Genomic DNA, 56,924 nt, shown 5'->3' with positions numbered 1-56,924 from the left:
AAGCCGTACCAGCGGCGCACGGAGAACCGGCGCTTCCAGCCGTCGGCGGCGTCCAGCTCCAGCTGCCGGTCGACGGTGATCGGGTGGTGGATGGTGGTCACCAGCGGGAAGCCGAGCCTCTCCAGGCCCAGCAGCCCGTAGCCCAGGGTCTGGTTGTCGTGGACGACGTCGAACTGGCCGGGGCGCGCCGCCAGATGGCGGCGGGCGCGCAGGCTGAAGGTGAGCGGCTCGGGGAAGCCGCCGGTCCACATGGTGGAGACCTCCAGGGCGTCGATCCAGTCCCGGAACTCCTCCCGCCGGGGGGTGCGGAACGGATCGGGCTGGCGGTAGAGGTCCAGGCTGGGCAGCTCGGTGAGGGTGACGCCCTCCCCGGCGTCGAGCACCGGATACGGCTGGGCGCCGATGACCTCGACGGTGTGGCCGAGCCGGGCGAGTTCGCGGGAGAGATGGCGTACGTAGACGCCCTGGCCCCCGCAGAACGGATTCCCCTTGTAGCTGAGCAGCGCGATGCGCAGCGGCCGTTCCTCGGTGGCGGTGGGGGGTGCTGCTCGAAGCGGGTCGGCCCCGGTCTCCTGCGCGGCCTCTGCGGTCACTCGCGCCCCCTCCTTGGTGCAGTTCAGCGGGAGCGTATCCGCTTCCGTTTATCTAGAACAAGTTTCACTAACGCATCCCCTGAGGACTCACGAAGATACCTGCCCCGGACGACCGCTCCAGGGCCGGGGCAGGTGATCCCTACCACTCGGTAGCCGGGACCTGAGGAGAAGTTGACGACGGGGGTGTGCACCGGGTGCGCCCTCACCGGCGCGACCACGGAGGCCGCCCGGCAGCAACCTGCCCCAACTGCGCGGACACGGGTGCTTCACGAAGGACCCGCGCTAGCCTAGAACGAGTTCCAGTGACTCGCAGGCCCGGGACGGTCCTGCCATCATGCACGATGTCCGCTTGTCGCCGACCCGCAGACGCAACACATTCGAAGTGGGACAGATGACCGCAGAAGTCAAGCCGGCCGCTCTCCAGCTGACCGAGCGGCAGGAGGCGCGCCGCCGGCGCATCCTGCACGCCAGCGCCCGGCTGGCCAGCCGAGGCGGCTTCGACGCGGTCCAGATGCGCGAGGTCGCGGAGAACTCCGGGGTGGCGCTCGGCACCCTCTACCGCTACTTCCCCTCCAAGGTCCATCTGCTGGTCGCCACGATGCAGGATCAGCTCCAGCACATGCACGAGACGCTGCGCAAGCGGCCGCCGACCGAGGAGGAGCCGGCCGCCCGGGTCGCCCAGACGCTGATGCGCGCCTTCCGGGCGCTCCAGCGCGAACCCCACCTGGCCGACGCGATGGTGCGCGCGCTCACCTTCGCCGACCGGTCGGTCAGCCCGGAGGTGGACACGGTCTCCCGGCTCACCACCGCGATCATCCTCGACGCGATGGGCCTGGCCGAGGCCCCGACGGCCGAGCAGCTCTCGGCGGTCCGCGTCATCGAGCACACCTGGCATTCGGCGCTGATCACCTGGCTCTCGGGGCGTGCCTCGATCGCCCAGGTGAAGATCGACATCGAGACCGTCTGCCGTCTGATCGACCTCACCGCCCCGACCCCGGCCCGATAGCCGAGCGGACGGCACACAGGACGGACGGCACGCCGGACGGACGGCACGCCGGACGGCCGGCACAACAGGGGCGCGCACGCCAATTCCTGCGCCCCTTCGAGCTTCTGGAAGGGGTTTGTGCGCCCTTGCGCCCCCCATTGGCTCAAATTCCGCGTTCACGCCCTGCCCAATCCCGGTATTCATGAACGGCGCGCGACAGAGCGACAACGGCGCGCGACGAGAGAACCGCATCGTGGGGGGTGGAGAAGTTCGTGATCCGGTTACTTCTGGTACACGAGTCAGGATTGCTGAGATCGGCCCTGGCATCCGTGATAGGGGCCGAACCAGACATCGAGGCGGCCGCGTGCTCCTGGCGCGACGCGCGTAGCAGAGCCCGTTCCCTACAGCCGCAGGTGTGCGTGGTGGACACGGACAGCCCGGCGGCCGACAAGGCGGCACGGAAGGGCGAGTGGGGGAAGTTCGTGGCATCCGCCTCTGGGGAGGGCGGGGACTGCGGACTGCTGGTGCTCGTCAACTCGGAGCGGCCGGGCCCACTGCGCCGCGCGCACGAGGCCCGCGCGCTCGGCTACGTGGACAAGGACGCACCGCCGCAACGGCTGGTCGAGGCCATACGCCAGGTGGCGAGGAAGGAGCGGTACGTGGACGACGCGCTCGGCTATGGCTTCCTCCAGGCGGCCAAGATCCCGCTGACCGAGCGGGAGTTAGGGGTGCTGTCACTGGCCGCCGACGGCGCCTCCATACCGGAGATCGCCCGTACGCTGCACCTGTCCACCGGGACGATCCGCAACTACCTGGCCGCGATCACCCGGAAGACCGGGGCGCGCAACCGCGTGGACGCCATACGGATATCGCAGTGCGAGGGCTGGGTCTGAAACCGAGGCACGAGGGCCGCTGCCCCGGCGGGCGGCGGCCAGGAGAGCTACTCGTCGGGGGGAAAGACCTGCTCACCGGTTTCCGACAGCCGGATGGCGATCGCCTCGACCGGGCAGCCCTCGGCCGCCGCGAGCACCGCCTCGGAGGCGTCGGCCTCCGTCTCGACCGGATGCGACTGCCGCGCCCCGTCGAGCCGGAAGCCGCCGGGGGCGGTGCTCACGCACATCCCCGAGCCGATGCACACGCCGCGGTCCACCTCGATCCGCCAGCGGTCCCCCATCAGCTCGGCTCCCCGTCCCAGCCCTGGGGCAGGTGGATCATCTTGTGCTCCAGATACGCGGAGAACCCCTCCGGGCCGAACTCCCTGCCCAGACCGGAGTTCTTGTAGCCGCCGAACGGCCCGAGCATGTCGAGGCTGAAGGTGTTGACCGAGTAGGTGCCGGTGCGGACGCGCCGTGCGAAGTCGATGCCGTGCCCGACGTCCGCCGTCCAGACGGAGCCGGACAGTCCGTACTCGGAGTCATTGGCGATCCGGGCCGCCTCCTCCTCGTCCCCGTACGGCAGCAGACAGATCACCGGGCCGAAGATCTCCTCACGGGCGATCCGCATGTCGTTGCCGACGTCGCCGAAGAGCGTGGGCTCCACGTACCAGCCGGTCCGCTGGGCCTCCGGACGGCCGCCGCCGGTCAGCACCTTGGCGCCCTCCCGCTGCCCCAGCGCGATGTAGTCCAGCGACCGCCGCTGCTGACGCCGCGCCACCAGCGGCCCGACCTGAGTGGCCGGATCCAGCGGGTCGCCCACGACCAGGGCGGAGGCGGCGGCAGCGAACCGTTCGGCGATCTCGTCGTAGCGGGCGCGCGGCGCGAGGATCCGGGTCTGGGCCACACACGCCTGTCCGTTGTTCATCCAGGCGTTGGGCACGATCCCGGCGACGGCCGCCGCCAGGTCCGCGTCCGGCAGGATCACCGCGGCCGACTTGCCGCCCAGCTCCAGCGTGACCCGGGTCAGTTGACGCGAGGCCACCTCCATCACCCGCTTGCCGGCCGCGACCGAGCCGGTGAACGACACCTTGTCCACACCCGGGTGGCCGACCAGGTACTCGCTGACCTCGCGGTCGGCCGGAAGGATCGACAGCACCCCCTCGGGCAGCCCCGCCTCGGCCGCGATCTCCGCCAGGATGTAGGAGTCCAGCGGCGTCTCGGGCGACGGCTTGAGGATCACCGAACACCCCGCGAGCAGCGCGGGCGCCAGCTTCGCGGCCGCCACGAACTGCGGTACGTTCCACGGCACCACGGCCGCGACCACCCCGACCGGCTCCCGCCGCACCAGCAGCGGCCCGAGCACCCCGGCCCGCCGCTCCTCGTAGACGAAGTCGCGGGCCACGGTGATGGCCGCGTCCCACACCATCATCGCGCCGAGCGCCTGGGCGAGGACGCTCCAGGAGTACGGGGAGCCGTTCTGCGCGCTGATGACCCGGGCGATCTCCTCATGGCGTACGGCGATGGCGTCCTTGATCCGGGTGACCACCGCGATCCGCTCGTCCAGGCTCGTCCCCGCCCAGGGGCCCTCGTCGAACGCCGTCCGCGCCGCCGCGACCGCCCGGTCCACATCGGCGCGGGAGGCGTGCGGCACCCGGCCGATGACCCGCTCGGTGTGCGGCGATACGACCTCGATGGTGTCCTCGCCCGCCGGATCGGCCAGCGCGCCGCCGATGAAGAGCTGCCCGTGCTCGATGAGGTCGTCCATCGCTGATGCCTTCCGGCCGATGACTGAGGGGGTACGGGTACGTACCACGTCGAATATCTGACGCGGCATCAGAACTGATACCAGTTCTAGCTATAGTGGGCAATGCTTGTGTCGAGGAGAGGGGGAGCCGATGGCGCAGGTGACGCGGGTGACCGACCATGGCGGTGGAGTGTGGAGCATCCCGGTCCCGATCCCCGACAACCCGCTCGGGCACACCCTGGTCCACCTCCTCGACACCGATCGCGGCCCCGTCCTGATCGACACCGGCTGGGACGACCCCACGGCCTGGGACACCCTCACCGCCGGGCTCGCCGCGTGCGGCGCCTCCGTCACCGATGTGCACGGCGTCCTCGTCACCCATCACCACCCCGACCACCACGGGCTCTCCGGCCAGGTGCGGGAGGCGTCCGGGGCGTGGATCGCCATGCACACCGCCGACGCCCAGGTCGTCCGGCGCACCCGTGAGGCCGAGCCCTCCCGCTGGCTGGACTATCTGGAGGAGAAGCTGGCCGCGGCCGGGGCGCCCGAGGAGCATCTGGCCCCGCTGCGCGCCACCCGCGCCTCCGGCCGTACGAACCTCCCGGGGCAGCGGGCCGCGCTCCCCGACCGCGAGATCGTCCCCGGTGAACTCCTCGATCTGGCGGGCCGCCGGCTGCAAGCCATCTGGACCCCCGGCCACACCCCCGGCCATGTCTGCCTCCACCTCGAAGAGGCCCATCCGGCGGCCGGGGAGGGCCTGCCCGGCCACGGCCGGCTGTTCTCCGGGGACCATCTGCTCCCCGAGATCACCCCCCATATCGGGCTCTACGAGGACCCCGACGACATGACCGTCACCGACCCGCTCGGCGACTACCTCGACTCCCTCGAACGCGTCGCCGCGCTCGCCCCGGCCGAGGTGCTCCCAGCCCATCAGTACGCCTTCACCGACGCCCCGGCGCGGGTGCGCGCGCTGCTGGACCACCATGAGGAGCGGCTGGCCGGGCTGCTGGCGCTGCTCACCACCCCGCTCACCCCGTGGCGGCTGGCCGAGGCCATGGAGTGGAACCGCCCGTGGGCGCAGATCCCCTTCGGCTCCCGCAATATCGCGGTCTCGGAGGCGGAGGCCCATCTGCGCCGACTGGTGAAGCTGGGCAGGGCGGAAGCGGTGCCGGGTAGCAATCCGGTGATGTACCAAGCGATTTGAGTGACGTATGGGGTGCCGGTCCGACGAACCGGAAGCTAGCCTTACCCGGCCTGGCGCACACACGCGCACATCCCCCGTGACAGCCGTATCAGCAGGAGCATGCGTGACGAGCCCCATCCGCGATTCCGACCCGACTCCGACGGCCGCCCCGACGCCACCCCCGGGCTGCCCCGCACACTCCGGTCAGGCCCCGGCCGGGCAAGGGCTCGAGTCGCTGCACGGCCCCGAGTTCGCGGCCAACCCGTCCGCCACCTACGCCCGTCTGCGGGCACACGGGCGGATCGCGCCCGTGGAGCTGGCTCCCGGCGTCCCCGTCTCGCTCGTCACCAGCTATCAGACCGCGCTGGACATCCTGCGCGGCCCCGAGACCTTCTCCAAGGACGCACGCCACTGGCAGGCGCTCACCGACGGCACCATCCCCATGGACAACCCCGTGGTGCCGATGATGATGTACCGGCCGAACGCGCTGTGCAGCGACGGCGAGGAGCACCACCGGCTGCGTTCGGCGATCTCCGACACCCTCGACCGCCTGGACATCCACGCGCTGCGCCGCTACGTGGAGCGGAGCGCCGACTTCCTGATCGACCTCTTCGGCCCCAAGGGCGAGGCCGATCTGCTCAAGGAGTACTCCGCCCGGCTCCCCCTGCTCGTCTTCAACCAGCTCTTCGGCTGCCCGCCCGAGCTGAGCGACAAGCTGGTCCGGGCGCTCTCGGCGCTCTTCGACGTCACCGCGGACTCCGAGCAGGCCAACGCGCTGCTCGCGGAGACCCTCTTCCAGCTCGTCGCCCTCAAGCGGGAGAACCCGGGCCCGGACATGACGTCCTGGCTGATCGCCCACCCCGCCGAGCTCACCGACGAGGAGCTGATCCACCAGATCGTCGTCCTCGTCGGCGCGGGCACCCAGCCCCAGCAGAACCTGATCTGCAACGGGCTGTTGCTCCTGCTGTCCGACGAACGGTTCCGGGGCGATCTCGCGGGCGGCACCATGCTGATCGAGGACGCGCTCAACGAGGTCCTGTGGAAGGACCCGCCGCTGGCCAACTTCTGCGTCCACTACCCGCGCCATGCCACCACGGTCGACGGACACCGGCTGTCCAAGGGCGACCCCGTCGTCATCAGCCTGGCGGCCGCCAACAACGACCCGTACCTGCTGTCGAACCGGCGCGGCAACCGGGCCCACTTGGCGTGGAGCGCGGGCCCGCACACCTGCCCCGCGAAGGACCCGGCCCAGCTGATCGCCTCCGTCGCCATCGAGAAGCTGCTCGACCGCCTGCCCGATATCGAACTGGCCGTTCCCGCCGATGAGTTGGAGTGGCGGCCCGGCCCCTTCCACCGGGCCCTGGCCGCGCTGCCGGTGCGCTTCCCCCGGACCGCCGCCAAGTCCGATGAGGCACTTGCCGAGATGGCGGCGGCGGCGACCGCGGCCATCTCGGGGGCCGTGGGCAGGACGCCCGCCGTCGCCCGCGCGGACGCCCCGGACGACGGTTCCGACGGCTCCGGCGAGACCCCGGACACCGCGCCCGCCACCCCGGAGCCGCGGCCGGAGCCCGAATCCGGCGCCGAGCACGAGGCCAGGCGCCGCTGGTGGAAGTCCCTGGCCCAGTGGTGGCGCCGCGGATAGCGAAAGCTCCCGGGCCTGGGTTGTCGGATTGCCGGGTGGCGCCCGGCCGCGTAGCGTCGCGGCGCATGACCCCGACGCTGCGCACCGCGCGCCTGCTCCTCGAGCCGTACCGGCCCGAGGACGAGGACTCCTTCGTCGCGCTGTTCCAGGACCGGCGGGTGTGCCGCTGGCTGGGGGACGGAAGGCTCGCCACGGAGGCCGAGGACCGGGCGCTGTTCGGGCGGATCTTCACCAAGGTCTACGCCCGGCGGCTGTTCGACGTGTGGGCCGTCCGCGAGGGCGGCCGGTACGTCGGCCACGCCGAGATCAAGTCGACCGAGGTCGTCGGCGGCCACGAGATCGTCTACGCGCTGGCGCCGGAGGCGTGGGGGCGCGGTCTGGGGACCGAGTTGACCGAGGCGATCGTCGGCCACGGCTTCGGCGCGCTCGGGCTGGGCGAGGTGCACGCCACGGTGATGGCGGCCAACGAGGCGTCGCTGGCCCTGCTCACCCGGCTCGGCTTCGCGCACCGCCGTGATATCGAGGAGGAGGACGGCACGACGACGCGCTGTCTCGCGGTCGTCCGGGACGACAGTCGTTCCGGGGACCGTGAGCGGTGGGCGGCTGAGGGCGCCCGACAAGTCGGCGGATAAGCTGTCCGTAAACTTCATACGCGTCCGATCGGGGGAAGCCGGTGTGATTCCGGCGCTGACCCGCAACCGTGAGCGCGCCCCGCGGGGCGTACGAGCCGGAACACCCGGGCGGGCGCGACGACGCAGGCTCCCGCCGCCGGACGACCGGTGGCGGCACCGTCGAGGTATGCGGAGCTGAGCCGGGTGCCAGGCGTGCCGCGGAGCGTTCCGCGTGCGGCGCGGCTGGACGGCCGTGCGCGGCTGCGTGCGCCCGTCCACCGACCGAGAGGCACCACAGCCATGAACATTCGCCGCAGCGTGGCGGCTCTTTCCCTCTGCGCCGCACTGGGCGCGGCCGCCGCGCCCGCCGCCGTGGCCGACGACGGCCAGGACGGGCGTGCCAAGGGGCTCTACGGCGCCAAGGACCCGAAGTTCGACGGGGTGTGGCGGCAGTCGCTGGCGCTGCTCGCCCAGGACGCGGTGGGGGTCACCCCGGCGAAGTCGGCCATCGACTGGCTGACCGGGCAGGGCTGCGCGGACGGCGGCTTCGCGGCGTACCGCGCGGACACGTCCAAGGCGTGCGACCCGAAGAAGGGCGAGTTCACGGACGCGACGGCGGCGGCGGTCCAGGCGCTGGCCGCGGTGGGCGGCCGCTCGGGCACCGTGGAGAAGGGCATCGGCTGGCTGAAGCGCCACCAGAACGAGGACGGCGGCTGGGGCATGAACCCGGGCGGCCCGAGCGACGCCAACTCCACCGCGGCGGCGATCGGGGCCATCGCCGCCACCGGCCAGGACCCGGCGAAGGTGGCGTCGGCCTCGGGCAAGGGGGCTTCGGGCAAGGGGGCCTCGGGCAAGGGCGGCAAGACCCCGTACGACGCACTGCTCGGCCTGCAACTGGGCTGCTCGGCGAAGGCGGAGGAGCGCGGCGCGTTCGCGTACACCGCGGCCAAGGGCAAGCCCGTCGCCAACGAGCTGGCCACGGCGAGCGCGGCGCTGGCCGCGCGGGGCAAGGGCTTCGTCTTCGAGACCGTCGGCAAGGACAGCGGCGCCGAGCCGAAGCCGCTGCGCTGCGGAAAGGGGACGGACGGGGCCGACACCCCGAAGGACGCCGCCGAGGCCGCCCTGGCCCACCTCACCCGCGTCATGTCCGACACCGATATGCACCTCAAGTCCGCGATGCCCGGCGCCAAGGACCAGCCCGACTTCGGCGGCACGGCCGACGCGGTGGTGGCCCTCGCGGCCGGGGAGCACAGCGCGGCCGCGGGCAAGCCCCTCCAGTGGCTCCAGGGCAAGGACAGCGGCGCGGCGGCCTGGGCCAAGGGCGACCCGGGCGCCCTCGCCAAACTGATCCTCGCGGCCCACGCGGCCGGCGCCAACCCCCGCGACTTCGGCGGCGCCGACCTCGTCAAGCAGCTCAACGCCACCGGCCCGAAGCCCGAGGCGGCGGCCCAGGGCCCGGAGTCGGACGGGAACGGCAAGAGCGAGGAGAAGAAGGACGACGACGGCGGGGTCGGCGGCGTCTGGTGGACGGTCGGCGTCTGCGCGGTCGCCGGCATGGGCATCGGCTTCCTCCTGAGCGGCCGGAAGAGGCGGCAGCTTTGAGCCCGCGTACATATGTGACACCGGTCCGCACCGAGGCGGCTCCGGTCTCGCGCACTCGCGCGGCACGGGTCCTGTACGCCTCCTCGGCACCGGCACTCTCCGCCCGCGCGACACGGACCCGGTACCCCTCCTCGACACCAGCACCGCCCGCCCGCGCGGCACGGACCCGGTACGCCTCCTCGGCACCGGCACCGGCACCCTCCGCCCGCGCGGCCCAGGTCCGGTACGCCTCCTCGGCACAGGCACAGGCACAGGCACAGGCACAGGCACAGGCACCGGCACCGGCACCGGCACCGGCACCGGCACCCTCCGCCCGCGCGGCCCAGGCCCGGAACGCCTCCTCGACACCGGCACCGGCACCGCCCGCCCGCACGGCACGGGTCCGGTACGCCTCCTCGGCACCGGCACCCTCCGCCCGCGCGGCCCAGGCCCCGCGCGCGGACGCGGCTTCCGCCCCGCGCACCCGTGCGCCTCTCGCCTGGTGCGGGCGCGCGGTCCGGGCGTCGTCGGCCGCCGTCGCCTTGGTGCTGCCCGTCGTCGCCCTGTTCGCGATGTTCGGCGCGGCGCCCGCGCAGGCCGCCGACGGGTATCGCTACTGGTCGTTCTGGCAGCGGGGCGGGGACGGCGGCGGCTGGAGCTATGCCGCCCAGGGACCCTCCTCGGCGCGGCCCGGCGATGGCGACATGATCGGCTTCCGCTTCGCGGTCAGCGAGGACTCGGACGACGCCACCCGGCCACGCGGCATGGCCGATTTCGCCGCCGTCTGCGCCGACACCCCGGCCACGGACGGCACCAAGCGGGTCGCGGTGGTCATCGACTTCGGTACGGCCACCGACGCACCCGACCGCCGGACGCCACCCGCGCCCCGCGCCGAGTGCGCACGGGTCGGCGAGGACGCGTCCGCCGGGGAGGCGCTCGCCGCCGTCGCGAAGCCGCTGCGCTACAACTCCGCCGCGCTGCTGTGCGCCATCTCCGGCTATCCGGAGACGGGCTGCGGGGACAAGGTGAGCACCTCCGTGGACGCCCACGCCGCCCCGAAGGGTGACGGCGGCAAGGCGGACAACGGCGGCTCGGGCCCCTCGGCCGGGCTGATCGGCGGGCTCACCGCCGTCGTCCTGCTCGGCGCCGCGGCGGTCTGGCAGGCGCGCCGCCGCCGCGTATGAGCGCACGGAAGACCGCCATGCCACCGCGCACCACCGCCCCGGCCACGGCTCCGCGCCGCCCCGGCGCCGGGTTCCGCACCCGATTCGGCGCCGGGTTCCGCACCCGGTTCGGCGCCGGGTTCCGCACCCGACTCCGCACCGGATTCCGCTTCCGGCCGCCAGCCGGCACCCCGCGCGGCACAGGCGCCCTGCACGCCGGGGCCTGGTGGCTGTGGGCGCTCGGGCTGGCCACGGCCGCGTCCCGGACCACCAACCCGCTGCTACTCGGGCTGTTGATCGCGGTCGCGGGCTATGTGGTGGCCGTGCGCCGCACGGACGCGCCATGGGCCCGCGCGTACACCGCGTTCCTCAAGCTCGGTCTCGTCGTGCTGGCCATCCGGCTGTTCTTCGCGGTCTTCTTCGGCTCGCCGATCCCCGGGACGCGGGTGCTCTTCACGCTCCCCGAAGTCCCGCTGCCCCACTGGGCGCAGGGCGTGCGCATCGGGGGCCGGGTGTCGGCCGAGGGGCTGGTGTTCGCGCTGTACGACGGGCTGCGGCTGGCCACCCTGCTGATCTGCGTCGGCGCCGCGAACGCCCTCGCCAGCCCGGCGCGGCTGCTCAAGTCGCTGCCCGGCGCGCTCTACGAGGCCGGGGTCGCGGTCGTGGTGGCGATGACCTTCGCACCCCATCTGGTGGCCGACGTGACTCGGCTGCGCTCCGCCCGCAGGCTGCGCGGCCGCCCCGACCGCGGGGTGAAGGCCCTGCTCCAGGTCGGACTGCCGGTGCTGGAGGGCGCGTTGGAACGCTCCGTGGCCCTGGCGGCGGCGATGGACGCGCGCGGCTACGGCCGCACCGCCCAGGTCCCGCCCGCCGTCGCCCGTACCACCACCGCGCTGACGCTGGGCGGGCTGCTCGGCGTCTGCTGCGGTACGTACGGCCTGCTCGCGGCCGAGGGCGCGGACTACGGTCTGCCGCTGCTGCTCGCCGGACTCGCCGCCGCGCTCGGCGGTCTGTGGCTGGGCGGCCGCCGCTCGGTGCGCAGCCGCTACCGCCCGGACCGCTGGGGCGTGCGGGCGTGGCTGGTGGCGGGGTCGGGGGCGGCGGTCGCTGCCCTGATGATCCGCGCCGCCTCCCACGCCCCGGAGGCCCTCCAGCCATCGGTCGTCCCGCTCACCACCCCGACCCTGCCGCTGTGGCCCGCGGCGGCCGTGCTCCTGGGCCTGCTCCCGGCCTTCGCTTCCCCGGCACCGACACCGGCCCCGCCGGACGAGCCCCCCGCCGGACCGGCCCAAGCCCGGGACCGAGGGCGCGCAGACCCCGTGCGCACCGGCACCCGGCCCGCAATCGAGCGACACCCGCAGCCCGCCGACGCGACAACGGAACCACCCCCGGGCATGCCCCGTGCACCGGCCCCGCCGGACGAGCCCCCCGCCGGACCGGCCCAAGCCCGGGACCGCCCCGGCCCCCTGGACACCGGCACCCGACCCGCCACCGAGCCACGCCCCGAGCCCGGCGACACGGCCACGGAGCCGTCCCGAGCCCCCAACCCCGACCCCGACCCCGACCCCGACAGCCACCCCACCCCCACCACACACACCCCGCACGGCGAGCGAGCGGACGAGCGCGCCGAGGACGGGGCCGAGGAGGCCAGTCCGTGATCCGCTTCGAGCAGGTCTCGGTCCACTACGACGGTGCGGCGCGGCCCGCGCTGGCGGGGGTGGATCTGACCGTCCCCGAGGGCGAGCTGTGTCTGCTCGTGGGCCCGTCCGGAGTCGGTAAGTCGACACTCCTCGGGGCCGTCTCCGGTCTCGTACCGCATTTCACCGGTGGCACCCTGCGCGGCCGCGTCACCGTCGCGGGCCGGGACACCCGTACCCACAAGCCGCGCGAACTCGCCGACGTCGTCGGCACCGTGGGCCAGGATCCGCTCGCGCACTTCGTCACCGACACCGTCGAGGACGAGCTGGCGTACGGCATGGAGTCGCTCGGCATCGCCCCAGACACCATGCGCCGCCGGGTCGAGGAGACGCTGGACCTGCTGGGCCTCGCCGAGCTGCGGGACCGGCCCATCGCCACGCTCTCCGGCGGGCAGCGGCAGCGCGTGGCGATCGGCTCGGTGCTCACCACCCACCCGCGCGTCCTCGTGCTGGACGAGCCGACCTCCGCGCTGGACCCGGCCGCGGCCGAGGAGGTGCTGGCCGTGCTCCAGCGGCTGGTGTACGACCTGGGCACCACGGTCCTGATGGCCGAACACCGCCTCGAGCGGGTGGCGCAGTACGCGGACCAGATGATCCTGCTCCGCTCCCCCGGCGCCGCCCCGCTGACCGGCGCACCGGCCGAGCTGCTGCCGGTGTCGCCCGTCCAGCCGCCCGTGGTGGCGCTGGGCGCCCTCGCGGGGTGGCCCTCACCGGTGCCACTGTCGGTACGGGACGCCCGCCGCAAGGCGGGGCCACTGCGGGAACGGCTCGCACCGCTCACCCCGCGGCCGGTGGCCGATCCGCCGCCGGGCGGGCCGGTGGGCGAGGTGGCGCGGCTGTCCGTACGCCACGGCCGGGTGGCGGCGCTGCGCGGGGTGGACCTGACGGTGCGGCCGGGCGAGACGGTGGCGCTGATGGGGCGCAACGGCGCGGGCAAGTCCACGCTGCTGGCGAGCCTGGTCGGGCTGCACGAACCCGCCTCGGGCTCGGTGCGCGTCGGCCCGGACCGGGTCGTACCGCACCGCACCCGCCCCGCCCAACTGCTGCGCCAGGTGGGCCTCGTACCGCAGGAGCCGCGCGATCTGCTCTACGCGGACACCGTCGCCGCCGAGTGCGCGGCGGCCGACCAGGACGCGGGCGCGGCCCCCGGCACCTGCCGTGAGCTGGTCGGCCGGCTGCTGCCGGAGGTGGCGGACACCGCCCATCCGCGCGACCTGTCGGAGGGGCAGCGGCTGGCGCTGGCCCTGTCCGTCATCCTCACCGCCCGCCCGCCGCTGCTGCTGCTCGACGAGCCCACGCGCGGGCTGGACTACGCGGCGAAGGCGCGCCTGGTGCAGGTGGTACGCGGGCTGGCCGCGGACGGCCACGCGACCGTACTGGCCACCCACGATGTGGAGCTCGCCGCCGAACTCGCCCACCGCGTCGTCATCCTGGCCGAGGGCGAGGTGGTCGCGGACGGCCCCACGGCGGAGGTGGTGGTCTCCTCCCCCGCCTTCGCCCCGCAGGTGGCCAAGGTGCTGGCGCCGCTGCCGTGGCTGACGGTGCCGCAGGTACGCGAGGCGCTGGCCCCGGAGGAGGCCCCATGAGCGGGACAGCGCCGGGCGGACCGCGCCGGACGGAGCCGGAGTGCGACGGCGGGACGAAGGCCATACGCCTCGGCCCGCGCTCGGTGGCGGCGCTCGCGCTCGTCTCCGCGATCGGTGTCGTCGCCTTCGGCTGGCCGCTGTTCGCACCGGGCGACTCCGGGATCACCACCCACGCCGCCGACGCGCCCTGGCTGTTCGCCGCGCTGCTCCCGCTCCTGCTGGCCGTGGTCGTGGCCACCATCGCGGACACCGGTCTGGACGCCAAGGCCGTCGCGATGCTCGGGGTACTGGCGGCGGCGGGCGCGGCCCTGCGGCCGCTGGGCGCCGGGACGGCCGGGATCGAGCCGATGTTCTTCCTGATGGTGCTCTCGGGACGGGTGCTGGGCCCCGGTTTCGGCTTTGTCCTCGGCGCCGTCTCGATGTTCGCGTCCGCGCTGCTCACGGGCGGGGTGGGCCCGTGGATGCCGTTCCAGATGCTGGCGATGGGCTGGGTGACGATGGGCGCGGGGCTGCTCCCCGGCGCCGCCCGGCTGCGCGGCCGGGCGGAGTCGCTGCTGCTCGCGGGGTACGGGGCGGTGGCGTCCGTGGCCTACGGAACGGTCATGAACCTCCAGGGCTGGACCCTGATGCAGGGCATGGCCTCGGGGATCTCCTACGTCCCCGGCGACCCGCTCGGCGAGAACCTGGCCCGCTTCGTGGCGTACTGCCTGGCCACCTCGCTGGGCTGGGACCTGCCGCGCGCCCTGGTCACGACGGCGCTCACCCTCACCCTCGGCGGACCGGTGCTGCGAGCACTGCGCCGGGCCACGCGCCGGGCGGCCTTCGAGGCGCCGGTGGCGTTCGAGGACGGGCAACCGAGCGGGCCCGGCGCGTTGTCCGCACCGGGCCCTTGATCGCCGCTGGTGGCGCGTCAGTTCTGGTGGAAGACGCTGGCATCCCACTGGGCGACCCACCTGCCGTCACCGAACCGCAGGTTGGCCGTGCACTTGTAGGTGTCCCCGTCACAGTTCAGGGCGGTCACCGGCACCGGGGCGGCGGCCTCCCGCGGCGCCTTGACCGTCTTCGCCGACGCGGCGGACACGGCATGGGACACGGCCTGGTGGAACACATTGGCGTTCCACTGGGCGACCCACCTGCCGTCGCCGAACTGCAGCCCGGCGGTGCACTTGTAGGTGTCCCCGTCACAGGTGAGGGTCGTGACCGGGACCGGGGCCGCGGCGATGTGCGGCGCGTCCGCCGACCGGGTGGCCCGCTGATGGCTCGCCGCGCTCTGGTGGAATACGTTCACATTCCACTGCGCGACCCACCTTCCGTCACCGAACCGCAGGTTGGCCGTGCACTTGTAGGTATCGCCGTCGCAGTTGAGGCTCGTCACGGGGACGGGCGCGGCGTTGGCCGCCGGGGCGACCGCCGTGGCGGCCAGGGCCAGGGCTCCCAGCCCCAGGAAGGTACCGGTGAGCATTCGGCGAGCTGACATGTCGTCGCTTCCCTTCGACTCCGGCCACACAAGGTGTGCGATTCCCCGCAAACCACCTCAAGAGGCCAATCCGATGACATCCCAGAGATTAGCCGTCCTTAAAGGCTTTTCATGTGCTCGTACTACATGAACACCTATGCGATCTAACCCCCGTTACGGCGAGGGCGGTCACCGTGGATTGACGATTCCAGGCAACGAAAACGGCGGCGCCCCAAGGGGCACCGCCGAGGAATCGATACCGCCGAAATCCAAGCCCGGGATTCCGGTCGAGTAGCGCTCGCGCGGCTCGAATCGTCCTCCGGGCTGCGGTCGAGCCAGTAGGGTGCGCGGGGTGAACGAACCAGCTTCCCGTCTGCCGAGTACCTTCCGCCTCATCGTCACGGGCGGAGGTACTGGCGGCCACACCTACCCTGCCTTGACTGCGGTTCGGGCGTTGCAGGCCCGGCTGGCGGCCGAGCGCCGCGCGCTCGATGTCCTCTGGATCGGCACGCCTGACGGGCTGGAGGCCCGCGTCGCCCCGGCCGAGGGCATCGCCTTCACGACGGTCGCGACGGGCAAGATCCGCCGGTCCGCGAACCCGCTCAAGATGATCAGCCCGGCGAATGTCAAGGACATGGCGCGGGTACCGCTCGGTGTCGCTCAGGCCCGCAAGATCGTGTCGGACTTCCGGCCGGACGTCGTCCTCGCGACCGGCGGGTACGTCGCCGTCCCGGCCGGGCTGGCGGCGCGGATGTGCAAGCGTCCGCTGGTGCTGCACGAGCAGACCGTGCGGCTCGGGCTGGCGAACCGGAAGCTGGCCGGTTCGGCGGCGCGGATCGCCGTGTCGTCGGAGTCGACGCTCCCGCTCCTCCCGGAGGCTGTACGGTCTGCGGCCGTTGTCACCGGGAACCCAGTGCGGCCGGAAGTGCTGGCCGGCCACGCGGAGAAGGCGGTCGTCGGGCTCGGGTTGGCCGGCTTCGACCGGCGGCTCCCGACGCTGTACGTCACCGGCGGCGCCCAAGGCGCACAGCAGATCAACGATGTGATCCGGGACGCCCTCCCGTGGCTCCTGGAACGAGCCAACATCATTCACCAGTGCGGCCCGACGAACGTCGAGGCCCTGCGCGCGACCGCAGCCGGGCTCCCGCAGCACCTCACCGGCCGGTACTTCCTCACCGGGTTCGTCGGCCCGGAGCTCCCTGACGTCCTGGCGCTCGCCGACGTCGTGGTCTCCCGTAGCGGTGCCGGCACTCTCGCGGAGCTCACCGCCCTCGGCAAGCCCGCGATCTTTGTGCCACTCGCCACCTCGGCGGGGAACGAACAGGCGCACAACGCCCAGCACCTCGAGGCCGCTGGCGCCGCCGTCGCGCTGGAGGGAGAGGTCACTGCGGCCCGGTTGCAGAACGCACTCGGGCCGCTCCTGACCGACCCGGCGCGGCGCGCGGGGATGGCAGAGGCGGCCCGGGCGCACGGACGGCCGGACGCGGCGGACAGACTCGTGGACGTGCTCCTGTCCGCCGCGTCCGGCGGATGAGCGACCGGGGCGGCTCACGATGTGCCCGTCCAGGCGCTCGGAACCCGTCAGCGCATCGGGCAGGGGATTGCCGGGCGGATGCGGTTCGCGGTGCATGCGACGACCTGCACCGAGGCGAAACCAGTACCTCGCAGGTACCACCCGCCGACGACATCACCGCCCCAGCTGAGCCGGTCATCCGCTGCCGCGAACCACTCGGACTGCCGGGTCGAGTCCTTGTCGTGGTCGGTGAGGAAGGACGGGCTTAAGTCGCTGACCTGGTCTCTGTACCAGGCGGAGGCCTTGTCGGGTGCCTCGAAGGTGGCCTTGATCATTCTGGCCGGGCGGAGCAGCCAGTGAGGTACCTCCAGCGGGGGCACCTCGCTGGCCATGAAGGCGGGGCTGGCCGCCGCGATCTGCCGCCACTCCTGGGGCGAGATGTCCTGTACGACGAGGTGCGGTGGCCGCCGGGCGGACTCGTCGTCATATGTGCGGCGCTCTCCGGTCCAGCGGTAGCAGTGCCAGTGAGCCGGCATGGGCGGGGGCGGAGCGGTCATCCGGGGTACCTCCTGGTAGTGGGAGCGGCCCGCCCCGGCCGGGTGGAGATCCGTCCGGGGCGGGCCGCCGCTTACCTCGCGCGTGACGCCAGTTACCTCACGTACTGGCGCCCGTCGTCCGAGTCGCCAGGCGTCCCACCACTCGGTGACGGGGTATCCGTGTCCGGCATGGTGTCGCCGTCCTCCGGGTCCTGACGGACGACGACATGCTGTAATCGCATTGGGTCTCCTGTGGGTTCACTCGCGCAGGGGTGTCCCCGCGCGATGGCGCGGCGCTCGTCCCGGCCACTGGCCTGCAAGCGGGAGGCCGGGGCGAGCTTTCTTGAAGGGGGACTCCGGCCTTGCGATCCCCAAATCGGGGTCGGAGTCCTTGCCCTGCGGCTGCTACGCCTGGGCTGCTCCTACCGCAGGGGCTTGGAGGGCGAGCCGCTGGGGCCGTCGTCCGGTACGGGGGCCCGGACCACCAGCGACCCACCCGCCTTATGGAGTGGGGGCGACCACGAAGCAGAGCCAGACCGCGAGCACCAGCAGCGCGGGAACCACGCAGAGCATTAGGTCCATGCGAGCGGCACAGAAGGCGAGCAGTCCGGCCCGCGCGGCGGTCAACCGCCGACGGCGCCGCCTCATGTGGCTTCCTCTGCCCGAGCCAGGCGTGCTGCCTCCTCGTAGACGCTGAGCAGCCGCTCCCCGGTCTCGCATACAGCGCCGGGCGTCTGGCAGGCCGGGCAGCCCGCAGCGTGCTCGATAGCCGCCCACCATGCCTCCTCAGCGTGCAGGGCGACCCCGGTCCGCTCGCCACCCGCCATCAGCAGCGCTCCTGCGGCCTGGCCCGGAACGCCGCGTTGGAGCCACGCGGGCGGCCGTGCTGCGGGCAGTCGACGCCGCGGATGATCAATCGCACTTCATCTCGCCCCATACCTGCTTGCCCCAGCGGTATCGGTCCGTCCCCCACCGGTCCGTGAGAGCGTCGACCAGCAAGAGCCCCCGGCCTCGGGTGTTGTCACCGTTGGAGTCCGTCCGCAGGTAGGGGATATTGCGGGACCGGTCCACCACGCCGAGCCGGATGAACGTCTCGGACGGTCGGGTGACGACGACGCGGATCGACTCCAGACGGGCGTGGTCGACGGCGTTGGAGACCAGTTCCGTGATGACCAGCGCGGCGCCCTCTATGAGGCCCTCCTGCCCCCAGGCGGTCAGTGCGGTCCGTACCAGCGTGCGGGCGGCCTCCGCGCTCTCCGGTACGCGGCGCATGGTCTGGGAGTACCCGGGGTGCCCGGTGGGGCGAGGTGTAGCGGTCACGGACATCAGGACCTCAGTGGGTGCGAAGTGAGCGGCCTTGTCCGAGTGAACGACGGCTCGTCGCGCGAGGGGAGGTAATACCCATCGGGCGTGCAAACCGCCCAACCGGAAATTCTCGGCCGACTCCCCTCACAGAGGGGGCATGCATCGCTACGGTGGGTGTGTGGAGGGGAACGAAAACCTCATCAGCGCCATGTGCGAGAGGGGGCTCACCCAGGCCGGGTTGGCGGACGCGGTGAACACTCATCTGCACCGCAATGGCTACGAAGGCACGGTCAGCGACCGGACGGTCCGTAACTGGCTGACCGGAAAGACCCGTTGGCCGCACTCTCGGCAGCGGGCAGCCTTAGGGGCAGTATTCGGATGTACGGCCGAAGAACTGGGATTCGTCCCACCGGCCCCAAGATGCCCCGCCACAGAACCGGAGGATCCCGTGAGGCGCAGGAACTTCCTGACTGCCACCACCGGTACGACGGCCGCGGTCGCCGTCCCTCTCATCGCACAGCACTCCGTAGGCACCTCCGACGTGGTCCGGCTCCGTTCCGGCTTGGACGCCCTGGTGGCCGTGGACGCCGCACGGGGAGGCCACGACGAACTGGAGCGCAGGGCCCTTGCCGGGGCGGCCGAGGCGCTGGAGAAGCAGAAACTGGGCGCCTCTCAGCGCATCCGCCAGCGGCTGTTCAGTGTGGCCGCCACCTACACGTGCCAGGCCGCCTGGTCCGCCATCGACGACAAGCGCACCGACCGGGCTCGCGGCCTGCTGGAGCGGGCGCTCTATCTGGCCGGGATGGCCAAGGATCCCGTTGCCGAGATGCAGGTCTGGAACTTGTACTCCAGTCTCTCCCACCACCGTGGTGCGTACACCGAGGCCGTCGACTGCGGCTATGCGGCCCAGGCGACGGCCATCGCCCGGCGGGATCCGTTCTACGCCTCTCTGGCCCACGTCCGGACGGCGCTCGCACACGCCAACCTTGGCGACCGACAGGCCGCCGTACGCCGCCTCGGGTGCGCCCACGAGGCATTGGGCAGGGCGTCCCTGGGCGATCCCCGGCCGATCTGGACCGCCTTCTACGGGCCTGGCGAGCTGCTCGCCCTCACGGCCATCGTCCGGGACAAGATCGGCGAACCCGTAGAGGGCGAGGCCGCCTCTCACCAGGCCTTGGCGGGCATCCCGAAAGCGTTCCGCCGCAACCGTGCCCTGGCCACCGCACGGCTCGCCCTGACCCAGCTTCACCAACGCGACATCGACCAGGCGTGTGCCACGGCCTCCACCGTCTTCACGCTGATGTCCGGGCACCCGATCCCCGGCCGAACGCGCTCCCTCCTCGGCGACTACTACCGGGACTTGATCACCCTTGCCCCGAACGCGAGCGTCGCCCGGGAGTGGGCCGACCGCTACCGAACCGAATGGAGCCGAGCTTGAGTGCCACAGGTCTGGACGTCCGCCATTTCACCCACGCGGACCTGCCGGAGATCCGCCAGACGCTAATCGACGTGCACGCCGACGCGTATGCGGATGAGATGGACGACGAGTTCAACCAGCGCTTCCCCTGGTTCGTGGACCACTGGGGCGGGCACCCGGAGTTCTCCTGCGTGATCGCGTTCGACGGCGACAAGGCGGTGGGCTTCGCCTACGGCGCCCCGGCCGTTCCGGGTCGCGAGTGGTGGCGCGAGCACCTTGATCCGGTGCCCGCGAAGGACCTGACCTTCTCGTACTCCGAGCTGGCCGTCATCCCGAGGTGGCGCAAGAAGGGGGTGGCAGAACGGCTGACCCGCACATTGATGGAAAAGCGGGACGAGGATCTCGTAGTGCTGCTCGTGGACCCCGACCACCCCCGGATCCAGGCCCTGTACGAGTCCTGGGGCTTCCGCAAGGTAGGGAAGCGCCAGCCCTTCCCGGACTCCCCGGTCTACGCCGTCATGCTCGCCGAGCTGCCCCTGTCCTGACCCCGAACGCTTCTTCCTGCGGTCAGCGGCGATCACGTCGTCGTCGGACGCACGCCCTTCGGGAGCGCTCCCGAAGGGCCCCGCCCGCCGGGCGGACGGCTGGAGTTCGCACCCGAACCCTACAGCCGCTGAATGATCGTCCCCGTGGCCAGCGCCCCGCCCGCGCACATCGTGATGAGCGCGAACTCCTTGTCCGCGCGCTCCAGTTCATGCAGCGCCGTCGTGATCAGGCGGGCCCCCGTGGCCCCCACGGGGTGCCCCAGGGCGATCGCGCCGCCGTTCACGTTCACCTTCTCCAGGTTCTGCTCGAAGACTTTCGCCCAGGACAGCACCACCGAGGCGAACGCCTCGTTGATCTCGATCAGGTCGATGTCCTTCAGGGTCATCCCGGCCTTGCCCAGGACCGCCTTCGTGGCGTCGATCGGCCCGTCCAGGTGGAAGTGCGGATCGGTGCCGACCAGGGCCTGGGCCACGATGCGGGCGCGGGGGCGGAGTTTGAGGGCGCGGGCCATGCGTTTGGAGGCCCACAGGACCGCGCAGGCGCCGTCGGAGATCTGGGAGGAGTTGCCCGCGGTGTGCACGGCGGTGGGCATGATGGGCTTGAGCCCGGCCAGCGCCTCCATGCTGGTGTCGCGCAGGCCCTCGTCCCGGTCGACGGCGCGCCACATGCCCTCGCCGGCCGCCTGCTCCTCCTCCGTCGTGGGCACCTGCACCGCGAAGGTCTCGCGCTTGAACCGCTCCTCGGCCCAGGCCCGCGCCGCCCGCTCCTGGGAGATCAGCCCGAGGGCGTCCACGTTCTCGCGGGTCAACCCGCGGTTGCGGGCGATGCGTTCGGCGGCCTGGAACTGATTGGGCAGATCCACGTTCCACTCCTCGGGGAACGGTTTGCCCGGGCCGTGTTTGGAGCCGCTGCCCAGCGGCACTCTCGACATGGCCTCGACGCCGCAGCCGATGCCGATGTCGATGACACCGGTGGCGACCATGTTGGCCACCATATGATTGGCTTGCTGCGAAGAGCCGCACTGACAGTCCACCGTCGTCGCCGCGGTCTCGTACGGCAGCCCCATCGTCAGCCAGGCGGTGCGTGCGGGGTTCATCGACTGCTCCCCGGCGTGGGTGACCGTGCCGCCGACGATCTGCTCGACGCAGTCGGGCTGAATGCCGGTGCGGGCGAGGAGTTCGCGGTAGGTCTCGCCGAGCAGATAGGCGGGGTGGAGATTGGCGAGCGCGCCTCCGCGCTTGCCGATGGGCGTGCGGACGGCTTCGACGATGACGGGTTCGGCGGCCATGGCTGTCTCGTCCTCTCATCGCATCCGCGGGGCTCCCGGCAGCGCCCGCGTCAGAACTAGTACGCGTTCTAGTTCTTCGGCTCAGTCTGCTGAGGCCCCACCCGGCGGCGCAAGGGTTGTGCAGGGGTTGAGCGGACCTCGAGGGACACCGATCCCCCAAAACAATGGCCGCGATTTCTCTTGCTACTTGTAGAACCCGTTACTACCTTGCGGACACTTCTGATAGGCCGTCAGATCTCTGGAGTGGCCGATGTCCTGTCCAGCGCTCCCCGAAGGCTTTGACCTCACCGACCCCGACCTCCATCAGCATCGGGTGCCACTCCCGGAGCTCGCCCGGCTGCGGCAGACGGCCCCGGTGTGCTGGATCCCCCAGCCACACGGCGTGGCCGGATTCGACGACGACGGCTACTGGGCCGTCACCCGCCATGCCGACGTCAAGGAGGTCTCCACCCGGCCGGAGATCTTCTCCTCCCACGCCAACACCGCGATCATCCGCTTCAACGAGCACATCCAGCGCGATCAGATCGACGTCCAGAAGCTGATCATGCTGAACATGGATCCGCCCGAGCACACCCGGGTCCGCCAGATCGTCCAGCGCGGCTTCACCCCGCGCGCCATCCGCGCCCTCGAGGACGCCCTGCGCGACCGCGCCACCCGCATCGTGGCCGGGGCCAGGGAGAGCGGCAGCGGGGACTTCGTCACCGATGTGGCCTGCGAGCTGCCGTTGCAGGCGATCGCCGAGCTCATCGGCATCCCCCAGCAGGACCGTTCCAAGATCTTCGACTGGTCCAACAAGATGGTCGCGTACGACGATCCCGAACTGGCCATCACCGAGGAGATCGGCGCCGAGTCGGCCATGGAGCTGATCTCGTACTCCATGAACCTCGCCGCCGACCGCAAGGCGTGCCCGGCCAAGGACATCGTCAGCCGGCTGGTGGCCGCCGAGGACGAGGGCAATCTGGGCTCGGACGAGTTCGGCTTCTTCGTACTGCTGCTCGCGGTCGCCGGCAACGAGACCACGCGCAACGCCATCAGCCACGGGATGCACGCCTTCCTCACCCACCCCGACCAGTGGGAGCTGTTCAAGGCCGAGCGCCCCGCCACCGCCGCCGACGAGATCGTGCGCTGGGCCACCCCCGTGATGTCCTTCCAGCGCACCGCCACCCAGGACACCGAACTCGGCGGACAGCGCATCGAGGCGGGACAGCGGGTCGGCGTCTTCTACTCGTCCGCCAACAACGACCCCGAGGTCTTCGAAGGACCCGAGGTCTTCGACATCACCCGCGACCCCAACCCCCACCTCGGCTTCGGCGGCGGCGGACCGCACTTCTGCCTCGGCAAGAGCCTGGCGGAGCTGGAGATCCGGCTGATTTTCAACGCCATCGCGGACACCCTTCCGGACATCCGGCTCGCGGGTGAGCCCCGGCGGCTGCGCTCGGCCTGGCTGAACGGGATCAAGGAGCTCAGGGTGACCTACACGTAAGCTGTTCGTGCCGCGCCAGAAGTCCCACAACCCACCGGGCGGGGGCACACTGACCGCCATGAGCGAGATGTACGGCCCGCACGGCGCGGCGGGCGACCGGCGAAGACTCTTCGACTTCATAGCCCTCACCGCCCGCCTCCGTGAGACCGAGCGCGCCAACAACGCCACCCCGGAGCGCAAGGAGAGCGTCGCCGAGCACTCCTGGCACCTGGCGATGGTGAGCTGGATCCTGCACGCCGAGTTCGAGCGCGAGGCCGGGCAGCGGCTCGACCTCACCAAGATGCTCAAGCTGTGCCTGATGCACGACCTCGTCGAGATGGACGCGGTGGAGCGGGGCGCCGCGGGCGGTGAGCCGCCGCGCTTCGCCGCGCTCCCCGCGCCGCTCGGCGCCGAACTCCTGGCGCTGTGGCGGGAGTACGAGGAGGGCCGTACGCCCGAGGCGTGCCTGGTGCGCGGGGTGGATCGGCTCAACCCCACCCTGATGCGCTGTCTGACCGGCCAGGGCTGGGGCGACATGGCCACCGACAGCCACGCCCCCGTGGACGCCGAGGCGCTGGACGGGCTGAATCTGCCGCGGGTGGCCGTGAGCGAGACGCTGCGCGCGCTGTACGAGGAGGTCAGGGACGCCTCGGTGGAGGGCGGACTGCTGCCGCCGTGAGGCCCGCCCGCCCCCACCGAGACCGAGCGCCGTGGACGCCGACGGACCTACTTGAACGGCACGTTCACACACGCCACCCGGGCGCCGGCCTGCCCGGCCTTCCCCGACGTGGTGCCCGTCGCATGCTTGTGGATCACCACGGAACGAGCCTCATCCGGCCGGAAGTTCCACTTCACCCACGACTTGGCCCAGCCCTTGCCGGAGCCGCTGGTGGTGAGGCCCAGCCACACCTCGTTGTGCGGATTGGCGTAGTCCGGGTTGGTCGAGGGCTGCTTGGGGTCCCGCTTGTTCTGGTAGTGCGGCCCCGACGAGTCGGGCTTGGTGCCACACGGTTTCGTATGGACATGGATCCCGAAGTGGTGGTCGGCCGCGAGGCCACGCACGCTGATGAACACGAACGTGCCCTTGTGCATCTTGTAGTGGCCGTGGCCCTCCCCACCTTCGTGGTTCTTCATCATGCCCTTGCCGCTCAGCCGCGCCTCCGCGATGAACACCGACGCGGTCGTCGGCACCAGCGACTTGTCGTACGTCACCGCACCGGCGTGCTTCGCCTCCGACGCCGGCTGGAACCTGTCGTGGACGAAGACGAAGGGGTGCGGCGGCGCGGCCACCGCGGGTGTCGCGATGGCCATTGAGGCGCCCATCGCGACCGCCGCGGTTACTGCCTTCACCAGGGACATCCTTGATCCCTCCTCGGTCGGGGACCCCGCTCCCCGTCTCGATTCCCGGATCCCCCCGTTTAACGCGTCTTCACACCTTTCCGCCCCCTTCTCACCACGCTAGACCCGCTGGTCATGCCGCTCAACGCGAGCCCCGGCCCCCTTTTCGGGGGACTCGCCGCCCCCTGACCGGCCCTTCTCCCCGGGCTCGGCGTCGTCGTGCTGTCCGCCGCGCTGCCGTACCAGCCCCGGCACCAGCCCCCTGGCCCGGGCGACCGCGGCGCCCATCGTCGCCGACAGCGGCGGCGCCTCCTCGTGCGGGCGCCCGCCCACGCCGAGGAACACGTACTGCAACGCGAACCCGGCCGTGACGATGACCGCGCCGCCGATCGCGTCCAGCACATAGTGGTTCGCGGTGCCCACGATGACCGCCGTGGTCAGCAGCGGGTACAGGATGCCGAGCACCTTCGCCCAGACGTACGGCGCCACGATCGCGATGACCACCCCGCACCACAGCGACCACCCCACGTGCAGCGACGGCATGGCCGCGTACTGGTTGGACAGCTTGGTGAGCGCGCCGAAGTCCGGGTTGTTCAGGTCCTGCGGGCCGTGCGCGGTGTCCACGTAGCCGAGCCCCATCAGCCGGGGCGGGGCCAGCGGGTAGAGCCAGAAGCCGACCAGGGCGAGCAGCGTGGCGAAGGCCAGCGGGGTGCGGGCCCAGCGGTACGTCGCGGGGCGGCGCAGATAGAGCCAGCCGAGCAGGGACAGCGGGATCAGGAAGTGGAAGGTGCTGTAGTACCAGTTCATGAAGTCTCTGAGCCATCCGGTGTCGGCCACGATGGCGTTGAACCAGTGCTCGATGTCGATGTGCAGCCAGCCCTCGAGGGTGAGCACCTGGTCTCCGTGGCCCTCGGCCACGCTGCGCTCGTCCGGGGCGTGGCCGCGGATCCAGGAGTAGGCGAAGTAGCCGACACGGATCAGCATCAGCTCGAGCATCAGGTTCGGGCGGGACAGCGGCCGCTTGAGGAAGCGCAGCAGCGGCACCCAGGCGAAGCGGCTCCGGGCCGGTTCGGCGACCGGCGTCGGCTCGGGGTCGTCCCACCGCGGCGAGGTGCGGGAGAGGAACGGCACCAGACAGGCGGCGGCGAGCGCGGCGAGCAACGGCGCGTTGTAGCCGATATGGCCGAGGATCTCGATGTCGGGCAGCAGTGCGGTGCGGTTGAGCGACATCGCCAGGACGACCAGAACCGGCCACACCAGCCGGTCGGAACCGCGCCGCCCCACCCGGCCGACCGCGGCCAGCAGGATCCACAGCTGCTGGTGGAGCCAGGAGGTGGGCGAGACCGCGAGCGCCACGCTGCCGGTGATGGCGGCGGCGAGCAGCAGCTGTCCGTCCCTCGCGTAGCGCACCGCGCGCCGCAGGCCGATCACCGCGACCGCGACCGCGAGCACGGTCAGCAGCGCGAGCTCCATCGGGCCCTCGAGGCCGATGCGCAGCAGCAGCCCGTGCAGCGACTGGTTGGCCAGGCTGTCGGCGGGGGCGCCGAGCCCGAAGCCGCCGATGTGGTGCCCCCAGTACGTCCACGAGTCGTGCGGCATGGCCGCCCAGGCGAGCGCGGTGCAGGCGGCGAACGTGGCGCCCGCGAGCGCGGCGGCCCGGCGCCGTCCGATCAGCCACAGTACGACGGCGAACAGCAGCAGCGCGGGCTGGAGCGCCGCGGCCACTCCGATGAGCACACCGGCCTGCCGCCCGGAGGTGCTGGGCAGCACGGTGAGGACGACCAGGAGCACCGGGATGATGCTGGTCTGGCCGAGGGTGAAGGTGTTGCGCACCGGAAGCGAGAGCACCAGCAGGCTGATGGCCAGCGGTGCGGCGATCAGCGAGGTGCGGCGGGAGACCGGGCCGGGCAGCGACCGGGCCACGACCAGCCCGAGGACCACGACCAGCAGCAGGGTGCCGAAGGTCCAGGCGACCCCGAGGCTCTGCTCCGCGGCCCGGGTCAGCGGTTTGAGGACCAGTCCGGAGAACGGGGTGCCGGTGAAGGAGTCCCCGTCGTACAGCGATCCGCTGACATGCAGCACACCCTGGTCGCCGATCCAGGTCTCCAGATCGGTCAGCCGCTCATCGGGCGGCAGCCGCAGCACCGCCGCCGCCTGACGGACCGCCAGCACCCCCGCCAGGAGCCACAGGGCCACGAGCCCCATTCTGGTCCGCGACGTCCGCGCCCCTACGGCGCCGGGGGCCGGCCCCGTGTCCGGGCTTCTCCCCAGTCCGCTCCGCTCCACGTTCGCCACGCCGTGCCGCTCCCCCACTCGCCCTCTTCATCTGTCCCGGATGCTTGGAGACCCTACTGAGCCCACTACTCAGACGCCGAACACCCCCTCTTCACCTGACTGTCGTCCGGGGTTGTCCGAAAGATGTCAGGCTTGGGCAGGGTCCTTGCGCTCCGCGAGGGTCCGTATGGTCCGGCCCAATTTCATCAGGGCCGCGGGGTGCGCCGCGAATCGGGACTCGCCGCGCGCTGGAATGTTCCCGGCGTCACACCGAAGCACCGGACGAACCAGCGGTGGAAGTGGGCCTGGTCGGCGAACCCGGCCTGGGCCGCGGCCTCCGCCGCGCTGCTGCCCGCCACCAGCAGCCCGCGCGCCCGGCGCAGCCGGAGCTGCCGCTGGAAGTCGCTCGGCGCCATCCCGTACGCGGCGCGGAACGCCCGGTAGAGCGCGAAGCGGCTGCATCCGGCGGCCTCCGCGAGCCGCGTCGCCGGGATCTCCTCCGCGTACGCCTCCTCCAGCAGCGCCCTGGCCCGCCGCGCGGCCCGGACCTGCTCACCGCTCCCGTCCGGCAGTTCCCGGGCCCACAGCGGCCCGGTGGCCCCGCGCCGCACCATCGCCCCGACGGCCGCGGTCAGCCGCTCGTCCCGCACCAGCGGCCCGGCGCCGCCGACCAGGGCGGTGTGCAGCCGCAGCAGGGCGCGGGGCAGCAGCGGATCGGAGACCACGGGCCGGTCGAACAGCGGCAGCGCCGCCCGGCCGTCCGCGCTGTCGGCCACATCGGCGAGGACGTTCCGCACCACATCGGGACCTATATGGACGATTCGGTACTTGTAGCCGAGCTCGGCGGCCGCCTCCCCGTCGTGCGGATCGTCGGGATTGAAGACCATCACCATCCCCGCCCCGCTGGTGCGCAGCGCACCCCGGCACCGGAAGCGCTGGGCGCCGACCTCGGTCACGGCGAAGGAGTAGGTGTCATGGCTGTGGGGATGGAAACGATGGCTGAAAAAGTGCGCGTGCATGGCCTCCACGGGCCGGTCGGGATCACGCCAGTACCGGGCCCAGTCCTCCCGGCCCCGCTCCCCTTCTCCGACTCCACCCACGGATCCATTGTGCCGTGCCGCACGAGCGTTCAAGACCGCAGGTCGCGGCAGTGGCGAGAGTGACGGCATGCGCTTCGACACCAAGATCGCCGTCATCGTCCGCTCCGACCTCGCCGACTGGCAGAAGCTGAACGTGACCGCCTTCCTCTCCAGCGGCCTGGCGCACGCCTCGGACGAGATCGTCGGCAAGCCGTACGAGGACGCCTCGGGCAATGTCTACCTTCCGATGTTCCGCGAACCGGTCCTCGTCTACGCCGCCGACGCCCCCGCCCTCACCCGCACCCACGCCCGCGCCCTCACCCGCGACCTGCCGATGTCCCTCTACACCGAGGACCTCTTCGGCACCGACAACGAGGACGACAACCGCGCCACGGTCCGCGCCGTCGACGCCGACGCGCTGAACCTGGTCGGCCTCGCCGTCTACGGGCCGCGCGGCCAGGTGGACAAGGTGACGAAGGGCTTGCGGCTGCACGGCTGAGGGCCGGCCCGGGTGAGGCGCCGCCGACGGCTCAACGGCCCGTCAGCTTCCGCCAGGCGCCGGGGGTGACGCCCTCCCTGCCCGAAAAGGCACGGCTCAACGCGCTGCCGGTGTCGTATCCGACGCGGACAGCGATCTCCTGGACACTCAGCTGCGTCTCGCGGAGCAGGACCTTGACCCGGTACATGCGCCATGCCGTGAGGTAGCCCAGCGGGGTGTCCCCCGTCCTCTCCTTGAACAGGGCGGCGAACGCCGAGCGTGACATCCCCGCCGTGCGGGCGAGTTCGTCGACCGTCCACGGATGGGCCAGGTCCGCGTGCAACGCCTCCATGGCAACCGCCAGTCGCGGATCCCGCAGCGCGGCGATCCAGCCGACGGTCCCGCCGCCGACATCCGTACAACAGGTCCGCAGCGCCTGGACGAAGAGCACATCGGACAGACGGCTCATGATGAAGCCACCACCGAGCCCGCCCACCGCGCTCTCCCGCGCGATGAGGTCGAACGTGGTGCGCAGGAGGTGACTGGACGCGTCGTCCAGATTCAGCCGGAACACCGGCGGCAGGAGCGCGAAGAGCGGTTCTGCCGCCACGGCGTCGAAGGCGAACCGGGTGGAGACGATCTGCGTGAGCTCACCGTCACCCCCGACCCGCGCCGAGTCGCCGGGGACCTGGGAGACCAGTCCGTCGCAGTCCACGACCTCGCTGCCCGCCTCGTCCTGAAGCGTGAATCTCACCCCCGCCCGGACCAGGAAGCAGTCGTTCGTCTCCAGCCGCTGCGGCCCGGCGAGCGTGTCCGCGACGAGCCGGCACGCACCACGGGAGATCAGGACCAGCCGGGCGAGGTGCCGGGGAGGGAACGAGATTCCCCAGGGCGCACGGGCATCCACTCGCACATACCGCGCGTCCTCGATCTTCATCGTGGCGAGAAGGTCATCGATCGGATCCATCTCCACTCCCTTGGGTCTCCCCTCACCTCCCCTGGACGATCTGCGCCAAACCATGGACGCCAAGATACAGATCGTCCAGCCGAACGTGCCTATCGTGGAGGCGACACACGAACGAAGGGTGCCAAATGCGTACATTCCAGATGGGACCTGGCGGTGGTCTGATCGCCTCGTCGGAGCGCCCGGTGCCGAGCCCGTCAGCGGGCGAAGTGCTCGTACGAGTGAAGGCCAGCTCCCTCAACGCACGCGATCTGCTCATCGTCACCGGCCGGTACGCCGTCGACGTGCCGCCCGGACGCATCCCGCTCTCCGACGGCGCGGGCGTCGTGGAGGCGGTCGGGGAGGGAGTCTCGCGCTTCCGCATCGGGGACCGCGTCGTGGGCACCTTCCACCCGACCTGGCTTTACGGTCCGTTCCCCGAGTGGGGGCAGCTGCGCGGCACCCACCGCGACGGCTGGCTCACCGAATACCTCACCCTCGACGAGCAGAGCCTGGTCGCCGTGCCGGACCACCTGTCCTTCGAGGAAGCCGCCACGCTTCCGTGCGCCGCGCTCACCGCGTGGTCGGCCGTAAGCGGCGTCGGCCCCGGGGACGCTCTCCTGGTCCAGGGCTCGGGCGGGGTATCGGTCTTCGCGCTACAGTTCGCCCGCCTGGTCGGCGCACGCGTCCTGGCCACGACGTCCAGTGACGCCAAGGCCCAACGCCTCAGCGCTCTTGGCGCATCCGACGTCATCGACTACACCAGCACACCGGAGTGGGGCACGCGGGTACGGGAACTCACCGACGGCGGCGCCGACCGCGTCGTCGAGATCGGCGGTGCCGGAACGCTCTCCCAGTCCATCGACGCCGTCGCCCACGGCGGTCAGATCGCCCTCGTCGGCAATCTGGCGGCGGGCGGTGGCATGGACGTGACGCGGTTCTTCCGTCGCGCCGCGACCCTCCGGTCGATCAGCGTCGGCAGCCGGAGCGACTTCGAACGGATGAACAAGGCCATCGGTCAGCACCGGCTCCGGCCCGTCATCGACCGCGTCTTCCCGTTCGAGGATGCCGTGGAGGCGTTCGCGCACTTCGAGAAGGGCCCACGCTTCGGCAAGGTCGTCATCAGCCACTGAGCGCCACTGAGCGCCGTCTTCACACGTCCTTGACCGCCGGATGTAGCAGACTGCGCACAGAGTCGAGTCCAGGGCGCCGACCCGGCGTCCGCCGCGTGAGAGGTGTCTAGTGCCCAGCGTTGTAAAGATCAATGTGCTGACCGTGCCGGAGGAACAGCGCGAGGTGCTGGAGAAGCGCTTCGCGTCGCGCGCCGGGTCCGTGGAGGGCTCCGACGGCTTCGAGTGGTTCGAGCTGCTGCGTCCGGTCGAGGGGACCGACCAGTACCTCGTCTATACGCGCTGGCGCAGTGAGGAGGACTTCCAGGCGTGGATGGAGGGCCCGATGAAGGCGGCCCACCAGCGCGGCGGCGAGGACGCCCCGCAGCAGAAGCCCGCCGCGTCCGGCTCCACCCTGTGGTCCTTCGAGGTCGTCCAGCAGGCCGCGCCCAAGCAGGGCTGACCCGGGCCCCTTGCCACCACCGCCGGCTCCCTGGCCTTCGCCAGGGGGCCGGCGGGTCAGGGGGTGGCTACCGAGGCGGGCCGGTATGCAGTGGTGGCTGTCCATGCTCCTGCACGCCCCCGTCGCACTACCTGTACGTCCTGTGGTCAGGCAACTCCGCTGAGTACCTTCGGAACTGGAGCTTCCGCGTCCATCAAGGGGGCGGGGCCCGGATTCAGGAGGTCAGGATGGTTCGTACCACTACCCTCGCTCTGGCTGCTCTCGCCGCCGCCGGCGTCCTCATCGGAGGCGCGACGACCGCCCTCGCCGATGACGGCTCCGGCGGCAAGACGGCGGACGTCACCACATCGGCGAAGACAGCTGCCAGCCCGTCGCTACTGGCCCCGCACCAGCAGTTCTTCGGGCCCTTTGTCACCGTCCCCCCTGGAGGGAACGGTGTGGCCAGCGTCGCCTGCCCAGCCGGCCAGGTGCCCACGGGCGGCGGGGGTACAACCTCAGCTTTCAAGATCTTCTTCACCGACTCCTTTGCCAGCGGCAATACTTGGACCGTGCGCGGTACCAACACCAACACCGTGAACGAGTCCATCAGAGCGTTCGTCATCTGCACGACCCCCTGATCTGACGACTCGGGGGCCTGCGAGCCTGTCGGGTGGTTGATCACGCGCGAGGTGTGAGGATCTGCCCCTCGGGCATGGCTACGGCCTCGGAATGGGTGCCAGTGTGACAACTCCGAGGCCGTCAGCCCCGTCACCGCGACTGACGGCCGGCCACTTGACCCGATACGCATCGGGCGCACCGGCATGGCGGCCACACCGATGTCTCAATCGGCCTCAGGGGTTCGGTGGTCCTGACCACGCGCGTCGGCCCGTAGGTCTTCCTGCCGTCCCGCGACACGCGCATGGTCATCATCGCGCGGCCCTTCACCGTGTCCGACATGTTGGCGCTCCCGTTAGCGGTCCTTGCGTACGTCAAGACAACCGGGAATGCGCGGTCGCGGTTGGTGATCGCCTGGTGACTGGGCGGTGACAAGCCGTACCCTGGTCCCCATGAACAGCGGGGAGTTCAGCCGACGAGTCCGCGACCTGCTCCGTGACCGGGACATGAGTGTTCGGGCAGTTGCCCGCCATCTGAACTACGACCACGCGTATCTGTCCCGCGTTCTCTGCGGGAAACAGCAGCCGTCAAGGCAACTCGTCACGGCGTTGGACCACCTGCTCAAGACAGACGGGGAACTCGCCGCAATCGCGATACGAGTAGCACCGCCGACGGATTCACCGGACGCGACTGAATCACCGGCCCTCACTGATCGGATACTCAGACTCAACGAGGCACGCGGAGCCGACTTCGTACAGGCCATCCGGGAGACTTCCCATCGGCTGGTCGTCCTGGACAACGAACTCGGCGGAGTATCCGTCGCGGAGCCCGCAGGCCGCGCGTTCAAGGTCGTGCATCGGCGGCTCGGAGCCGGAGACTACGATCACCGGTACGAGCGTGACATTCAGTCGGCGGCTGCGGAACTCGCCGAAGTCGCCGGTTGGGCTCTGTGGGACGCGGAAAGAGACGACGCCGCCCAGCGCTTCAATCATGAGGCTCTGTTGCTCGCGAGACTCTCCGGGGATCGCTCCATCGAATTGCTGACGCTACAGAACATGGCGATGCAAAGTGAATGGCGCGGACGGAACCAAGAGGCGCTGTCCATCGCCCGGTCGGTGCTCAACCGTAGGCGGCTGTCCCCACGCGTCGAGGCGATGTTCCGCATCCGTGAGGCCAAGGGACTGGTCGGTACAGGACGTACTTCGGATGCGATCGAGTCGCTCGAACGCGCCCGGTCGCTCATCGAGGACAGTAACGATGTTGGCGAACCGGACTGGGCATGGTGGGTGACCCGCGGGGAAATTGACCGCCAGTGGGGTCACACACTTCAGATCGCCGGTGACGTACAGAAAGCAATCGAGCTACTACTGCAATCCGTACAACCAGGGCGTGACGTCACGACTGGCTACTCAAGCGAGCGAGTCGCACGGCTCGCCCAATGCCTACTGGACGTCAATGCCTGGCGCGACGCGGAAGACATCGTCAGGTCCCTGGTCACCGCCGCACCCTCGATCTCCTCGGGACGGACCCTCCGCCTCATCGGTCACGTCGCGAAGCAGCGCGAAAGGCTGAACGGTGCACCGTCAAGCCTTACGGACACCCTTGAGCACCTGGCGGAAAAGCTCGACGAGGACCCATTCACGCTGTGATACCAACGGCGCGCTGTGGTCACGCCGTCGGCCGTAGAGGCGGCTTGTATGCTGCTGCGGGGGACCCATAGTTGGGACGCCGCAGTCGTGGCCTGTCACCCAACTGGAGGGGCTAGGCTCGTCGCTGCCCGCGCCGGAATGGAGTGCAGGACGGGCCCCGATTCCGTGACGGGACGCAGAACGGCCGGCCGCACTCGCACGGTTGGGCATGGCAACCCAGCGTCTCACTGCTCAAGCCGAATGACCGAAGGCTCATGGAGAGGGGACTATGCTGACCGAGACGATTTTCCGCAGCGAAAAATTGCCAAGAGCAGACCGGTTCGATCACTGGTGTGAACTCATCAGCACAACGCATATACCACTGGAACTACGCAGCGATCACGCTGCCGAGTACCTTGCATACCAGCGCGTGATTACACTCGGTGCAGTGCAGGTATGGCCCACGGTCTACCAACCCTTGCACTTCTACCGCACGCCGAAGCTTATTCGCCGGTCCGATCCCGAGCAGTTCCACATCGCGCTCCCCCTGCGCGGGGTCAATCACGTTGAGTGCGCTGGACAGACCGCCTCGTTCGCCCCGTATGAGTTGCACTTCTTCGACAGTTCACAGCCCTTCCACCTCTACTCGACCAACGACAACGGGCTGTTCTCCGGTGTGGGCATCAACATACCCAAGGCTCTCCTGCCCAAGCAGGCCGACCAGCTGCTCGGTCGGCCGATGCCGGGACGGGAAGGCATCGGCGCCCTGTTCACCCAGTTCCTCGCCCGTCTGGTCGCCGACTCAGGTTCCCTGACCCCCGCCGACGGACCTCGGCTGGGCACAGTCTTAGCCGACCTGGCCTGCGCACTCTTCGCCCAGGCCCTCGATGCCGAGCATGCCCTTCCGTCAGAAACCCGACAGCGGAACCTCGCGCTGCGCATCAAGGCCTTCATCCGCCAGAACCTGCCCGACCCCAAGCTCACCCCGAGCACGATCGCCGCCGCGCACCACATCTCGGTCAGGTACTTGCACCGCATCTTCCGCAACGAAGACCGCACCGTCGTTGCCTGGATCCGCCACCAACGCCTCGAACACGCAGCCCGCGACCTCACCGACCCCACCCAGCACGCCACTCCCATCCATGCCATCGCCGCGCGCTGGGGCTTCGCGCGTCACGCCGATTTCACCCGCGCCTTCCGAGGCGCCTACGGCGTGCCGCCCAGGGACTACCGGTCCGAGCGTCGCTGTGCCATCGACTTACCAGACGCCGGTCCCCACCCCGGGGCAGGAGGCGACCTCCGCGATCCGGTAGCCGATGCCTCCGGGCACGACCGGTGAGCAGACTGTTCGCAACGGCTGCCTCGGCCTCGGGACGGGGTTCCTCGGATCCACCCCACTTCCTCCGTTCCCCAGCCTCAGCCCACCACCGCCCCGGCGGTGGGCGACACACCGCCGTCCCTGCAGCCGCGGACCCACCGCCCGCAACGGGTGGGACAGATGCGCGCCCCGGTAGAGGGAAGAGGCGCGCCCGGTCTTCGGCACGCCCACCCCCCTGACAGGAGGGCCCGTGCCGAGGCGGCCCTCACCGAGGCCGCGCGCCGGGGGGTGTTCGTGGAGGTCGACCGCGGCACCGAAAGCCTCGACACCCCCTTCTGAAGGGTCGGCCCCACCGAGGGTGCGTCCACCGCGCAGTCGAGCCGCCAACCTCACCGGCCCCTCTACGCGGGAGCGCCTCTACTCGGCCAGCGGACGCCCCGATCCTGATGGGGGAGATCATCCTGTACGGCTCCGAGGCCAGGAGGTACCTGTCAGCAATCGTGTTCACCAGCAGGTGGGACCCATCGCAGTAATCAACCCCGTCGAACGACGCTTCAGCAGGCCGTCAGCCAGCCCGGCGGTGCGCGCCCGGCAGTGCACCCCTTGCCCGGTAAGGGTGCGCTCATTGCTAAAGACCGACGGCAGCAACGCTCCTAGAGTCAGTTCGCAGAAACATCACGGCGGGCTGCCGCGCCGCCCGGGGGCGGCGCGGATGAGGCCATAGGCTCTAACTACCAGGGGTGTGCCGGTGCATCAGCAGGCGATGAGGCGGACGTCCATGTAGACCACGTCGGCCTTCTGCATGAGAGTCCCTCAGCCGAGGCATCCGGCCGCTCTGTCCAGCGCGGCACGCGCCGGTACCTCATGGCCTCTCAGACCTTCGGGAGGCAGCGGTTGCACCGGCGAGCAGTCGGCGAACAGCCCGGGCCTTGCGCCCCTCAGCTGTCTGTTACGCGCTCCTGGCAACAAGAAATTCGGGAGCGAACTCGCAGGTTTGGGCCGCGCATAGCGGTCCGTTCCGTCATATGAAGAAGGGTGTCACCATGTTCAACGTAAGGAAGCTCCTCGCGGGAGCTTGCACCGCAAGCTTGGCTGCTGGCGGACTAGTTCTCGGCAGTGTGGCAACCGCCGCACCGGCACAGGCAAACGCGGTTTCCTGCTACAGGTACATAGAGGGGCTTCTTAAGATGGACGATCGCGACGAGGCCCAGTTCTACTGCAGTCAAGGCGAGTCCATAGTGTTTTGGAGTAAGTGCGTTAATGGTCTGGACAAGCTCGACGGCGTGAATGAGCAAGCGGCCAAGATTGGATGTCGCAAGGCGCTTGACTGAGGATGGCCAGGGCTGAAGCGGTTACGCGGCCGAGGGAGATGTAGCCACGCTTAGCAACCTAGCCGTCCACTGCGAAGCGATCGCGCTGATCGCGGCCCTCAACTAGTGGCCACGAGCAGGACATTCGCAACAGGCCTTAGTCACCCGGAACCCACAGAAGTCGGATCCTAATTCCTGGGAATTAGGATCCGACTTTTTGTTGGTTCGAGCTATCCGCAACCTGCCTACAAGATTCGAGAGTGGGCGACGCTGACGTCTAGGCGCAGGAGCCGACAAAGCTCGGTCATCCCGTGGCCAGATAGGAGGTCAGGATATCTATCAGGACGCCGACGAGCGTCACTATTTGAGTGACCAGAGTGTCAAACTTAAGCTGTTTGGGCATATTGCAAGCCAATTCCAGGCGGCGAAGGGACCGATGGATCGTCCGAACAGGACCTGACGGGAAGGCACCCGCCGTTTACCAAACCCCCCTTCCGGGGCACAATGTTCTTGCAGAGTCGAAATCATTTGGCCACGTCGGGCGCGACCAGAGCATCCTTTCGGATCACCGAAACGCCCTCGCCAGACGAATTGACAGCTTGTCGGGACGTCTCCGCACAGTACGGCCGGCCGCGCGCCTCGCACCGCGGCCGGGCCACGTGTCAGCGGCCGGATCACAGGCCGCCGGTGGCGTGGTACGGGCGGCACACTCCGCCGTCGTAGTCGTTCGCGATCTCCAGCAGTTGGTGCCCGTCGGCCGAGGGCAGCAGGCTGGAGCTGTAGTTGGGGCAGTAGTCGACCTTGTCGGACTTCACGGCGACGGGGGCCGAGATCTCCTTCCAGGCACCGTCACCGCCGTTGCTGTTGGTCCAGACCGTACGCCCGCTGCCCTCGGCCCTGCCGCCGTCCGCGTTGTACATCGCCTGTCCGACCAGCAGCAGCTTGCCCTGCGGATTCCCCTCCTCCGGTGCCCAGGCCAGGGTCGGGGCGTGCCTGAAGTACTTGCCGTCCGCCGTCTCGGGCCGGGTGCCGAGGTTGGTGGCGTCGCCCCAGTCCCAGCCGTCGGGAGAGGTGCGGAGGTGCACGACGCAGCTGAACTTGGGGTCGTCGGAGCAGATCTCGTACGTCATCAGGTAGGTGCCGTTCGGCAGCTTCCGTACGCCCGCCATCCCGGGGCGGTCGGAGGTCGGGGCGCCGGCGACGGTATCATGGAGACCGTTCCAGGAGACGCCGTCCCGTGAGCGTACGGCGACGAGCTTCTGGCTGTGGTTCGGATCGGTCTCGTCGGAGTAGTGGCAGACCAGATTGCCGTTGGCGTCGATGGAGAACTCCGGCTCCCACAGTCCCTTGGCGTTCTCCGCGGAGGCGACCGTGGACAGATAGGACCAGCTGCGTCCCACGTCGGTGCTCTTGAATACGCGTATCGACATATGGCGCTCGGCTTCGGGTACGTCCCGGCCGAAGGAGGCGGCCCACAGCAGCGTGCCGGCGGGCATGTCGCCGACCTGTTGGGGCAGTTCGAAGAGGGTGCCGCAGCACATCCCCTTGTCCCCGGCGGCCTTGGGGTCGGCGATGGTGCCCACCTGGCTGAAGTGGGCTCCACCGTCGGTGCTCTCCTGAACCGCGCCGACGTTGCCTTCGCTGGGGACGACGGTCGAGGCGAGGACGCGGCCGTTGTTCTTCCCGCTGTGCTCCAGACGGATCGCCCGGGGGTAGAGGCCACCGTCGCGCAGCAGCTCGGGGGCCGTCCTCCGCAGGGCCCCCGCGCCGCCCTCCCCGTTCTTCGCCTCGGCGTCGGGGGAGCCGGAGCGCTGGGAGCTGGAGGCGGCGGAGGACCCGGCTTTGGTGTCGCCGTCGCCCTGGCAGGCGGTCAGCCCGAACGCGGCGACGGCGGCCACCGCGGCGGCGGCGACCTTACGAGCGTGGCGATGTCCGGTGCGGCGTGACATGAGACTCCCCCCTGGGGCGCGGGTGGCCCCCGTCCCTGTCCTTCGGGGGCCCGTGACACCCAGGCTGTCCGCCGCCGCTGATGATCCCCTGCCGATCGGCTAACGCGTCGCTAACCGCCTCACCGCCGCCCCACGACCGCCTCGCCTCCGCCCCACAACCGCCTCGTCGCCGCCTTACGGTCAACGCGGCTCACACCATCTCGGGCTGCGGTTCCGGTCGCAGCGCCGGTGCGGCCTTCGGCTCCCACAGTCTGGTGGTCCGCACATAGCCGTGGATCACCGAGCCCATCGCCAGCAGGAGAAGCGGTCCGAACAGCCACGGATGCCTGGCCATCTCGACCGGCAGACAGCGATAGGCCACCAGGAGTGCGGCGAAGACCGCCGCGCCATGGGCCACCAGTTGGGTCCCCGATCGGTCCCAGCCACGTGCGAGCGAGCGCAGCGCCGCCTCGATGGTGAGCGCGAATACCACCCCCGCGAGGAGATCCACGCCGTAGTGGTAGCCGAATCCCAGCGTCGCGCCGAGCGTGGCGACCAGCCAGAACGTTCCCGCGAACCGCAGGATCCGCGGGCCCTGGCGGGAGTGGATGAAGATCGCGGTGGCCCACGCCGTGTGCAGGCTGGGCATGCAGTTGCGTGGCGTGACCTCGTCGAAGGGGATCGAGTGCGGGGCGCTGATGGGCGGCGGCGTGTGCGGCCACAGGTTGGCCAGCGCCCAGTGCTCGCCGCCGGTGCCGAAGGCGCCGCCGCCGTAGGCGAAGATCGGCCCGACCACCGGGAAGACCATGTAGATGGCCGGCCCGAGGAGCCCGATGGCCAGAAAGGTGCGCACCAGATGGTGGCGCGGGAAGCGGCGCTCGTCCGCCACCTTGCGCAGTTGATAGATCGAGACGATGACCGCGGCCACCGGAAGCTGAATGTAGACGTAGTCGAGAACATGGGCGCCGATCGGGCCCATGGCATCGACGATCCGGCCTGCCAGCCACGACGGGTTGCCCAGCGCGTGATCGGCGGTCGCCAGATACGGGTCGAGCACCGTCGGGCGGGACTTCGCCGTGATGAGCAGCCAGGTGTCGCCGGTCTTACGGCCGGCCACCAGCAGCAGCCCCAGCCCCACGCCCTTCAGCAGCAGGGCGCGTTCCCGGCCGGTGCGGCGCGTGACCGCGATGACCACACAGCCCAGCATCACCCACAGCGCGCCGTTGCCGAAGGGGTGCCCTTCGGTCACCTTCGCGTCGGCCACCCACCGCACCAGGAAGATGACGATGTCGATGCCGATCGCGACACCGGCCGCGATGAGCCGCTCCCGCCAGGTGAGCACCACCATCATCAAGCCCATACCGGCGTACAGCAGAAAGCCCGACTTGGGGGCGAATATCACCTCTTGCACCTGATTGGTCATCGGCCCCGGCAGACCGTAGCGCCGGGCGGTGATCTCCAGCGCGACGAGGAACCCGAGGACCGCCACACCAGCCGTGGCCCACAGCACCGCCCGTGGTCGACGCCACGTGGCGAACGATATTCTGCTGTTTATTCGCGAAAACACCCGCGATGCTATAGGTATCAATTGTTTGGCCGATTTGCTCGATGTGGGCTGTAAGTCACTCTTCGCACCGGATAGCACGGTTTTCACGGTATTCCGGTGAAGGGCGGGCGATGGGGGCGCTCGTCATGAGTTCGGATCATGCTATCCGAGCGACGCGGGTGAGGGCGCGGGCGCGAACCCCGTGTCGCCGTCCGGCTCAGCCGGACGACAGCGGCAGCGCGCTCCGGGCGGCGGCGACTCGCAAGCACTCCAGTTTTTCCTCATCCGGAGTTCCCGGCTCTGCCGTATAGGTCACGATCCTCACATCGTGGTCAGGCACCTTCAGCACATCGTTGTCGAGGCCGATCTCCCCCACCAGCGGATGCCGCAGGCGTTTGTGACCACCCAGGCGTGAGCCGAGCGCCGGGGCACTCCACAGGTCTCGGAACTCTTCGCTGTTGCTCATGACCTCACCGATCAGAGCCCTGAAGTCCTCATCTTGGGGATACGCTCCGTGTGTGATCCGAAGGTCCGCGACGAGAGCCGCCTTGAATTCGGTGGTGCTCTGCGCGACGGAAAAGAGCGGATGGTCCATGTCCGACGGCCCCTCGAACACCGCGCGCACCAGGTTTCGTTCTTCCGGCGGCCGAAGAGCCGGGTCACCCAGCAAGGCCGACCACATGGCCGTCCACGTCAGCAGGGTCCATGAGGCGGAGAACACCCCCACCGGAATGTTCCCCCAGCGACTGACGAGCCGTCGCACACCGGGCGGCATCTGCTGCGGGATGCCTTGGGGCGTCGGCGGAAGGAGCCCGGCCACCAGATGGAAGTGGCAGGTCTCATTCGTACTCAGTCGCAGCGCGCGGGCAAGCGCGGCCACGACGTCCCGAGATGGGCGCAGGGCCCGGCCCTGTTCAAGACGGAGAAGGTAATCCGTGGATATTCCGGCCAGGAGAGCAAGCTCTTCGCGGCGCAAGCCCGCGGTGCGTCGCCGCCGCGTGGCCGGCAGCCCGACATCCTCAGTCGTGATGCGGGCACGCCATGCGCGCAGCGTGTTACCCAGCGAGCTCTCTGGACGACTCATGTCCCCATTGTCACCGACGCCGCGATCGATACCATGGGACTGCCGTTCCCGGGATAAAGGGGACGGCCGGGGCGACCGAGACGGGCCGTCAGGAGATTCGCGTCCCCGCCCGTGGTGAGCGCACCGCTGGCGACGTAGACCGTATCGCCGTCGACCGCCACCGATGTGGTGTTCTGGAGGCCATCGCTCTCATCGAGCACTACACGGTCGGCCTTGCCCGGAGTGATGAGGACCACCTGACTCGGGATATTGAGTGCGGCCAACAGCTGATCGCCGCGACCGGTAAAGGCGAAATCATCGACGCTGTCGAGTCCGGACGCCTTGACCTGATGGGGACCAGCTGTTCCGTCGCGGCCCGTCAGCGGTATGCGAAGGATCGTTCCCCGGTCGATATTGGAGACCCATACCGCCCCGTTGTGCACTTTCGCGCCATTGGCGCCGAAGAAGTGAACCGGGGCGAGATCCTCCCCCGCGGCCCAGAGCTCGGCGGCTCCGCCGTGCGGTCCGACCCGCCAGATCCTGCCCTGTGTCGAGTCGGTGATGTAGAAGTTCCCCGTACGGTCGTCCCTGGCGAGCCCGTTGAGGAAGCTCGCGGCCGGAAGAGCGGCGACGCGTTCCGGCTTGCCTCCCGGGCGCAGTTTCCACAGACCGGTGAGGTGTTCGTCCCCTGCCGAGTAGAGGAAGTAGAGGGTTCCGTCTCCGGTCCGCTCGATTCCCGTCACGGAAGCGGCCCCGGGGCCGGGGGTGTGCACGCCCCCATCCGCGGGGAGCGGCATGGTCGCCAATACCTCGACACGTCCACCGAGCGTGACGTGGGCCACCTGCCGCGACAGGATGAGGCCGACATCCGCCGACCCGTTCGGCCGCACGACGACGCTCTCCGCCACCTGCCCGGCCGGACGGTCGAAGTGGGCGACGATCCGCGGGTGCGAGAGGGGCGGTACGGCCGCTTCAGCCGTTGACGAGACCGCGGTGAGTCCGATCACCGCGCTCGCGGTGGTCACCGCCAGGCGGAAGACAAGGTGTTTCGGCATGATCGCCTCCGGGAGTGAACTGGGCTGCGGAGAGCAGCTTCAGCGCATCCGCGCGGCCCAACCAGTACCCGGCTCATCCCTGGAACCGCAGGACCATGCTGACCATGCCGCGGCCCCGGCCTGTCCGGATCTCATCGGTCGCGGTCAAGGCCCCCGTGCCCCGGAACCATCGGTTCACGTAGTGTCATGGCGTGTACGGGAGTGTCAGCGAGAAGCCAGCGCCGGCCCGTGGCAACGGGCAGCGCATCCTGGTCGTCGACGATGAATCGAGAATCGCCGAACTGCTCTCGACCACCCTCGAGCTGGCCGGTTACCGGGTCGGCACCGCGGCCACCGGCGGGGAGGCGCTCGACCGGGTCGGCCGGGACCGGCCCGACCTGGTGATCCTCGACGTGATGCTGCCGGACCTGGACGGCTTCACGGTGTGCCGACGCCTGGTGGCGGCCGACGAGAACCATCCGCCGGTGCTCTTCCTCACCGCCCGCGACTCGCTCGACTCGCTGGTCACCGGCCTCGGCATCGGCGGCAACGACTACGTCACCAAGCCGTTCCGGATCGCCGAGGTGCTGGCCCGGGTACAGGCCCTGCTGCGCACCCGCAACCGGCGGCGGGAGGAGCCCTCGCCGCACTACGCCGATCTGGTGCTGGACGAGACGACCCGTCAGGCGCGGCGCGGCCGGCGGGCGCTGGAGCTGACCCCGGCCGAGTTCAGGCTGCTGCGCTATCTGCTGGTCAACGCGGGCCAGGTGCTGTCCAAGGAGCAGATCGGCGAGCATCTGTGGGTGGCGGACCACCGGCGTTACGGGGACAACGCCATCGAGAAGCTGGTCTCCCGCCTCCGTCACAAGGTCGACGAGGCCGGGCCCGCCCTGATCCACACCCGCCGTGGCTTCGGCTACTGGCTCGGCGGACTCGCCTCCGGATGAGCATGCACGAGCGCCAGCAGCGGCTGGAGGTCCTGCTGCACGAGCTGCGCACCTCCCTCACCACCATCCGCGGCTGGGCCGAACTCCCGCTCCAGGGGCTCAGCGACGACCCCGAGCTGATGGTCCGCGCCCTGCGCCGGATCCAGGACGAGGCCGACCATATGCACCAGGCGGTCCAGCAGGTGTTCCCCCGCGCGGACGCCTCCTGGGTACGACCGCTGGAGATGGAGCCGGTCGACCTGCGCGGCGTGGCGGACGAGGCGGTGGCGGACCTGGGGCTGCTCGACCCCGAACGCCCCATCGCCCGCGAGAACTCCGGCCGGGCGACCGTCGTCGCCGACAACCGCATGCTGCGGCACGCCGTCCGCAATCTGCTGGACAACGCGCTGCGCCACACCCCCGCCGGGTCCCCGGTGACGGTGGCGGTGCGCGGCCCGGTGGCCGGAGCCGGAGCCGGGGACGGGACCGGAGCCGGGGACGGAACCGAGGGCGGAGCCGGGACCGGGACCGGGCCCGGGCCCGGGACCGGGACCGGGACCGGGACCGGGCCCGGGTCCGGGCCCGGGCCCGGCGGAACGCCGCGCGTCGAGCTCTCGGTCAGCGACCAGGGGCCGGGCATGGGCCCGCGGGACATCGCCCGGCTCACCTCCCCGCACGACGAGGACGACCGGATCGAGCCGGGCGGCGGCATCGGCCTCACCATCGTGCGGCGGGTGGTCGAGCGGCACGGCGGGGAGGTGAGCGTCAGCAGCGCACCGGGCCGCGGCACCACGGTCACCGTGGCCTTCCCCACTGTCAGCACTGTCAGCGTTTCGTCAGGAAACTGACCGGGGGGCGTCAGGTCGAGCGGGTTCGCTGGTCATCACGTCCCCGGAACGCGAAAGTCCGCGTCCCCCGTAACGCGGAGGTTCGCGTCCCCGTAACACCAAGACACCCGTCCCCACCGACCCGAAGGTTCACGCTCCGCTCCCGTCGGAACCCCCACCCGAGGAGAGACATGACCGAGACGCTGGCAGAGACCGCGCCCGAGGCGGAAGAGCCGCTTCCGGAGTTTCCGATGCCGCGAGCGACCGGCTGCCCCTTCGACCCTCCCCCGGCCGCACGGGCGCTGCTCGCCGAACGGCCGGTCGCGCGCGTACGGCTGTGGGACGGCAGCGCCCCCTGGCTGGTGACCCGGTACGCCGACCAGCGGGCCCTGCTCGCCGATCCGCGGGTCAGCGCCGAGAACAGGCGGCCCGGGTATCCGCACGCGAGCGCCGGGTTCCGCGAGAACGCCGGGCGGCGGCGGTCCTTCGTCACCATGGACGACCCCGAGCACGCCCGGATCCGCCGGATGGTCACCGGGCCGTTCGCCATCAAGCGGATCGAGGCGATGCGGCCCGAGATCCAGAAGATCACCGACGAGCTGATCGACACCATGCTGGCCGGGCCGACCCCGGTCGACCTGGTGCGGGCGCTCGCGCTGCCGCTGCCGTCGCTGGTGATCTGCAAGCTGCTCGGAGTGCCGTACGAGGACCACGACTTCTTCCAGCGGAACAGCTCGAAACTGATCAACCGACACTCGTCGGCCGAGGAGGTGGTCGGGGCCAACGACGCGCTGACCGACTACCTGGACGGGCTGGTCGCCGCCAAGCTCGCCAACCCGGCCGACGACATGCTCTCCGAGCTGGCCGCCCGGGTCACGGCCGGTGAGCTGACCCAGCGCGACGCCGCCAACATGGGCGTACTGCTGCTGATCGCGGGCCATGAGACCACCGCCAACATGATCGCACTCGGCACCGTGGCCCTGCTGGAGAACCCCGACCAGCTCGCCGTCCTGCGGGAGACCGAGGACCCGAAGGTGATCGCCCGGGCCGTCGAGGAGCTGCTGCGCTATCTGACGATCGTGCACAACGGCCGTCGCCGGGTCGCCCTCGAGGACATCGAGGTCGGCGGCGAGACCATCCGCGCCGGGGAGGGGATCATCATCTACACCGGCACCGGCAATTGGGACGCGGAGGTCTTCGCCGAGCCCGAGCGGCTGGACATCGGCCGCGACGCCCGCCGCCACATGGCGTTCGGCTTCGGTGTCCACCAGTGCCTGGGCCAGCCGCTGGCCCGGATGGAGCTCCAGGTGGTCTACGGCACGCTCTACCGCCGTATCCCGACCCTGCGGCTGGCCACCGGAATCGACCAACTACCGTTCAAAGACGACGGTTTGGTCTACGGCGTCTACGAACTGCCCGTCACCTGGACGTCATGAGCGGCCAAGGCGAAGGCGACGGCGACGGCAGCAGCGAAGGCAAGGGAGTCACCATGCGTGTGGAAGTCGATGTGCCCAAGTGTGTGGCGTCGGGGCAATGCGTGATGATCGCACCCGATGTGTTCGACCAGCGGGAGGAGGACGGCATCGTGGTCCTGCTGGACGAGCAGCCCGCCTCCGAACTCCACGCCGATGTGCGGGAGTCCGCGGTGGTCTGCCCGGCGGCGGCGATCCGGGTGATCGACAAGTGAAGCAGGTGGTGGTGGTCGGTGGATCCGCCGCCGGTCTGGCGGCGGCGGAGACGCTGCGACGGGAGGGCTACGAGGGCACGCTCACGCTCATCGGCGATGAGCCGTACCACCCGTACGACCGGCCACCGCTGTCCAAGCAGATCCTCGGCGGCCAGTGGGAGCCCGACCGGGTGCCGCTGCGCGCCCCCGCCGACCTGGACGCGCTCGGCCTCGAACTGCGCCTCGGCGTCGCCGCGACCGGACTCGACCTCACGGGCCGTACGGTCGCGCTGGCCGACGGGGCGCGGGTGCCGTACGACGGCCTGGTCATCGCCACCGGCGTCCGCCCGCGCCGGCTGCCCGGCGACGGCGGGGAGCGCGCACATGTGCTGCGCACCCTGGACGACGCCCTGGCCCTGCGGGACCGGCTGGGCCCGGGGCGGCGGCTGGCGGTGGTCGGCGCCGGGTTCCTGGGCGCCGAGGCGGCCGCCGTCGCGCGGGGGCTGGGCGCGGAGGTGACGCTGCTGGAACCGGCGCCGGTGCCGCTGGCCACGGCGGTCGGCGAACGGGTCGGCCGGATGCTCGCCCAGGCCCACCACGACCACGGCGTGGATCTGCGCACCGGGGTCGCGGTGGCCGAGGTGACCGACGGCGGGGTGCGGCTGACGGACGGCACGCTCGTCGAGGCCGACGAGGTGCTGGTCGCGATCGGCTCGGTGCCCAACACCGGCTGGCTGGAGGGCAGTGGGCTCACCCTGGGCGACGGCCTTGAGTGCGATGAGTACAGCGCCGCCGCGCCGGGCGTGTACGGCGCGGGGGATGTGGCCCGCTGGCACAATCCGCTGTTCGGCACGGCGATGCGGATCGAGCACCGGACCAACGCCACCGAGCAGGGCATGGCCGTGGCCCGCAACCTCCTCCGCCCGGAGGAGCGGCGGCCGTTCGCCCCGGTGCCGTACTTCTGGTCCGACCAGTACGACTTCCGGATCCAGGCGCACGGGTATCTGCGCGGCCATGAGGAGGTCGCGGTGGTGGAGGGCGAGCTGGCGGAGCGGAAGTTCCTGGCCGTCTACCGCTCCGGGGACCGGGTGGCCGGTGTGCTGGCCGTCGGGATGCCGCCGAAGGCGGTGCGCACGTGGCGGCAGGCCGTCGCCACGGGGGCGGCGTGGCGGGACGCGGTGGGGGAACTGCTGCCGGAAGGGGCGTAGCGAGTACCGCGGTGGCATAGCAGGGTCTGCGTGGCGTACGCCCGGAGATACGCCCGGGCAATACGTCCGGGCAATACGTCCGGAAAATGGCCGGGCTGGCCGCGCCGGGCCTTGCTACGGTGAGCGGCATGAAGCGCGCCGCGATGACGACGACGCCGGAGAGTGTCCCGGCGCGCTGATCGATGTTCTGATCCGAAGCCCCGGGGCGAGTGCCCCGGGGCTTCGCCGTGCGGTCACTCGCCTCACGTCGTTGAGGAGACCGCGATGTCCGACCACCGCAAGCTCGGCCGTGAACTGGGCCTGTTCGACACCGACCCGCTGATCGGCGCGGGCCTGCCGTACTGGCTGCCCGACGGCGCGACCGTACGGCACACCCTGGAGGAGTACATCCGCGCCGCCGAGCGGCGGGCGGGCTATCGGCATGTGTACTCGCCGGTGCTCGGCAAACGGGAGCTGTACGAGCTGTCGGGGCACTGGCAGCACTACAGCGACGACATGTTCCCCCCGATGGACCTGGGTGCGGAGCAGGTCGTACTGCGTCCGAGCCTGTGCCCCCACCACGCGGCCATCTACCGCTCCCGCGGCCACAGCTACCGCGAACTGCCGCTGCGGATGGCCGAGTTGGGCGGGATGTACCGTTCGGAGCTGTCCGGGGTGCTCGGCGGGCTGACCCGGGTCCGGGCCATCCAGCTGAACGACGCCCATATCTTCTGCACCCTGGAGCAGGTCGCCGACGAGGCGGGGGCGGCCCCGGAGATGATCCGCCGGGCGTACGAGGCACTCGGCATCACCCCGGCCCGTTATCGGCTCTCCCTCCCGGGCCCCGGCGGCAAGTACGTCGCCGCGCCCGGGATGTGGCGCCGCTCGATCCTTCTGCTGACCGAGGTCCTGGACCGCTCCGGGCTGCCGTACGAGGCGGTGGAGGGCGAGGCCGCGTTCTATGGGCCCAAGATCGATGTGCAGGTCGCCGACGGCGTCGGACGGGAGTCCACCCTGTCCACCGTGCAGGTCGACTTCCACCAGCCCGAACGGTTCGATCTGCGCTACATCGGCCCGGACGGCGCCCGGCACCGCCCGGTCATGGTCCACCGCAGCATCATCGGCAGTGTGGAGCGGGCCGTGGCCCATCTCATCGAGCAGCACGGCGGGGCCTTCCCCGCCTGGCTGGCCCCCACCCAGCTGGTGGTCCTGCCGATCTCCGAGGCCGAGCTGGCGCGGGCCGAGGAGCTCGTCCGGCGCTGCGATGAACTCGGCCTGCGCGCGGAACTCGCGGGCCCGGCCCACGGAACCCTGGGCGCCCGTATCCGGGCGGCCCGCCTCGTCCCGTACCAGGCCGTGCTGGGCGCCCGGGAGGCCGCGGCCGACCGGGTGGCCCTACGGCTGCGGGACGGCCGCCGACTGGAGCCGCGACCGGTCGGCGAGGCGCTGGCGCGGATCGAGGCGCTGGTGAAGTCGCACAGTACCGAGCTGTGGGACGCGGCGTAGGGGTGTTGGGGGCGTCCGACGGCTCGTGCCGCCTGCGGCGGGCTGTTTCCCCTCCCCGCCCCTTCCCGAAACTGGGGCTCCGCCCCAGGCCCCGGGGACGGCCGCGCGGCGGAGCGCCGCCAGGGTCCGGGGCGAAGCCCCGCCAGGGGTCCGGGGCGAAGCCCCGGGGCGGGGAGGGGCGGGGAGGGGCGGGGTGGGGAACGATCAGCCGCCCAGACAACCCCGCACGGCGGCAACCAGCCGAGACGCACGCGCATCGCCATGCCCGATCATCCGGTTCGCCACATACGCGAAGCCCACCCCGAACTCGTCATCGCCGAAGGCGAACTGCCCGCCCGCCCCGTCATTGCCGAAGCTCCGCTCCCCCAACATCGGCCGGAACGACGGCGAGTCGAGCAGAAAGCCCGAGCCCCAGCGCGCCCCCATGTCGAAGCCCAGCCACCCCTTGCCCGACGAGAGCTCGCGGACCGCGTCCGCCACCGTCTCGGGGGTCAGCAGTCGCCGTCCGCCCTCGATGCCGGTCACGGCCGCCGCGTACAGCCCGGCGAGTCCGCTCGCCGACGCGGTGGCACCCGCGCCCGGGAGCTCCATGCCGAGCAGCGCGGGGTCGTTCCAGCCGTGCGGCTCGTCGAGGCCGGGGAAGACCAGCGCGCCGTTCATGGTCACGATGCGGGTCAGCAGATGTTCGGGCCCCGGGAGCCCGGGGCGGCCCTCGGCCTCGACCAGCCGGGCCCGCCCGTCCATCTCCGCCCCGGGCAGACCGATCCAGGCCCGCAGCCCCAGCGGGTCCCCCACGACCCGGCGGAAGTACGCGCCCGGGGTGTGGCCGGTGATCCGCCGGATGACCTCACCGATGAGGAAGCCGAAGACATGGCCGTGGTACTCGTACGACGTGTCCGGCTCCCACAGCGGCGACTGCTCCTCGATGGCGCGGATCACCGGCGCCCAGTCGGCGATCTCCCCGAACGTCAGCATCCCGTCGAGCACGGGGACCCCCGCCCGGTGCCCGAGGACCATCCGGGAGGTGATGGCCTCCTTGCCATACCGGCCGAACTCCGGCCAGTACCGGCTCACCGGGGCGTCGAGGTCCAGCCGCCCCTCCTGCGCGAGGAGGTGGGCGCAGACGCTCACCAGGCCCTTGGCGCAGGAGAACACCGGTACGACGGTGTCCCGCTGCCACCCCCGCCCGGTCCCCTCGTCCGCGACCCCGCCCCACAGCTCCACGACCTTGCGCCCGCCGACGAAGACGGTGACGGCAGCCCCGAGTTCGGGAAACTCCTTGAAGTTCCGCGCGAACACATCGGCGACGCCACCGAATCCCTCGTCGACCCACCCGCTGTACGAACTCATCGCCCCCGGCCCCTCATGCGCTCGGCGTGACCACAACCGCGCCACGGTAGGCCGTACCCCGCCCCCACCACGAACGATTTACGAAGGGTCCGGCCGAGCCGCCCCCGACCGAGACGCCTTTGGCCGCCGCCCGGCAGGGGTCCGGGCGGCGGCCAAAGGGCGAGCCGGGGCGCTCAGATACTGATGAGCCGCTCCAGCACATTGCGATAGCCTCGCATCGCCAGACGCAACTCCTCCGTCTCCGAGCTGACCGCCTCGTCGTCGTGCCAAGCGGCACGGAGCGTGGCGCGGCGTTCGGCGAGGAGGTCGGTGAGGCGGTTGGCCACCTCCACGAGCAGGGCGTCGGCCTCCTCCACGGCGCCGCGTGGGGAGTCCACGAAGCCGCTGACCGCGTACCGCAGCCGCTGGGTCAGCTTGTCGTGCTCGCTCGTGGGCAGCACGGGGAAGCTGGGGCCGTTCGGGGTGTTCGACGGCTCGCCCGCCGACTGGGCGGCGGAGGACCCGTGCGTCGGCGTGGGCCCACTTCCGTTCGTCGGCGTCGGCCGGCTTCCGTTCGTCGGCTCGTGCTTCGGCACCGTCGCGTGCCAGGACGTCATCGGTTCCGCCGCCTCCGTGTTGCGCGGCCGCGGGGACAGCGGAGCCATTTCATGTTTCTCCAGCCCATGGCGCCGCTGCCCGTCGTTCTCCATCGGGTCGGTCGGGTTGGTCGGGTCGGTCGGGTCCGTCACCACGCGCCGCCCTTCTTGGTGTGGCCGAACCGCGTATGGCCGTGGCCCGTCGTACGGCCGTGGTCCGTCGTATGGCCGTGGCCCGTTCCCGTCCCCGGCAGCCACCTCCGGAGGCCGCCCTCGCTCCGCCGCTCGCCGGTGTGGTGCTGTCGCCCGGTCTCGGTACCGGTCGGGGCGCCGTGGTGCGGCGGCCTGACCAGGTCCTCGAAGAACGGCCGGGCGTGCACCACGGCCTCGCGCAGCTCCTCGGTGTCCGCGCGCCCCTCGCGGGCGCGGGCGGCCGTGTCGTGGAGCTGCCGGTAGCCCTGGACGTGCTCGGCATGGTGCACGGACAGCGCCGCCACCTGCTCCTCGTAACGGCCCGACGGGTAGCCACGGTCGTGGGCGAGCCGGGCCAGGAGCTGATCGGCGCCGGTCACCGCGTGTTCCGGAGACTCGATGAACATCTCCTGCATACCGGCCCACTCGGCCACGTACCGCTCGCGCAGCTCACCCGGCAGGGGCTCGGTCCTCAGATCGCCGTACAGCCGCAGCCGTTCCTCGAGTTCCCGCTCCGCCGCCTTGCTGTCGCCCGCGTGCTGGGCGACGTTCAGTTCGTACTCGGGCCCGAAGCGGCGTCGCAGAGCGCGTTCCCTACGGCCGGCGCCCGCGCGGACGACGCGGATGATGAGCGCGGCCGCGAGGACGACCGCGACGACAACCACGATGCTGATCGCACCAGTTGACATGGTCTGCTTCTGCCTTCCCGCTGGCTTCCCCCTCCGCGTTCGGGGGGCTCCTCTCTTCGGGTAGCCCGGTCTTCGGCCCTCAAACTGCGGTGCGTCGGAGGTATGCCGGGTGCCAGGATGGGGGCCATGACGAGTACGCCCCCTGTCCAGGCCGGTTCGCGCGCCGACGCCTCCCCCGCGTGGACCGTCACCGCGCGGCCCGTCGACGACCCCGTCTCGGCCATGCTGCTGCGCGAGTACCTCGTCGATGTCGCCGACCGCTACTACCAGCTCCACGAGGCACGGGACTCGACCCCGGAGGAGATCGAGCGGGCGCTCGCCGAGATGCCCAGCGACGATCTCGCCCCGCCGCACGGGGTGTTCCTGCTGGCGCGCCACGACGGCGAACTCGCCGGATGCGCGGGGGTGCGGCTGATGGACGCGCGGCTGATGGACGCGCGCACGGCGGAGCTGAAGCGGGTGTACGTACGGCCCGCCAAGCGGGGGTTGGGCGGGGGCGCCGCACTGCTCGCGGCCGTCGAGGCGGCGGCGGTCGGACTGGGCGCCGGGCGGATCGTGCTCGACACCCGCCTCGATCTGGTCGAGGCCCGTGGGCTCTACGCACGGCACGGCTACCGGGAGGTTCCGGCCTTCACGGACGGACCGTACGCCGAGGTCTGGATGGCCAAGCAGCTGGGCTGAGCCGGGGTGCGCCGGGCCTCGCATGCTGTGCGTCGGGGTGCTGTGCGTTGGAGTGCTGTGCGTTGGAGTGCTGTGTTCGGTTGGGCGCGGCTTTCGTCTCGCGCCTCCGGCGCCTTTGAGCATGGGTCCGGGGGGCGGCGGCACCGGTCCGTCGCCGGGCGGCGGGCCGGTGGGCCCAGGGGTCTGGGTACCCCTTCGCGAAATGCTTGATATGACGCAACTACCTCATCAAGGGCCTACCCACGCGGTGGCGGTGGTCTGCGGTGGTCCGGGCGGGGGGTGCCCGCTCGCGGCTGCTCCGCGTCCGAACCGCACAGCTCCCGCGTCAGCTCGTCCACCAGCTCGGTCAGATCGGTCGGGCGGTCCGGGGACCACCAGTCCCCCAGGAGTTCCGCCAGGGACGCCTCGCGGGCCCGGTAGAGCCTGGCCGCGATCCGGCTGCCGTCGTCCGTGAGGAACAGCTCAAGACCGTAGCGGCGGCCCAGGCCCCGCGCCTCGATCTGGCGGACCGCCTCGGTGATGGCCCGCAGCGGTACGGGTGTGCGCTCGGCGAGCAGCGCGGGCTCGACCGAGCCGTAGTGCTGGATGCGCAGCAGCATCCAGCTCGCGGCGGGTCCGAGGTCGAGACCGGCGCGCCGGGTGATGTCCACGTAGACCTGCCGACGGCCCTCCCGGCTGCCCAGCAGGGACAGCGCGCGGGCGCATTCGTCGCGCGAGGTGCGCTGCACGGGGTTGCTGGCGAGTATCTCGCTGCCGTCGGGCGCGGTGACGCTGGCGCGCAGCGGCTCCTCGCGGAGGAACCAGGCGAGGAGGAAGGCGAGCAGCACGACCGGCACCGCGTAGAGGAAGACATCGGTGATGGAGACGGAGAACGCGTGCCGGACGGCGGCCTGGTCCGCCGGGGGCAGTCGGCCGAGGACACGGGGGTCGGAGGTGAGGGCGCCGGGGGTCACGCCGGGTGGCAGGCGCCGTCCGGCGAGGGCGTCGGCGATATGCGGGCCGAGGTTGTTGGCGAAGATCGTGCCGAAGACGGAGACGCCGAACGAGGCGCCGATCGAGCGGAAGAAGGTCGCGCCGGAGGTGGCGACGCCCAGGTCCTGATAGCGGACGGAGTTCTGCACGATCAGCACCAGCACCTGGATGACCAGGCCGAGACCGCAGCCGAAGACGAAGAGGTACGCGCTCATCTCGGCCGCCCCGCTGGACTCCCGCAGCTGGTGCATCAGCAGCAGCCCGATGGCGGTGACCGCGGTGCCCAGGACCGGGAAGACCTTGTAGCGGCCGGTGCGGCTGACCAGATGGCCGGAGACGGTGGAGGAGACCAGGGTGCCGAGGACCAGCGGCAGCAGATGGAGTCCTGAGGTGGTCGGCGAGACGCCCTGCACGATCTGGAGGAAGGTCGGCAGATAGGTCATGCTGCCGAACATCGCGAAGCCGACGACGAAGCCGATGACCGCGCAGAGGGTGAAGGTGCGGCTGCGGAAGAGGGTGAGCGGCAGCACCGGTTCGGCCGCGCGGGACTCCACCCGTACGAAGGCCGCCAGCAGCACCATGCCGACCACCGCGAGCCCGACGATCTGCCAGGAGCCCCAGCCGTAGGTGACCCCGCCGAGTGAGGTCATCAGCACCAGGGCGGCGGCCACCACGGCGATCAGGAAGGTGCCGAGGTAGTCGATGGTGTGGGAGGTGCGGCGCACCGGGATGCGCAGGACGGAGGCGATGACGAGGAGGGCGACGATGCCGAGGGGCAGGTTGACGTAGAACACCCAGCGCCAGCTGAGACGGTCCACGAACACCCCGCCGAGCAGCGGCCCCAGCACACTGGCGGCGCTGAAGACGGCGCCGAAGAGGCCCTGGTAGCGGCCGCGCTCACGGGGCGGGACGATATCGCCGACGATGGCCATCGACAGCACCATGAGACCGCCGCCGCCCAGCCCCTGCAACGCTCGGAAGGCGATGAGTTCGGCCATGTTCCCGGCGAGTCCGCACAGCGCGGAGCCGATCAGGAAGATGACGATCGCGGTCTGGAAGAGCTTCTTACGGCCGTACTGGTCGCCGAGCTTGCCCCACAGCGGGGTGGCCGCGGTCGAGGCGAGGAGATACGCGGTGACGACCCAGGACAGATGCTCCAGGCCGCCGAGGTCGCTGACGATCGTGGGCAGCGCGGTGGAGACGATCGTCTGATCGAGCGCGGCGAGCAGCATGCCGAGCAGCAGCGCGCCGATGGCCACCAGGACCGTGCGCCGCGGGCGGCCCTCTCCGGGGCCGGGGGCCACGTCGCCGGGGGTTCCTGGGCCTCCTGGGGCCGGAGCCGGGCTGCCGGCGTCCCGCGCCATGGCGACTCCTCCTCGCTCGCCCCCTCCTCATCCTCATCCCATCCTCACCTTTATGCCCTGTTACGGCCCGCCGGACCGGTCCGCACGGCGGGCGAACACCTGCGCGGAGGGCGTTCGGATGCGCATAATCGCTGCGAACTCCAGGGAGGGAAAGTTCCGTGACGGCAGAGTCCTGCCCGCACTGCTTCGCACCGGCGCGCGCCAACGGCCGCCCCGGCTGTACGTGTGCCGAACGCGCCGCCGCGTCCGCCGCGACGGCAGGTGCGACCGATGACCAGACCCGGCCGAACCCCCAGGTGACGCTCCCGGAGGAGCGCCCGGCCGGCCCCGATCCGCGTGATCTGCGCCTCTTCGACGAGGCGGCGAAGGCGGCGGAGACGGAGAGGGAGAACACCGGGAACACCGGGAACACCGGGAAGGGGGACGGCGAGGAGACGCGGGTGATCGACCGCGTCGAGGAGAGACCCGGCGGGGACGAGGGGGACGAGGGGGACGAGGCCGGGGGCGATGCCGACGGAGCCGCCCCCGGCCCCGGCCGTCACCGTAAGAGCAAGCGCAAGGTCGTGGCGGCCGTCCTCGCGGGCGCGGCGGCCGTGGCGGTGGCCGGTTCGCTGGCGATCGGCACCGGTCTGCTCGGTGACCACAAGGAGGACGGCGGCGGGGGCGCCGCGAGCGACCGTACGCTCGCCGACAGCACCGTCAGCCCCCCGGTCGAGGAGGAGCTGCCGGCCGAAGGGCCCGGCGCATCGTCCGGCTCCCCCTCCTCGAGTGCGACGCCGCACCCCTCCACGTCCGGTTCGGCGCGGACGAGCGCGAGCCCGAGCGAGGGCGGCCCCTCGGGCTCGGCCCGTCCCTCGGAGTCGGCCTCCGCGACCGGCTCGGCGACGAAGCCCGGGCCGAGCGCCTCCGACGCTCCGACCTCCGCCCCGTCCGACACCCCCGAGCCGCCCGGCCCGCCGGTGCTGCGCGAGGGCGACAGCGGGCCCGAGGTGGTCGAGCTCCAGAAGCGGCTGACCCAGCTGTTGCAGTACATCGGTGTGGCGGACGGGAAGTACGACGGGGGGTTACGGAGGATCGTCTCCAGCTACCAGGACCAGCACGACATCACGGGCGATCCGGACGGTGTCTACGGCGAGAACACCCGCCGCGACCTCGAATCGAGGACCGACGAGCCGTAAGGGGGCCCACCCCCTGGCGCAGAGCGGCCCCGCTTTGTATCGTGAAGGAACAAAGTGGTTCCGCCCGTTTTCCCTGACCGGCGGGCGGAGCCGCTTGTTTTCCCTTTCCGCTGCGTCATTCCGCGGTCCGCATTCCGCACTCTGCGCTCCGCGCTCCGCGCTCGCGACCAGGAGTCCCGATGTCCCTCACCGCCCGCGCACTCCTCCTCGACATGGACGGCACCCTGGTGAACTCGGACGCCGTGGTCGAGCGCTACTGGCGGATCTGGGCCGCCGAGCAGGGGCTCGACGCCGAGCAGGTCCTCAAGGTCGTCCACGGTCGGCAGGCGCACGCGACCATGGCCGTACTGCTCCCGGACCGCCCGATGGAGCGGAACCTGGCGGACAACCGCTGGATGCTGGAGCGCGAGACCACCGATCTCGACGGCGTCGTGCCGGTCCCCGGCGCGCCCGCTTTCATGGCCGCGCTGGCCGCGCTCCCGCACGCCCTGGTGACCTCCGCCGACGAGGCCCTCGCCCGCGCCCGGATGGGCGCCGCCGGACTGCCGATGCCGGAGGTACGGGTCACCGCGGAGCGCGTCGGCGCGAGCAAGCCGGACCCGGAGGGCTTCCTGAAGGGCGCCGCCGAACTGGGCTTCGCTCCCGCCGACTGCGTGGTCTTCGAGGACTCGGAGGCCGGTATCGCGGCGGGCCGGGCGGCCGGGATGCGCGTGGTCGGCATCGGCCCGCGCGCCGGGGCCCACGCCCCGGACGCGCATGTGCGGGACCTGGAGCAGGTGCGGATCGAGGGCCTGGCCGACGGCACGATGCGGCTGCACTTCTCGGACTGAGCACCCAGACGTTTCCCGGGCGGCCGGTCGCCCGGACGCAACCGGGTGACCGACCGTCCGGGCGCCACCGGGCGACCGGCCGTCCGGGCGCCACTGGGTGACCGGCCTTCCGAGCGCCACCGGGTGACCGGCCTTCCGAGCGCCACTGGGTGACCGACCGTCCGGGCGCCACCGGGCGACCGGCCTTCCGAGCGCCACCGGGTGACCGGCCTTCCGGGCGCCCAGCCGTCTGTCTGTGCACCCGGGCCCGGCTCACCCCGCCGCTCGGGCCGCCGATCAGGCCGCGATGGCCTCGTACAGGCTGAACCCCGCCAGCGCCAGCATCACCAGGGCCGCGACCCTGGTGATCAGCCGCAGCGGTACGTACCGCATCAGGGTGCGACCGCCCACGATGCCCAGACCCGCGACGGCCCACAGGGCCAGCAGCGCGCCGACGCCCACCGACAGCGGGTCGTCGTAGCGGGCGGCGAGGTTCGCGGTCATGATCTGGGTCAGGTCGCCGAACTCGGCGATCAGGATCAGCGTGAAGCCCGCCCCGGAGACCTTCCAGAAGCTCTGGTCGGCGGGCTTGCGGATCTCTTCCTCGTCGTCGTCCTTCTTGAAGAGCAGCATCGCCGCTCCCCCGAGGAAGAGCACCCCGACGATCGCCTGGAGCAGGCGGTGCGGCAACAGGGTGAGCACGCTACCCGCCGCGATAGCGAGCCCCACGTGGAGGGCGAAGGCGGCGGCCACGCCGACGAAGACGTACGACGCGCGGTAGCGGGTGCCGAGCATCAGCCCGGCCAGGGCGGTCTTGTCGGGCAGCTCGGCGAGGAAGACGACGCCGAAGACCACGGCGGCGACGGTGATGCTGAACACGGAATGGATACCTCGTAGATCGGGCCGCGCCAAGGGCCCCGGGGAGGGATCGCTTCGGCACGGCAGCGTCGGACACTGCGGCCGAAGGTCTCGCTGGCGCACGGCCCCGCGTCACGCGGCGATCCGTACGCTCCGGGCGCCGGCCCGCACCTCGTGGGGCGGGCAGTATGTCGACGGTCCGGCGAGGAGCTACTCCCCTTCTGCTCCCGCCAAGAATACGGGAACCCCCGCGGCGCTCAGCCGCCGGGATGTGTGACCAGCCCCACAAGCCGAGGCGCCCCGATCGAGCCCCGGCGCCAGCGCGCCTCAGGGGTGTCCGGTATGCGGCTCCGCCGCGTGGCACGGGCTTCGCCCCTGGACCCCAGAGCCCGGGACGGAGCCCACCGCGCGGCGGGGCCGCCTATCGGCACTTTCCCCTCCCCGCCCCTTCCCGATACCAAGGGCTTCGCCCCTGGACCCCAGAGCCCGGGGCGAAGCCCCGCCGCGCGGCGGGGCCGCCTATCGACGCCGCGGGAAGGGGCGAAGCCCCCGGTCCGGAACCTGGAGCGAAACCCCGGCACGGGGGCCGGGGCGGAGCCCAGCCACGCGGCGAAGCCGCATACCGATGCCCCAGGCAGGGGCGAAGCCCCGGGCCGAGGTCTGGGGCGAAGCCCGAGCCGGGACCGGGCTTCGCCAGAGCCCGGGGCGAAGCCCCGCCGCACGGCGGAGCCGCATATCGACGCCGCGGGAAGGAGCGAGGCCCCCGGTCCGGAACCTGGAGCGAAACCCCGGCACGGGGGCCGGGGCGGAGCCCAGCCACGCGGCGAAGCCGCATACCGATGCCCCAGGCAGGGGC

At 71.1% G+C, this 56,924-nt stretch carries 52 protein-coding genes and 1 riboswitch (1 of these 53 running past the window's edge); of the genes, 31 read left to right on the top strand and 21 right to left on the bottom strand.

Translation table 11 applies throughout. The features are described 5' to 3' along the window. On the bottom strand, positions 1–593 hold the 5' portion of the coding sequence (locus tag ABD329_RS32800) for a glycosyltransferase family 4 protein (protein WP_198278929.1). It extends 748 nt beyond the left edge of the window; only the first 593 of its 1,341 coding nucleotides appear in the window; it begins with the start codon at positions 591–593; its stop codon lies beyond the left edge, outside the window. A 391-nt stretch (positions 594–984) separates the two neighbouring features. Between ABD329_RS32800 and ABD329_RS32795 the strand changes: the two genes are divergently transcribed. Both ABD329_RS32795 and ABD329_RS32790 read left to right on the top strand, forming a co-directional pair. Further along, entirely contained in the window at positions 985–1,599 is a 615-nt protein-coding gene (locus ABD329_RS32795) for a TetR family transcriptional regulator (RefSeq protein ID WP_198278930.1), read from the top strand. 251 nt (positions 1,600–1,850) lie between these two features. Continuing rightward, positions 1,851–2,471: a response regulator transcription factor gene (locus tag ABD329_RS32790; protein WP_198278931.1), complete on the top strand. Its 621-nt coding sequence runs from the start codon at positions 1,851–1,853 to the stop codon at positions 2,469–2,471. A gap of 47 nt (positions 2,472–2,518) precedes the next feature. On the opposite strand, the gene ABD329_RS32785 is transcribed toward ABD329_RS32790, so the two are convergent. Both ABD329_RS32785 and ABD329_RS32780 read right to left on the bottom strand, forming a co-directional pair. Next, on the bottom strand, positions 2,519–2,752 hold the full coding sequence (locus ABD329_RS32785; RefSeq protein WP_037947116.1) for a ferredoxin: 234 nt from the start codon (positions 2,750–2,752) through the stop codon (positions 2,519–2,521). After that, positions 2,752–4,218, bottom strand: a complete 1,467-nt coding sequence (locus ABD329_RS32780) for an aldehyde dehydrogenase (RefSeq protein ID WP_198278932.1) — start codon at positions 4,216–4,218, stop codon at positions 2,752–2,754. The genes ABD329_RS32785 and ABD329_RS32780 overlap by 1 nt, the downstream gene beginning before the upstream one ends. A 130-nt stretch (positions 4,219–4,348) precedes the next feature. On the opposite strand from ABD329_RS32780, the gene ABD329_RS32775 reads away from it, so the two are divergent. The 8 genes from ABD329_RS32775 to ABD329_RS32740 all read left to right on the top strand — a co-directional run bounded on the left by ABD329_RS32775 (position 4,349) and on the right by ABD329_RS32740 (position 14,553). After that, positions 4,349–5,401 carry a Strvi_7410 family MBL fold metallo-hydrolase gene (locus tag ABD329_RS32775; protein WP_198278933.1) on the top strand — a complete coding sequence of 351 codons (1,053 nt, stop codon included), beginning with the start codon at positions 4,349–4,351 and terminating at the stop codon, positions 5,399–5,401. A gap of 103 nt (positions 5,402–5,504) precedes the next feature. Beyond that, complete coding sequence (locus tag ABD329_RS32770) at positions 5,505–7,022, top strand: cytochrome P450 (RefSeq protein ID WP_309142801.1); 1,518 nt, start codon at positions 5,505–5,507, stop codon at positions 7,020–7,022. 65 nt (positions 7,023–7,087) lie between these two features. Further along, positions 7,088–7,654 (top strand): GNAT family N-acetyltransferase, encoded by a 567-nt coding sequence (locus ABD329_RS32765; RefSeq protein WP_198278934.1) that lies wholly within the window; start codon positions 7,088–7,090, stop codon positions 7,652–7,654. Positions 7,655–7,685: 31 nt separating this feature from the next. Next, a riboswitch (cobalamin riboswitch) is annotated at positions 7,686–7,760 on the top strand. 173 nt (positions 7,761–7,933) lie between these two features. Next, on the top strand, positions 7,934–9,235 hold the full coding sequence (locus ABD329_RS32760) for an SCO2321 family membrane protein (RefSeq protein ID WP_198278935.1): 1,302 nt from the start codon (positions 7,934–7,936) through the stop codon (positions 9,233–9,235). A 551-nt stretch (positions 9,236–9,786) separates the two neighbouring features. After that, complete coding sequence (locus tag ABD329_RS32755) at positions 9,787–10,398, top strand: SCO2322 family protein (protein WP_198278938.1); 612 nt, start codon at positions 9,787–9,789, stop codon at positions 10,396–10,398. 188 nt (positions 10,399–10,586) lie between these two features. Then, entirely contained in the window at positions 10,587–12,035 is a 1,449-nt protein-coding gene (locus tag ABD329_RS32750) for an energy-coupling factor transporter transmembrane component T (protein WP_425574409.1), read from the top strand. Continuing rightward, on the top strand, positions 12,032–13,660 hold the full coding sequence (locus tag ABD329_RS32745; protein ID WP_198278007.1) for an ABC transporter ATP-binding protein: 1,629 nt from the start codon (positions 12,032–12,034) through the stop codon (positions 13,658–13,660). Before ABD329_RS32750 ends, ABD329_RS32745 begins: the two co-directional genes overlap by 4 nt. Further along, on the top strand, positions 13,657–14,553 hold the full coding sequence (locus tag ABD329_RS32740; RefSeq protein ID WP_198278008.1) for an ECF transporter S component: 897 nt from the start codon (positions 13,657–13,659) through the stop codon (positions 14,551–14,553). The genes ABD329_RS32745 and ABD329_RS32740 overlap by 4 nt, the downstream gene beginning before the upstream one ends. Before the next feature lie 17 nt (positions 14,554–14,570). Here ABD329_RS32740 and ABD329_RS32735 read toward each other — a convergent pair whose 3' ends face one another. Continuing rightward, positions 14,571–15,137, bottom strand: coding sequence for a hypothetical protein (locus ABD329_RS32735; RefSeq protein WP_246618561.1), 567 nt, complete (start codon positions 15,135–15,137; stop codon positions 14,571–14,573). 373 nt (positions 15,138–15,510) lie between these two features. On the opposite strand from ABD329_RS32735, the gene ABD329_RS32730 reads away from it, so the two are divergent. Further along, positions 15,511–16,650 (top strand): UDP-N-acetylglucosamine--N-acetylmuramyl-(pentapeptide) pyrophosphoryl-undecaprenol N-acetylglucosamine transferase, encoded by a 1,140-nt coding sequence (locus ABD329_RS32730; protein WP_309142758.1) that lies wholly within the window; start codon positions 15,511–15,513, stop codon positions 16,648–16,650. A 47-nt stretch (positions 16,651–16,697) separates the two neighbouring features. On the opposite strand, the gene ABD329_RS32725 is transcribed toward ABD329_RS32730, so the two are convergent. The 3 genes from ABD329_RS32725 to ABD329_RS32715 form a co-directional block, all read right to left on the bottom strand. Then, the gene (locus tag ABD329_RS32725) at positions 16,698–17,186 is read right to left on the bottom strand and encodes a hypothetical protein (RefSeq protein WP_198278009.1); all 489 of its coding nucleotides are present in this window, start codon (positions 17,184–17,186) and stop codon (positions 16,698–16,700) included. 480 nt (positions 17,187–17,666) lie between these two features. Beyond that, entirely contained in the window at positions 17,667–17,813 is a 147-nt protein-coding gene (locus ABD329_RS32720) for a hypothetical protein (RefSeq protein ID WP_198278010.1), read from the bottom strand. 264 nt (positions 17,814–18,077) lie between these two features. Beyond that, positions 18,078–18,491, bottom strand: coding sequence for an ATP-binding protein (locus tag ABD329_RS32715; protein WP_198278011.1), 414 nt, complete (start codon positions 18,489–18,491; stop codon positions 18,078–18,080). 136 nt (positions 18,492–18,627) lie between these two features. Between ABD329_RS32715 and ABD329_RS32710 the strand changes: the two genes are divergently transcribed. Together ABD329_RS32710 and ABD329_RS32705 are read left to right on the top strand one after the other, a co-directional pair. After that, positions 18,628–19,908, top strand: coding sequence for an NsdA family TPR-like regulatory protein (locus ABD329_RS32710; protein ID WP_214665022.1), 1,281 nt, complete (start codon positions 18,628–18,630; stop codon positions 19,906–19,908). After that, complete coding sequence (locus ABD329_RS32705; RefSeq protein WP_198278013.1) at positions 19,893–20,432, top strand: GNAT family N-acetyltransferase; 540 nt, start codon at positions 19,893–19,895, stop codon at positions 20,430–20,432. The genes ABD329_RS32710 and ABD329_RS32705 overlap by 16 nt, the downstream gene beginning before the upstream one ends. A gap of 119 nt (positions 20,433–20,551) precedes the next feature. On the opposite strand, the gene ABD329_RS32700 is transcribed toward ABD329_RS32705, so the two are convergent. Beyond that, positions 20,552–21,721: a steroid 3-ketoacyl-CoA thiolase gene (locus ABD329_RS32700; RefSeq protein ID WP_198278014.1), complete on the bottom strand. Its 1,170-nt coding sequence runs from the start codon at positions 21,719–21,721 to the stop codon at positions 20,552–20,554. Between the two features lie 250 nt (positions 21,722–21,971). Here ABD329_RS32700 and ABD329_RS32695 point away from each other — a divergent pair, with 250 nt between their 5' ends. Then, positions 21,972–23,204 carry a cytochrome P450 gene (locus ABD329_RS32695; RefSeq protein WP_198278015.1) on the top strand — a complete coding sequence of 411 codons (1,233 nt, stop codon included), beginning with the start codon at positions 21,972–21,974 and terminating at the stop codon, positions 23,202–23,204. 58 nt (positions 23,205–23,262) lie between these two features. Next, complete coding sequence (locus tag ABD329_RS32690) at positions 23,263–23,862, top strand: HD domain-containing protein (RefSeq protein ID WP_198278016.1); 600 nt, start codon at positions 23,263–23,265, stop codon at positions 23,860–23,862. Between the two features lie 47 nt (positions 23,863–23,909). On the opposite strand, the gene ABD329_RS32685 is transcribed toward ABD329_RS32690, so the two are convergent. From ABD329_RS32685 to ABD329_RS32675, 3 genes are all read right to left on the bottom strand, one after another. Further along, positions 23,910–24,542 carry a superoxide dismutase family protein gene (locus ABD329_RS32685; RefSeq protein WP_198278017.1) on the bottom strand — a complete coding sequence of 211 codons (633 nt, stop codon included), beginning with the start codon at positions 24,540–24,542 and terminating at the stop codon, positions 23,910–23,912. Positions 24,543–24,641: 99 nt separating this feature from the next. Further along, positions 24,642–26,726 (bottom strand): bifunctional glycosyltransferase 87/phosphatase PAP2 family protein, encoded by a 2,085-nt coding sequence (locus tag ABD329_RS32680; protein WP_198278018.1) that lies wholly within the window; start codon positions 26,724–26,726, stop codon positions 24,642–24,644. Positions 26,727–27,001: 275 nt separating this feature from the next. Beyond that, positions 27,002–27,814: an AraC family transcriptional regulator gene (locus ABD329_RS32675; RefSeq protein WP_198278022.1), complete on the bottom strand. Its 813-nt coding sequence runs from the start codon at positions 27,812–27,814 to the stop codon at positions 27,002–27,004. A gap of 148 nt (positions 27,815–27,962) precedes the next feature. On the opposite strand from ABD329_RS32675, the gene ABD329_RS32670 reads away from it, so the two are divergent. Beyond that, positions 27,963–28,373, top strand: a complete 411-nt coding sequence (locus tag ABD329_RS32670; protein ID WP_344317310.1) for a DUF2000 family protein — start codon at positions 27,963–27,965, stop codon at positions 28,371–28,373. Between the two features lie 31 nt (positions 28,374–28,404). Here ABD329_RS32670 and ABD329_RS32665 read toward each other — a convergent pair whose 3' ends face one another. After that, entirely contained in the window at positions 28,405–29,319 is a 915-nt protein-coding gene (locus ABD329_RS32665) for an AraC family transcriptional regulator (protein WP_198277401.1), read from the bottom strand. A gap of 125 nt (positions 29,320–29,444) precedes the next feature. Here ABD329_RS32665 and ABD329_RS32660 point away from each other — a divergent pair, with 125 nt between their 5' ends. The 6 genes from ABD329_RS32660 (at position 29,445) to ABD329_RS32635 (ending at position 35,738) form a co-directional block, all read left to right on the top strand. After that, positions 29,445–30,428, top strand: a complete 984-nt coding sequence (locus tag ABD329_RS32660; RefSeq protein ID WP_198277402.1) for a zinc-dependent alcohol dehydrogenase family protein — start codon at positions 29,445–29,447, stop codon at positions 30,426–30,428. Positions 30,429–30,537: 109 nt separating this feature from the next. Next, positions 30,538–30,867 (top strand): antibiotic biosynthesis monooxygenase family protein, encoded by a 330-nt coding sequence (locus tag ABD329_RS32655; RefSeq protein ID WP_164430520.1) that lies wholly within the window; start codon positions 30,538–30,540, stop codon positions 30,865–30,867. A gap of 227 nt (positions 30,868–31,094) precedes the next feature. Then, positions 31,095–31,484: a hypothetical protein gene (locus ABD329_RS32650; protein ID WP_198277403.1), complete on the top strand. Its 390-nt coding sequence runs from the start codon at positions 31,095–31,097 to the stop codon at positions 31,482–31,484. A 429-nt stretch (positions 31,485–31,913) separates the two neighbouring features. Further along, positions 31,914–33,110 carry an NsdA family TPR-like regulatory protein gene (locus ABD329_RS32645; protein WP_198277404.1) on the top strand — a complete coding sequence of 399 codons (1,197 nt, stop codon included), beginning with the start codon at positions 31,914–31,916 and terminating at the stop codon, positions 33,108–33,110. A gap of 268 nt (positions 33,111–33,378) precedes the next feature. Next, complete coding sequence (locus ABD329_RS32640) at positions 33,379–34,428, top strand: helix-turn-helix domain-containing protein (protein ID WP_198277405.1); 1,050 nt, start codon at positions 33,379–33,381, stop codon at positions 34,426–34,428. Between the two features lie 1,004 nt (positions 34,429–35,432). Beyond that, positions 35,433–35,738, top strand: a complete 306-nt coding sequence (locus ABD329_RS32635; protein WP_198277406.1) for a hypothetical protein — start codon at positions 35,433–35,435, stop codon at positions 35,736–35,738. 653 nt (positions 35,739–36,391) lie between these two features. On the opposite strand, the gene ABD329_RS32630 is transcribed toward ABD329_RS32635, so the two are convergent. From ABD329_RS32630 to ABD329_RS32615, 4 genes are all read right to left on the bottom strand, one after another. Next, on the bottom strand, positions 36,392–37,666 hold the full coding sequence (locus ABD329_RS32630; RefSeq protein WP_198277407.1) for a glycoside hydrolase family protein: 1,275 nt from the start codon (positions 37,664–37,666) through the stop codon (positions 36,392–36,394). Positions 37,667–37,856: 190 nt separating this feature from the next. After that, the gene (locus ABD329_RS32625) at positions 37,857–39,155 is read right to left on the bottom strand and encodes a phosphatase PAP2 family protein (RefSeq protein ID WP_344317308.1); all 1,299 of its coding nucleotides are present in this window, start codon (positions 39,153–39,155) and stop codon (positions 37,857–37,859) included. Positions 39,156–39,408: 253 nt separating this feature from the next. Beyond that, positions 39,409–40,275 (bottom strand): helix-turn-helix domain-containing protein, encoded by an 867-nt coding sequence (locus tag ABD329_RS32620; RefSeq protein ID WP_198277409.1) that lies wholly within the window; start codon positions 40,273–40,275, stop codon positions 39,409–39,411. Further along, positions 40,272–41,279 (bottom strand): SMP-30/gluconolactonase/LRE family protein, encoded by a 1,008-nt coding sequence (locus tag ABD329_RS32615; protein WP_344317306.1) that lies wholly within the window; start codon positions 41,277–41,279, stop codon positions 40,272–40,274. Before ABD329_RS32615 ends, ABD329_RS32620 begins: the two co-directional genes overlap by 4 nt. 221 nt (positions 41,280–41,500) lie before the next feature. Here ABD329_RS32615 and ABD329_RS32610 point away from each other — a divergent pair, with 221 nt between their 5' ends. The 6 genes from ABD329_RS32610 to thrS all read left to right on the top strand — a co-directional run bounded on the left by ABD329_RS32610 (position 41,501) and on the right by thrS (position 47,400). Further along, positions 41,501–42,235: a response regulator transcription factor gene (locus ABD329_RS32610; protein WP_037947171.1), complete on the top strand. Its 735-nt coding sequence runs from the start codon at positions 41,501–41,503 to the stop codon at positions 42,233–42,235. Further along, a complete protein-coding gene (locus ABD329_RS32605) occupies positions 42,232–43,062 on the top strand; it encodes a sensor histidine kinase (protein WP_198277410.1) in 831 nt (276 codons plus the stop codon). Before ABD329_RS32610 ends, ABD329_RS32605 begins: the two co-directional genes overlap by 4 nt. Before the next feature lie 170 nt (positions 43,063–43,232). After that, positions 43,233–44,477 (top strand): cytochrome P450, encoded by a 1,245-nt coding sequence (locus ABD329_RS32600; protein WP_198277411.1) that lies wholly within the window; start codon positions 43,233–43,235, stop codon positions 44,475–44,477. A gap of 53 nt (positions 44,478–44,530) precedes the next feature. Further along, positions 44,531–44,728 (top strand): ferredoxin, encoded by a 198-nt coding sequence (locus ABD329_RS32595; protein WP_198277412.1) that lies wholly within the window; start codon positions 44,531–44,533, stop codon positions 44,726–44,728. Continuing rightward, complete coding sequence (locus ABD329_RS32590; RefSeq protein ID WP_344317305.1) at positions 44,725–45,915, top strand: NAD(P)/FAD-dependent oxidoreductase; 1,191 nt, start codon at positions 44,725–44,727, stop codon at positions 45,913–45,915. The genes ABD329_RS32595 and ABD329_RS32590 overlap by 4 nt, the downstream gene beginning before the upstream one ends. Before the next feature lie 162 nt (positions 45,916–46,077). After that, complete coding sequence (gene thrS / locus ABD329_RS32585) at positions 46,078–47,400, top strand: threonine--tRNA ligase (RefSeq protein ID WP_309142729.1); 1,323 nt, start codon at positions 46,078–46,080, stop codon at positions 47,398–47,400. A gap of 204 nt (positions 47,401–47,604) precedes the next feature. Here thrS and ABD329_RS32580 read toward each other — a convergent pair whose 3' ends face one another. The 3 genes from ABD329_RS32580 to ABD329_RS32570 all read right to left on the bottom strand — a co-directional run bounded on the left by ABD329_RS32580 (position 47,605) and on the right by ABD329_RS32570 (position 50,206). After that, positions 47,605–48,750, bottom strand: a complete 1,146-nt coding sequence (locus ABD329_RS32580; RefSeq protein ID WP_344317304.1) for a serine hydrolase domain-containing protein — start codon at positions 48,748–48,750, stop codon at positions 47,605–47,607. 173 nt (positions 48,751–48,923) lie between these two features. Beyond that, positions 48,924–49,478, bottom strand: a complete 555-nt coding sequence (locus tag ABD329_RS32575; protein ID WP_309142923.1) for a hypothetical protein — start codon at positions 49,476–49,478, stop codon at positions 48,924–48,926. Then, positions 49,475–50,206, bottom strand: coding sequence for a hypothetical protein (locus ABD329_RS32570; RefSeq protein WP_198281339.1), 732 nt, complete (start codon positions 50,204–50,206; stop codon positions 49,475–49,477). The genes ABD329_RS32575 and ABD329_RS32570 overlap by 4 nt, the downstream gene beginning before the upstream one ends. Positions 50,207–50,332: 126 nt before the next feature. On the opposite strand from ABD329_RS32570, the gene ABD329_RS32565 reads away from it, so the two are divergent. Beyond that, complete coding sequence (locus ABD329_RS32565) at positions 50,333–50,887, top strand: GNAT family N-acetyltransferase (RefSeq protein WP_198281340.1); 555 nt, start codon at positions 50,333–50,335, stop codon at positions 50,885–50,887. A gap of 236 nt (positions 50,888–51,123) precedes the next feature. On the opposite strand, the gene ABD329_RS32560 is transcribed toward ABD329_RS32565, so the two are convergent. Further along, positions 51,124–53,223: an MDR family MFS transporter gene (locus ABD329_RS32560; protein WP_198281341.1), complete on the bottom strand. Its 2,100-nt coding sequence runs from the start codon at positions 53,221–53,223 to the stop codon at positions 51,124–51,126. Between the two features lie 158 nt (positions 53,224–53,381). Here ABD329_RS32560 and ABD329_RS32555 point away from each other — a divergent pair, with 158 nt between their 5' ends. Both ABD329_RS32555 and ABD329_RS32550 read left to right on the top strand, forming a co-directional pair. Further along, the gene (locus ABD329_RS32555; protein WP_344317303.1) at positions 53,382–54,401 is read left to right on the top strand and encodes a peptidoglycan-binding domain-containing protein; all 1,020 of its coding nucleotides are present in this window, start codon (positions 53,382–53,384) and stop codon (positions 54,399–54,401) included. Positions 54,402–54,580: 179 nt separating this feature from the next. Continuing rightward, positions 54,581–55,231, top strand: a complete 651-nt coding sequence (locus tag ABD329_RS32550) for an HAD-IA family hydrolase (protein ID WP_198282036.1) — start codon at positions 54,581–54,583, stop codon at positions 55,229–55,231. A gap of 276 nt (positions 55,232–55,507) precedes the next feature. On the opposite strand, the gene ABD329_RS32545 is transcribed toward ABD329_RS32550, so the two are convergent. Next, positions 55,508–56,089: a TMEM165/GDT1 family protein gene (locus ABD329_RS32545; RefSeq protein WP_198282037.1), complete on the bottom strand. Its 582-nt coding sequence runs from the start codon at positions 56,087–56,089 to the stop codon at positions 55,508–55,510. Between the last annotated feature and the right edge of the window lie 835 nt (positions 56,090–56,924).

Source organism: Streptomyces javensis, from assembly GCF_039525925.1.
Taxonomy (GTDB): Bacteria; Actinomycetota; Actinomycetes; order Streptomycetales; family Streptomycetaceae; genus Streptomyces; species Streptomyces asiaticus.
This window is presented reverse-complemented; position numbering and strand designations above follow the sequence as displayed.

Coding starts and splice junctions, on each gene's coding strand:
- ABD329_RS32795 (WP_198278930.1), top strand. CDS start 985: ATGACCGCAGAAGTCAAGCCGGCCGCTCTCCAGCTGACCGAGCGGCAG.
- ABD329_RS32785 (WP_037947116.1), bottom strand. CDS start 2,752: ATGGGGGACCGCTGGCGGATCGAGGTGGACCGCGGCGTGTGCATCGGC.
- ABD329_RS32780 (WP_198278932.1), bottom strand. CDS start 4,218: ATGGACGACCTCATCGAGCACGGGCAGCTCTTCATCGGCGGCGCGCTG.
- ABD329_RS32775 (WP_198278933.1), top strand. CDS start 4,349: ATGGCGCAGGTGACGCGGGTGACCGACCATGGCGGTGGAGTGTGGAGC.
- ABD329_RS32765 (WP_198278934.1), top strand. CDS start 7,088: ATGACCCCGACGCTGCGCACCGCGCGCCTGCTCCTCGAGCCGTACCGG.
- ABD329_RS32760 (WP_198278935.1), top strand. CDS start 7,934: ATGAACATTCGCCGCAGCGTGGCGGCTCTTTCCCTCTGCGCCGCACTG.
- ABD329_RS32755 (WP_198278938.1), top strand. CDS start 9,787: ATGTTCGGCGCGGCGCCCGCGCAGGCCGCCGACGGGTATCGCTACTGG.
- ABD329_RS32740 (WP_198278008.1), top strand. CDS start 13,657: ATGAGCGGGACAGCGCCGGGCGGACCGCGCCGGACGGAGCCGGAGTGC.
- ABD329_RS32735 (WP_246618561.1), bottom strand. CDS start 15,137: ATGTCAGCTCGCCGAATGCTCACCGGTACCTTCCTGGGGCTGGGAGCC.
- ABD329_RS32725 (WP_198278009.1), bottom strand. CDS start 17,186: ATGACCGCTCCGCCCCCGCCCATGCCGGCTCACTGGCACTGCTACCGC.
- ABD329_RS32720 (WP_198278010.1), bottom strand. CDS start 17,813: ATGAGGCGGCGCCGTCGGCGGTTGACCGCCGCGCGGGCCGGACTGCTC.
- ABD329_RS32715 (WP_198278011.1), bottom strand. CDS start 18,491: ATGTCCGTGACCGCTACACCTCGCCCCACCGGGCACCCCGGGTACTCC.
- ABD329_RS32710 (WP_214665022.1), top strand. CDS start 18,628: ATGCATCGCTACGGTGGGTGTGTGGAGGGGAACGAAAACCTCATCAGC.
- ABD329_RS32705 (WP_198278013.1), top strand. CDS start 19,893: ATGGAGCCGAGCTTGAGTGCCACAGGTCTGGACGTCCGCCATTTCACC.
- ABD329_RS32700 (WP_198278014.1), bottom strand. CDS start 21,721: ATGGCCGCCGAACCCGTCATCGTCGAAGCCGTCCGCACGCCCATCGGC.
- ABD329_RS32695 (WP_198278015.1), top strand. CDS start 21,972: ATGTCCTGTCCAGCGCTCCCCGAAGGCTTTGACCTCACCGACCCCGAC.
- ABD329_RS32690 (WP_198278016.1), top strand. CDS start 23,263: ATGAGCGAGATGTACGGCCCGCACGGCGCGGCGGGCGACCGGCGAAGA.
- ABD329_RS32685 (WP_198278017.1), bottom strand. CDS start 24,542: ATGTCCCTGGTGAAGGCAGTAACCGCGGCGGTCGCGATGGGCGCCTCA.
- ABD329_RS32680 (WP_198278018.1), bottom strand. CDS start 26,726: ATGGGGCTCGTGGCCCTGTGGCTCCTGGCGGGGGTGCTGGCGGTCCGT.
- ABD329_RS32675 (WP_198278022.1), bottom strand. CDS start 27,814: ATGCACGCGCACTTTTTCAGCCATCGTTTCCATCCCCACAGCCATGAC.
- ABD329_RS32670 (WP_344317310.1), top strand. CDS start 27,963: ATGCGCTTCGACACCAAGATCGCCGTCATCGTCCGCTCCGACCTCGCC.
- ABD329_RS32665 (WP_198277401.1), bottom strand. CDS start 29,319: ATGGATCCGATCGATGACCTTCTCGCCACGATGAAGATCGAGGACGCG.
- ABD329_RS32660 (WP_198277402.1), top strand. CDS start 29,445: ATGCGTACATTCCAGATGGGACCTGGCGGTGGTCTGATCGCCTCGTCG.
- ABD329_RS32650 (WP_198277403.1), top strand. CDS start 31,095: ATGGTTCGTACCACTACCCTCGCTCTGGCTGCTCTCGCCGCCGCCGGC.
- ABD329_RS32645 (WP_198277404.1), top strand. CDS start 31,914: ATGAACAGCGGGGAGTTCAGCCGACGAGTCCGCGACCTGCTCCGTGAC.
- ABD329_RS32640 (WP_198277405.1), top strand. CDS start 33,379: ATGCTGACCGAGACGATTTTCCGCAGCGAAAAATTGCCAAGAGCAGAC.
- ABD329_RS32635 (WP_198277406.1), top strand. CDS start 35,433: ATGAAGAAGGGTGTCACCATGTTCAACGTAAGGAAGCTCCTCGCGGGA.
- ABD329_RS32630 (WP_198277407.1), bottom strand. CDS start 37,666: ATGTCACGCCGCACCGGACATCGCCACGCTCGTAAGGTCGCCGCCGCC.
- ABD329_RS32620 (WP_198277409.1), bottom strand. CDS start 40,275: ATGAGTCGTCCAGAGAGCTCGCTGGGTAACACGCTGCGCGCATGGCGT.
- ABD329_RS32605 (WP_198277410.1), top strand. CDS start 42,232: ATGAGCATGCACGAGCGCCAGCAGCGGCTGGAGGTCCTGCTGCACGAG.
- ABD329_RS32600 (WP_198277411.1), top strand. CDS start 43,233: ATGACCGAGACGCTGGCAGAGACCGCGCCCGAGGCGGAAGAGCCGCTT.
- ABD329_RS32595 (WP_198277412.1), top strand. CDS start 44,531: ATGCGTGTGGAAGTCGATGTGCCCAAGTGTGTGGCGTCGGGGCAATGC.
- ABD329_RS32580 (WP_344317304.1), bottom strand. CDS start 48,750: ATGAGTTCGTACAGCGGGTGGGTCGACGAGGGATTCGGTGGCGTCGCC.
- ABD329_RS32570 (WP_198281339.1), bottom strand. CDS start 50,206: ATGTCAACTGGTGCGATCAGCATCGTGGTTGTCGTCGCGGTCGTCCTC.
- ABD329_RS32565 (WP_198281340.1), top strand. CDS start 50,333: ATGACGAGTACGCCCCCTGTCCAGGCCGGTTCGCGCGCCGACGCCTCC.
- ABD329_RS32560 (WP_198281341.1), bottom strand. CDS start 53,223: ATGGCGCGGGACGCCGGCAGCCCGGCTCCGGCCCCAGGAGGCCCAGGA.
- ABD329_RS32550 (WP_198282036.1), top strand. CDS start 54,581: ATGTCCCTCACCGCCCGCGCACTCCTCCTCGACATGGACGGCACCCTG.